Raw genomic sequence first — 42,529 nt, forward strand, 5'->3', positions numbered from 1 at the left:
CACAGGCAGCCGCAACGGCCAGCGTCTTGAGTCCTTGCAGAGCGTGCGTTTTTCCGAACTTGCCCATGTGGGCCTCCGTTCGAGCCGACCCGTGGGCCTGCCCCTCAATTGAAGGACGGCGGGTCACCTCGGGCCTGGCCAGCGAGCCCGTCCGGGCCCGCGAGTCGACGTGCTCGACGCGTCTTCGCTCTCGTCCACACCAGTGGTGGACCGGTGTAATCGCAGGCTAGGGCTCAACCCGACGTATGGTCGCAAATCGGCAAAATACTCGTAAAGTTCCCAGGAAGCACTTTTTCGCTTCCCGCCGGAGCTGGAGCATCTACGGAAAACCACGACCGGCGGAGCCCGCTTAAAGCCCGCGCGATCAGCCATCCGCCAGATCCGCAAGAAGCAGCCCCGGCTAACCGCCCTTTTCCAGACTCGAGCAAGGCGCGCTGCGCCACACTGCCCCCGGCGTAACGCGGGCGGGTCGGGCGGCGATATACGGACATAGGGCGGCGCCGGCCCACTACTGCGACGCGGTCGGCGCCTCCCTGTCTGCACCGTAGAGGGCCTCACCCGCACGACCGGGCGGAGACCGCCCATGAAGGGGCAGGTGCGCGGCGATGGTGACTCCTGAGGAGCTTGCGTCGTTCCTGGTGAAGACTGCGGCCGCCCTCGCCCGACTCGACAACAGGCTTGGTCCGGAGGATGACGCGTTCCGCGAGCTGGCGATGGGCGAGCTCGTGAACGAGATGCCCGTTCCGAACTACTTCCCCGACTGTCAGGAGCAGTTGGCTCTCGGCGTCGACCCGGTCGTGGCACTGTCGCAGCTCTTTGTCCGGCAAGCTGGGTCCTACACGGAGGCCGGTGCGCGCGCGTGTTCGATGATCGTGGACGTCGCCGTCCTGCACCTGGCCCGTGCCGTCGGCGGCGACGCCGCCCAGCGCTTCCTCGAGGACCTGGACCTGCACGCTCGAGTAGCTGAAGGGGACTGAGGGCCTTGGCCCCTTAGCGCCTTCGTGAGCACGTTGCCCGGCAATCAGGGTCGACGCCAAGCATGTGATGGCGCGCTGCAGAAGGCGCGCACAGCAAGCGCGGACCGGGTCGTCGCTGGTTCCAGGTCCCGCCGTTCGACGATGCGACCGCATCGTTTCGCCGCGGACGGGGGCCGGCGCCGCAGTTCGCGATCGACGGAAGTCCTTGCAGTAATGCAGGGGGCGGCGCCGCTCGGCTGCCGTCGTGAAGTGTGGGATTGCGACGGCAGCGCCTCCGCCCAGGGCTGGGGGCATCTGGGCGCTCAGGCCGCCCTATCGATGAGGGCCAGAGGGCGGCATCGTGCCATCGTCCCGGAGCCGGGCAGCACCGTCTTGAGAACGGGATGGGTCGTCTGGTTTCCCACACGTGCCCCGCCGACATAGGAGCCCCCGCCCTAGGAAGTGGGCGGGGACTCCGTGCTGGCCGTTGAACGGCGCCGCACACCGTCGGGGCGCAGGATGCGGTCACGCCGAGACCATCGCCGGGTGGGCCAGCACCACGCCGCGCCTGGCAACACGTCCCCTGGTTGTCGCCGCAAACAGAGGGCGTCAGCGGCCTGCTCCCTCTAACGCCGCACCAACTAGCGCTCATCGGCAGATCGGGTAGATCACGACCCTCGCCAAACGGGCCGGGCTAGGGCTCGAGGCCTGCCCAGGCGGCGAGGCGGGTTCGGAGCTCGCGGGTGAGAACGCCGAGTGAGTCTGCTAGGTCTTCCTCGCGGAACGTGTTCGTCGCCGGGGGGATGCACCACACGTCCTGCATCGTCTCGTCGCCGTCAAGCGCTGCCGTGACGTCCTGCGCCATCATCGCGAGCCGGGGCGTCACCACCTCGTGCGCCGCGATGAGTCCGGCGGCCAGGTCCCATGAGTCGCCGTTCCTGGCTTCCCACGCCTCGATGAGCGTGTTTACGTCGTCTCGGGCAGCCTGGGCGTTCGTGGAACCCCGGCGTCTGGATCTCGAGAGCCCGCGCTGGGCCATGAGGACAGCGGCGAGACCGCGCAGCGCCTGGGGGTCGGAGATCACGGATGGCTCGCTCGTGTCCGGGTCGCCGGCGTAGAGCTGGATGAGAGGCGCGTACTTGAGGTGTTCGTCGACGAGGTGGAGTGACCAGAGCGGCTCTTCCGTCGTCAGGTCGAGACCGATGAACCTCTGGAACTCCGGCTCGTCTCCGGCGGCCTCCACCGTCTCCTTGCGGATCGCGAAGTTCGTGCTGCCGAGGTTCCGCCTGGTGACGCTCATGGTGCTCCTTCACGCTGGCGCCGTGGTGACGAGTGGTGGGCGCCGGTCAACTACTTCATCGAGCCGGACGGCGTCGCGATCCAGCAATAGCTGCCAGCGAGGGCTCTGAGCCCGGTCGGTCGCTGACCACATCCGCAGCGCGAGAACGGCCCGCCTGTTACCGGCTCCCTCTACCGTTCAGGCGGCGCGAGCACGGCGCACCCCGGCGGTAGAGCCGCCGAGCGGCTGGCCGAACAGCCCAGGGAACGACAAAACCGCAGGTCAGAGGCGTCTGACCTGCGGTTTCGAGTTGTGGCCAGGGGCGGGGTCGAACCGCCGACCTTCCGATTTTCAGTCGGACGCTCGTACCAACTGAGCTACCTGGCCGGGACAACGAGTGGAACTATAGCCGACCGGCGAGGTCATCCCGCAAACCGCCCACGGCGGCCACCGAAGACCGTTCGTGGGCGAGCGGACGTGCGCGGCGTCGTCCCGTGAGACGATGCCACCGCCTGGGGAGGGCCGGGTCACACGCCCCGACCGCGACCGGCGCTCGACCGACCATCGACGCGCCAGCACCGACCACGAACCCCAAGGGGGACAGGCCATGACTGACGACGGACCCGCCCTGAACGGCGACTGGGACCTCGACCCGGCACACACACGCATCGGCTTCTCGGCTCGTCACGCCATGGTGACCACGGTCCGCGGCTCGTTCAACGACGTGGCCGGGCACTTCTACGCCGATCCTGAGGACATGACCCGGTCCCAGGCCGAGGTGACGCTCAAGGTCGCCAGCATCGACACGCGCAGCCGGCAGCGGGACGACCACCTGCGCAGCCCCGACTTCTTCGACGTCGAGAAGTTTCCCGAGATCCGCTTCGTCAGCACCAACATCGAAGAGGTCGGGGACAACGCGTTCATGGTCAGTGGCAACCTGACCATCCGCGACGTCACCAGGCCGGTCACGCTGCCCATCGAGCTCATCGGCGTGCAGACCGACGCCACGGGCGCGCTGCGTGCTGGTTTCGAGGGCTCGCGCCGGATCAACCGTCGCGACTTCGGCCTGGAGTGGAACGTCCCGCTCGACGCCGGTGGCGTCCTCGTCTCGGAGCGCATCTCGCTCGAGTTCGAGATCTCCGCAGTCAAGCGCGAGAAGGACCCGCAGGGCTGAGTCAGGCCGCAGGGCCCTTGGTGCGCACGTCGGCGACGTGGGCCATCGCGTCGCGCAGCTCGCCCAGCCAGTCGCTCTCGTGCTGCCCGACCAGCTTGACGCACCAGGCCAGCGCCTCGGCGCGCGACCGCGCGACGCCGGCGTCGACGAGCGTGTCGAGGACGAGCCGCTCGGGCTGGCGCAGGCGCGTCATGGTCGGAGCCGCGACGTGGGTCCAGAGCTCGGTGCGGTCGCCGACGCGCCCGGCCCAGGAGACCTTGCGGTCGAAACGGTGCTGGGCCTCGCGTGCGATCTCCATGCGCCTCCCGCGGGTGTCCTCGCGGAAGGCCCTGCTCCGGCCGGCCCTCGCCTCGGCGCGCTCGGCGTCGCTCGAGCCGTCCGGCAGGTCGACGTCGGCGATCGTCAGGACGACGGTGATCTCCTCACGGTCGACGGTGATCTCGGGTGGCGTGCTGCGCCACTCCTCGGGCAGGCGGCCGACGAACCAGCCACGCACTCGCTCCTGTGCTTCGTTCGTAATCATGTAATCAGCATTACTCCGTTACTCGACGCGGTCAACGGGTTACGCCCCCGGCGAAGCGAGAGGCCGTATGCCGTGTGGGCCCGGGCAGGACGGCATACGCGCTCCGTGGGGCCCGGAGCGCGCGGCGGTCGATCCGGAGGCGCCTAGAGTTGGGGACCGTGCAGTTCCTCAACGGCCTCCAGCCCCAGCTCGACCTCACCTACGACGACGTCTTCATGGTGCCGAGCCGCTCGTCCGTCACGAGCCGCCTCGACGTCGACCTCTCGAGCGTCGACGGCTCGGGCACGACCATCCCGATCGTCGTGGCCAACATGACGGCTATCGCCGGGCGGCGGATGGCCGAGACCGTGGCCCGTCGGGGTGGGATCGCCGTCATCCCGCAGGACATCCCGGTCGAGGTCGTCCGTGAGGTCGTCGCCTGGGTCAAGGAGCGCCACCTCGTGCACGACACGGCGATCACCCTCGAGCGCCACATGACCGCCGGCGAGGCGCTGGTCCTCATCGGCAAGCGCGCCCACGGGGCAGCGGTCGTCGTGGACGGGCCCAAGCCGGTCGGCATCGTCACCGAGCGGGACCTGACCGGCGTCGACCGCTACACCCAGGTGCACGACGTCATGCACGAGGACCTGCTCGTGCTGCCCGAGGCCCTCGACCCGCAGGAGGCCTTCGAGCGGCTGTCGGCAGCGCGGCGCAAGCTGGCGCCGGTCGTCTCGGAGCACGGCGAGCTCGTCGGCATCCTCACCCGCGGCGGCGCGGTCCGCGCGGGTCTCTACCGGCCCGCCGTCGACGACGCGGGACGGCTCCGGGTCGCGGCCGCCGTCGGGATCAACGGCGACGTGGCGGCCAAGGCCGCCGAGGTGCTCGACACCGGCGCCGACGTCCTCGTCATCGACACTGCGCACGGCCACCAGGACAAGATGCTCGACGCGCTGCGGGCGGTCCGGGCCCTCGACCCGCGCGTGCCGGTCGTGGCCGGCAACGTCGTGTCCGCCGCCGGCACACGTGAGCTCATCGAGGCGGGCGCCGACATCGTCAAGGTGGGCGTCGGCCCGGGCGCCATGTGCACGACTCGCATGATGACCGCCGTCGGACGACCGCAGTTCTCCGCGGTGCTCGAATGCGCCACCGCTGCAAGAGAGCTCGGCAAGCACGTCTGGGCCGACGGCGGCGTCCGGCACCCGCGCGACGTCGCGCTCGCCCTCGCCGCCGGCGCCTCCAACGTCATGATCGGCTCGTGGTTCGCCGGCACCCTCGAGTCCCCGGGCGACCTCTACACCGACAACGACGGGCGGCAGTACAAGGAGTCGTTCGGCATGGCCAGCAGCCGGGCGGTGCGCAACCGGACCGCCACCGACACCGAGTACGACCGGGCCCGCAAGTCCCTCTTCGAGGAGGGCATCAGCACGGCGCGCATGTACGTCGACCCCGCGCGCCCGTCGGTCGAGGACGTCCTCGACCAGATCGTCGCGGGCCTGCGCAGCAGCTGCACCTATGCCGGAGCGCGCACCCTCGAGGAGTTCCACGAGCGGGCGGTCGTCGGGCTCCAGAGCACCGCCGGCTTCGCCGAGGGACGCCCCCTGCACACCTCCTGGTGAGGCTCAGCGGGTGCGGACCGGCGCCGGCACGCCCGGCGCAGCGGGACCGACGTAGGCCGCCGTGAGGCGCGGAAAGCGCGTGGCGAGCTGCGAGCGGTCGACCGGCGTGCCGATCGGCTCTGCATAGACGCTGCTGCCGTCCGGCGCGCCACTTCCCTCGTCGTACGGGTCGCGGCCCGTCTTCGCCTGCCAGACCTCGGTCGGTGCGAACTCGAGCGGCTCGGTCATGGCGATCTGCTCGTCGTCGACCGGGCCGCGACCGGCGAGCGAGTCGGGGTCGGCGACGAAGGCCTCGAACACCGTGCGGCCCTGGTAGAGCACCCAGGTGCGGAAGTTCACGAACACGTCCTGGCTCGTGTAGCCCATGATGGTCTCGGCCGCGGCACGGTGGACGAACGTGTTGGCCCGGGCCATCTGCGCGACGAACTGTTTCTCGTACGCGACGATCCGCTCGACGGGCATGGCTCGGAGCTGATCGGTCAAGGCGCGCGCCGCGGCCGCGGGGTCGGGCCCTGCGACGCCGTCGACGAGGGCCCAGAACTCGTCCGGCGACATCGCAGCCGCGCCAACGGTGTCGTGGCGCGATGGTGCTCCCGCCGGCGCGCTCGGTGGGCTGACCTGGGTCCCCGGCGCACCGGGTGTGGTGACCACCGTCCCGTTCCCTGCCACCGTCGTGCTGGGCAGTGGGGCGTACGCGTACCAGCCCGTGGCGCTCGGCTCCACGGGAGTCGGCGAGCCACCGGGCGACGACGGGGAGCCGCAGCCGGCGAGCAACACGAGGCCCGCGCACAGCACTGCGGTGCGCAGTCGGCGCGCAGGAGGCATGGCGCGCAGTCTGGCACCTCGCGCGCGACGCTGGTGGATGAATCGCTCCGGGCGCCGATGGCGCCGATGGTGCCGGTAGCGCCGATCACGTTCGCCTCATGGTTCGCCGAACTGTGTCGTGACCACCCCACCAACCGCGACCACGAGGCCGTCGACCGCCGTCGCACCGAGGTCACCGGCGAGCGGGAGGAGGCACCCGGCATACGAGAGCCTCGAAGCGTCAGTGCCGCTTGCGGCCGACCTCGACGATGCGCCAGCCGCGCTCGCGGGCCAGCTCGCGCAGCTCGCGGTCCGGGTTCACGGCGACGGCGGTGCCGACCCGCTCCATCATCGGCAGGTCGCTGATCGAGTCGCTGTAGGCACTGCAGCGGGCGAGGTCGTAGCCGCGTTCGGCGGCCAGCTTCTCCATCTCCACGACCTTGCCCGCGCCGTAGCAGAACTCGCCGACGAGATGCCCCGTGTAGCGGCCCTCGGCGTCGAGCTCGCTGCGGGTCGCCACGGCCCCTTCGAGCCCGAGAGCCGTTGCGATGCGGCTCACGAGCTCGATGGGCGAGGCCGACACGACGATCCGGTCGTGCCCGAAGGCACGGGCGTCGGAGAGCAGCGTCATCGAGGCGGGGATTGCCTTGCGGACGATGCCCGGCACGATGGCGTCGGTCAGGTGGATGATGTCCGACTGGCGGATGCCGGCGACGGCCCGGAGGATGCGCTCACGCAGTGCCTCCGAGCCCTCGTCGGTCGAGCCCTTGCGGTGGAAGGTCACCGCGTTGACGGTGTCCTTGACGAGGTCCTTCCACGGCACGTGGCCGCTGCGGAAGGCCGCGATCGCGAGCGGGTAGTTCGCCGAGCCGCGGATCAGGGTCCGGTCCAGGTCGAAGAACGCTGCCGTCGGCACGCCGGACATCGGGCTCAGCCGACGTTGGCGACGAGTGGCAGCGAGGCCCGCCGCGGCGGCACGGGGGCGTTGACGGCCTTGGCCGCCTGCTTCGGCCGCTTCTGACGGTTCGGCAGCGCGAGGCGGAAGACCTTGGCCCACGCCTCGTAGACCTGCTTGGGCAGCGGGCCGGTCGTGTAGGGCAGGCCGTAGCGCTGGCAGATCTCGCGCATCTCCACCGCGACCTCGTGGTAGCGGTTGCTCGGCAGGTCGGGGAAGCAGTGGTGCTCGATCTGGTGGCTGAGGTTGCCGGTCATCAGGTGCATGAGCTTGCTGCCGGAGATGTTGGCCGAGCCGAGCATCTGGCGGATGTACCAGTCGCCGCGGGTCTCGCCCTCGATCTCCTCCTCGGTGAAGGTGTCGACGCCGTCGGGGAAGTGGCCGCAGAAGATGACCGAGTGGGCCCAGACGTTGCGGATCGCGTTGGCGGTGAAGGTGCCGAGGAGGGCCTGCTTGCCAGAGCCGAACGGCACGGCGGCCAGCGGGGTCGCGGCGTAGTCCTTGGTGAACTGGCGCAGCACCTTGCGGCCCATCGCCTTGAGGTCCTTCTTCAGTGCGTCCGTGGACTTCTCGCCGTTCTTGACCGCCTCGAGCTCGAGGTCGTAGATCGCGATGCCCCACTCGAAGAAGGGCGCGAGCACCATGTTGATGGCTGGGTCGAAGATGTGGGCGAAGTGCCAGGGCTGGTCCTCGTCCATGCGCAGGATGGAGTAGCCCACGTCCTTGTCCTTGCCCAGCACGTTGGTCCACGTGTGGTGCAGGTCGTTGTGGGTGTGCTTCCACGCGGCGGCGGGCGTGACGAAGTCCCACTCCCATGTCGTGGAATGGATGTCGGGGTCGCGCATCCAGTCCCACTGGCCGTGCAGGACGTTGTGGCCGATCTCCATGTTCTCGAGGATCTTGGCGATCGAGAGCATCGCGGTGCCGGCGACGAACGCCGTCTTCTTCTTCGACAGCAGCAGCGTGGCGCGGCCGGCGACCTCGAGGGTGCGCTGCACCCGGATGACGCGTCGGATGTAGGCCGCGTCCTTGGCGCCGCGCGAGGCGATGATGCGGTCGCGGATCGCGTCCAGCTCCTGGCCCAGGCGCTCGACATCCGCTTGCGACAGGTGCGCGGCGGCGCTCGGGCGCTTCACGGGTCCTCCGGACGCCGCGAGGACCGGCTTTCGGGGCCGGATCGTCGTGGCGGTGGCCCCGGCGGTCGCTGCAGCCCCGGCGTCTCCGGCACGGGTGGGCGCCGTCGTCGGTCGGTTCGTGGTGGCGGTCATTCGGTGTTTCCCTTCCTAGATGTCCAGGTGGACAGGTCCGGCGGCCGCGTTGACGCAGGTCTGGATCAGCTCGCCCTCGTCCCCGTGCACCTCACCGGTGCGCAGGTCGCGGATCTTGCCGGCGACGAGCGGGACGAGGCAGCTGCGGCAGATGCCCATGCGGCACCCGCTCGGCATGACGACGCCGCAATCCTCGCCGGCCTCGAGGAGGGGGACGTCGCCGCCCACCTCCACTTCCTTGTCCGACTTCTCGAACGTCAGCAGCCCGCCCTCGCCGCCGGCTCCCTCGAGCAGGACGGGGGCGAAGCGCTCGATGGTCAGCGCGGGGGTGCCTGCGGCGCCGTCGGCCGTCGCGTGGTCGGCCGCGGCCCCCTCGCGCTCCCACAGCGCCGTGGCGGCGTCGAGGAAGTCGGTGGGGCCGCAGGCGTATGCCGCCCGCTCGCGCCAGTCGGGACAGAGCGTCTCGAGGTCGGTGGGGTCCGAGAGGTCGAGGCGGCGGCCGTTCTCCTCGCGGGTGAACCAGTGGCGGACCTCGAGGCCCGGGAACTGGTCGGCCAGCTCGAGCAGCTCGTCGTGGAAGAGGGCGTCGTCGCGGGTGCGCGCGGAGTGGATGAGCACGACGTCGGCGTCGGGCCGGCGCGGCACGAGCGTGCGGATCATCGACATCACCGGCGTCAGGCCGCTGCCGGCCGTCAGCATGAGCAGGGGCCGGGGGTGCTCGGGGAGCACGAAGTCGCCCTGCGGGGTGTCGAGGAAGAGGATGTCGCCGACCTTGGTGCTGCGGGCGAGCGCCGTGGAGACCATGCCGATCGCCGTCACCGTGATGGCGGGGTCGTGACCGACGGCTGCCGAGAGGGAGTAGCTGCGCCACTGGCGCACGCCGTCGATCTCGACGCCGATGCGGGCCCACTGGCCGGCGGCGTGGGGGTTCCAGCCGCGACCGGGACGGAAGTGGATCGTCGTGGAGTCCGGGGTCTCGCGCTCGACCTTGGTCACGACGCCGCGCAGCTGCCGGGCGGAGGCGAGCGGGTTGACGAGGTTCAGGAAGTCCTCGGGCTCGCGCGGGGTCGTCAGGATCGACGCCACACGCCGGAGAGCTCTGAACTGGGTCATGATCTCCATTCTCCCGTCCGCAGGCCCCTGGCATCTTGGGCTGGCGCGTACTCTTTGGGCCAAGAGATTGTCTCCTCACGACAAATTCCAGGAGGACGTCGTGGCGCAGGCCACATCCGACCCCCCGTGGTTGTCTTTACCAGCCGAAGTAGCGACGGTGCTGCGGCCGGTCGTGAGTGACATCGTCGAGGCGATCATCGAAGGCATACCCCGAGACGTCCCGGTGTACGCGATGCCGATGGAGGGCCGCTTCGGGCAGGGGGTGCGCCAGGGCGTGACGGTGGCGCTCAACCGCTTCCTCGACCTGCCCGGCACCCGCCTGCCGGCCCTGTCCGAGGACGGCAAGTGGGTCTACGAGAGCCTCGGCCGGGGCGAGGTGCGCTCGGGCCGCAGCCTCGAGTCGCTGCTCGCCGCCTACCGCTACGGCGCCCGTGTCACGTTCCGCGCGATCTCCCGCACCGTGGACGTCTCGCAGATGTCCCCCGACGTGCTGCTGTCGCTCGGGGAGTCGCTCTTCGCGTACATCGACGAGCTCTCGGCCGCGAGCGCCCAGGGGTATGCACAGGAGCAGTCCGAGCGAGCGGGGGAGCAGCTGCGGCTGCGCAGCGAGCTGCTCGAGATGATCCTGCGCGGCGACTCCAGCGACGGCGGCGTGGCCCGGCTCGCCGCAGCCGTGGGCTGGACGCTGCCCGACGTGGTGGTGGTCGCCCTCGTGCCGTTCCCGCACGTCGAGGGCCTGCGGGCGGCCCTCGGCACTGAAGGGCTCGTGGCCGAACGCGGCACGGACGTCGTCATCGTCTACCCCTTCGGCAGCCAGCCGGCACGCCGCCGTGAGCTGGGACGGGCCCTGCGCGGGCGCCCCGCCATCGTCGGGCCGGCACGACCCTGGCAGCAGGCCGGCGAGTCGCTGCACCTGGCCACCTCCGCGGGGGCGCACGGCGTCGGGGTGGCAGACGAGGGCGGGCCGGTCGCGCCTGTGTGGGTCGAGGACCACCTCGCCGAGCTCGTCGTGCAGGCCGAGCCCCTCGCCACCGCCGAGCTGGCCCGGACACGGCTGGCGCCGCTGGACGGGCTGCGGCCGGCCGTGCGTGAGCGCCTCACCGAGACGCTCCTGTCGTGGCTGCGCCACCAGGGGCAGCGGACGCCGGTGGCCGAAGAGCTGTTCGTGCACCAGCAGACCGTCGGCTATCGCGTCGCCCAGCTCAAGGAGCTGTTCGGTGACGCGCTCGAGGACCCGGAGGTCCGGTTCGAGCTCGAGCTCGTCCTGCGCGCCGGCCACCGCTGACTCCCGCCGGGAGGCGCGAGAGCCGAGGGATGCGAAGAGGCGCCGCTCTCTGTTGAGAGCGGCGCCTCTGGGTGGGGCGACCCCGACCGGGCTCGAACCGGCGACCTCCGCCGTGACAGGGCGGCGCGCTAACCAACTGCGCTACGGGGCCTTGATGGTGGTGCGTGTGGAACTGTACTGCGTATCCCCAACGGGATTCGAACCCGTGCTGCCGCCGTGAAAGGGCGGAGTCCTAGGCCGCTAGACGATGGGGACCTGCCCGACCTATCCGTTGGGACGTCGAAACTATATGGGAGTTTCCGGTGCCGGCCAAATCGGCTCCGGGCCTCCCGCCGCCCCCGCCGATCAGCCCTTGGCCCAGGCGCGGACCTCGTCCACGGACCATGTCGTGACGATCCGCTCGGCGGGGATGCCGAGGCGCTCGGCGCGCTCGCAGCCGAGGGACTTCATGTCGAGCTGGCCGGGCGCGTGCGCGTCGGAGTCGATGGTGAAGAGGCACCCGAGGTCGCGGGCCAGCTCGATGAGCTCGTCCGGGGGGTCACAGCGCTCGGGGCGGGAGTTGATCTCGACCGCGACGTCGTTCTCGAGGCAGGCGCGGAACACCTTCTCGGCGTCGAACTGCGACGGCGGCCGCTTGCCGCGTCCCCCCGTGACGAGCTGGCCGGTGCAGTGGGCCAGCACGTTGGTGTGCGGGTTGCGCACCGCCGCGACCATCCGCGGGGTCATCTCGAACGACGGCTGGCGCAGCTTGGAGTGGATCGAGGCCGTGACGACGTCGAGCTGGTCGAGCATGTCGTCGTCCTGGTCGAGGCTGCCGTCGAGGTGGATGTCGACCTCGATGCCCTTGAGGAGCGTGAACGCGGCGCCGAGGCTTGCGTTGATCGCCTCGACCCGCTCCAGCTGCTCGGTGAGGCGCTCGCGGCTCAGGCCGTTGGCCACCGTGAGGCGGGGGGAGTGGTCGGTCAGCGCCATCCACTCCTGCCCGAGGTCGACGGCCGCGAGGACCATCTCCTCGATGGGGCTCCCCCCGTCGCTCCAGTTGGAGTGGGCGTGCAGGTCGCCGCGCAGCGCCGCATACAGCTCGGCGCCGTCCCGGGTCAGCGGCTCGCCGTGCTTCTCCTCCGCGGAGACGAGGTATGCCGGCAGCACCCCGCGCACGGCCTGGCCGATGATGGCGGCGCTGGAGTCACCGATCCCCTTGAGCTGCTTGAGGGTTCCGGTCTCGACCCGCTCGCGCAGCTCGGCCTCGGGCACCAGGGTGATGCCGTCGATCGCCTTGCGGAAGGCGTCGATCCGGTAGCTGCTCTCGCGGCCGCGCTCGAGCAGGAAGCAGATGCGGCGGAGCGCGTCGAGCGGGCTGATCGGGGCCTGCGGGGGCGTCGGCTGCTCCATGCCGAGCAGCCTAACCGGGGCCTGACGGCGGGGTCCCGGTTCGGCGGCCGGAGGAGACCGTCACCGTTGCAGGGGTGGAAGGGTGCCTCCGCCGGGCACCTTCCCCAGAGGGGCCGGCGTCGGTGGTTCGACGCGGACGATGTCGCCGTACTGCTGGACGAGGAGCCCGGTCGACGAACCGTCGGCGACCACGACGACCTGGTCGCTGCGCCCGTCCTGGGTCACCCCGACGATCTCGACTCCCTTGCTGCGCCACAGCTCGCGCTGGTCGACGACCTCGTGCGCCACCTTCTGCTTCTGCGCGAAGGTGTGGCTCCGAATGACGAACTCGACGTCTGTCGACGCGGGCATGGCGCCGGCGACGAACGACTCCAGGCCGGGGTCGTGCCGGGTGACGGCGACGGCCACGCGGTCGCCCGTGCGGGTGGCGGCATACGCCCCCGAGAAGACGTCGGGCCAGCGCGAGGCGACGGTGGAGTCGATGGCGTCGAAGGCGTTGGTCTGCCGGGTCGAAAGGGCGCCGAACCAGGTCCGGATGTCACGGGCGGACGGCATGGAGGGACCGACGGCGCGGCCGCCGGGGGCAGTGCTGCCCTGCAGCGACTCCGGTGCGCTCGCGCCGCCGGCGGAGGAGGACTCCTTGCCGGACCGGGCAGCTGAACCCGCCGAGACGCTGTTCGAGGACGGGCCGTGCGTGGTCGCGACCCACGTGCCACCGACCGCGCCGACGACGACGAGGGCCGCGGCGGCGCCGAACACGGTGGAACGGTGCCGGGAGGTGCGTGCCCGTCCACGCTGGAGCGCCCGCTGGGCGAAGAGGTCGTCGCGTGGCGGCTCGAGGTCGTTCATCGTGGACAGCACCTTTCGCAGCTGCAGCTCGCCCGGCTCAGGCGCGACGTCGCGCTCCCGCCGGCCACGTGTCGCGTCGCTCATGAGACCGCTCCTGCCCCGCTGAGTGGTGGTTCGGCCAGCCGGCCCCGCAGGGCGGCGAGGCCGCGGGAGATGTGGCTCTTGATCGTGCCCTCGGCGACGCCGGTGCACTCGGCGATCTGGGGGACGGTGAGGTCCTCCCAGAACCGCAGGACGAGGATGGCGCGCTGCTTCTCCGGGAGGTCCTCGAGCAGGGCCGTCAGGGTCATCGCCAGCTCGCGGTCGTGCTCCACCGTGACCGGCTCGGGGGCCGCGTCGGTGAGGACCTCGCGGCGGCGTTTGCGCTGGTCGTTGAGGAAGAGGTTCATCATCGTGCGTCTCGTGTAGGCGGTCTCGGCCCCGGCGGCGATCCGCGGCCACGCGACGTACACGCGGGCCAGCGCCTCCTGGACCAGCTCGTCGCCGTCGGCCCAGTTGCCGCAGAGCAGGTAGGCGCGGCGGCGCAGCATCGTCTGCCGCGCCTCCACGAAGCTGCGGAATGCCGCCTCGTCCCTGCGTCTCATGTGCTCCCGCCGATTCGGTCGTCAGGCTCCGAGTGTCTCGTACACCTCCATGGACACGCGGGTGCCGCGAACCGTTGCACGCCGCCCGTGAGGTTCGTCGGAGGGCCAGGGGCGCGTGCCGTATGCCGTCAGGCGGGGCGGCGCGCTCAGCCCACCCGGCCGAGGGTGAGCAGGGCGAACAGCAGGGCGGCGACCGTCTCTCCGTCGTCGATGCCGCCGCTGCGGACGAGGTCGAGCACCTCCGGGACCGGGACGCGCCGAACCTCGCCGATGCCCTCCTCGGCACGGGCCGCCTCGTCGTCGACGGCTGCGCGCGAGAGGCCGGTGGCGAGGAAGACCACCTCTGGCGCGCGGCAGATGCCGTTGAGCGCGTTCATGGTGCCGACCTGCTGCCAGTGCTCGGCCACGAGCCCCGTCTCCTCGGCGAGCTCGCGCCGGGCGGCGTCGACCGGGTCCTCGCCGTCGGTGCCGCCGGCCGGGACCTCGAGCGAGGGGCCCACGGTGTGGCGGTCGACCGTCACGAGCACGACCTCGTCCTCGTCGGTCACGGCGACGACGAAGACCGCCGGCCGCCGCACCTCGACGACGCCGTAGATGCCGTCGGCGCCGTCGGGCCGGGTGACGGCGTCCTCCTGCACGCGGATCCACGGGTTCTCGTAGACCAGCCGCGAGCTGGTCGTGGGCCACGTCATGCTGCGGCCTCGAGCGCCAGGAGGCGCTGCTTGGCCGGCAGCCCGCCGAGGTAGCCCCCGAGCGCGCCGTCCGAACGCAGCACGCGGTGGCACGGGACGACGATGGGCAGGGGGTTGGTCGCGCAGGCCGATCCGACCGCGCGCACGGCCCGCGGGCTCCCGGCGGCGGCCGCGACCTGCGCGTAGCTCTCGGTCGACCCGTACGGGATCTCCCCGAGGTGCTGCAGGACGGCGCGACGGAAGCCTCGTGCGAGGCGGAGGTCGAGCGGCACGTCGAACCCGTGCCGGCGACCCGCGAAGTAGTCGTCCAGCTCGCGGGCGAGCAGGTCGAGGCGGTCGCCGCCCTCCAGGATGCGCGGCCCGACGGTCGTGCCCAGCCAGTCGAGGACCCGCTCGTGGTCCTCGCGCTCGAAGGCGACGCGGACGACCCCGGCCGGCGTCGCTGCCAGGAGCAGGGAGCCGACGGGTGAGTCGACGGTGCGGTAGGTCACGTCGAGCGCGTCCTCCGCCAGTGCGCGTCGCAGGAGCCCGGAGTGCAGCTCGGCGAGCCGGGCGTCGTCGGCGGCGGAGGAGCCGCCGAGGAGCTGGGTCAGGCTGTCAGACATGGGTGCTCACCCTTCCTTGGGGTGCGTAGGTTGATCGGAGCCGGGCGATGCCGTCGGCCGCGGCCCGGCGTGCGGCAGCCGGGGTGCCGCCGACGATGCGGGCGACCTCGGGGTGGGGCAGCCCAGCGACGTGGTGGTAGGCGACGCAGAGGCGTTGCTTCTCGGGGAGCATCGCCAGGCACGTCCACAGATCGGCGTCGTGGAGCGCCTCCTCCGGCTGGTCGGCTCGTGGTGCCGTGACCTCGGGCAGCTCGGCCACCGGCACGGCGTGGCGGGCGCCGGCGCGCACGACGTCCAGCGCCTTCCGGTGCGCGATCGTGACGAGCCACGCCCGCACGTTCGCGTCGCCCGGCAGCCCGGGCCACGCCCGGAGCGCCGCCAGGAAGGTCTCCGACCAGGCGTCGTCGGCGTCGGTGGGGCCGAGCAGGGCACGACACACGCGCAGCACCACGGCCCCGTGCTCGGTGACGGCCTGCTCGAACGGTCGCTTCATGCCCTGTAGACGCTCCGGCCTCGGGAAGTGTGAGGTCACCCAGTGTGGCGGATCGCAGCCGACGCGCACGGGAGCGGGACGGGGCTCACGCAGTGCGGCGGCGGGTGAGCTCGCACGCCCGCTTCGCGCACCGGAGCGCCGGTCCGGCCTCGCGGACCTCGCGACCTCGCAAGCTGCTCCGTTTCGGGGAGCAGCATCAGAGGCTGCGCAGGGTGGCTGCGGCCGCCCGACCGGTACGAGCGCCTGCGCCGGGGAGCGTCAGAAGAGGCGGCCGGATGCGTCGGCCGGAGGTTCCTCGAGCGCGAGGAGGAAGCGCTTGCGGTCGAGGCCACCGGCATACCCGACGAGCGACCCGTCGGAGCCGACGACGCGGTGGCACGGCACGATGACGGCGACGGGGTTGCGCCCGTTGGCCGTTCCGACCGCCTGGGCGAGGTTGCGGTCGCCGAGGGCGAGTGCGAGCTGCCCGTAGCTGCGCGTCTCGCCGTAGGGGATCGTGCGCAGCAGCGCCCAGACGCGCTGGTGGAAGTCGTCGCCCCGCGGCGCGAGCGGCAGGTCGAACACCGTCAGCGCGCCCGCGAAGTACGCGTTGAGCTGGCTGACGGCGGACGCGAACGGCTCGTCGGCCGGGTCGCCGACGTCGCCGAGGACGTCAGGCGCGTCCGGTCGGTACTTGGCCGCGTCCATGAGCACGTGCGTGATGGCGCCCTCGTGGGCCACCACGGTGAGGTCGCCGATCGGGGAGGGCACCAGCACGTGCGCCGGGCTCATCCCTTGTCGTCACCCTGGGGCGTGCCGTGCTGGGCCAGGAGGTCGTCATGGGTGGGGATGGGGAACTCCGCGACGTAGTCGCCGTAGGCGCGGGGGTCCTCCGACGGCTCGAGGTGGCAGGTCAGGGCGATGTCGCCGAAGTCGCGGTGCACGGCATCCTCGACCTCCTCGACGAGGTCGTGGCCCTGCTGCACCGTCCAGGCACCCGGCACGAGCACGTGCACCTCGGCGAACCTGTGGTGGCCCGACAGGCGGGTGCGCAGGGCGTGGAAGTGGACCTCCTGCGTGACGAAGCGGGAGAGGATCTCGGCGATGGCGCGGTTGTCCTCCTTGGGCATCGAGATGTCCATGAGGCCCTCGGTGGACTCGCGGATGAGGCGCCAGCCGGTCCAGACGATGTTGACACCGACGAGGAAGGCGATGATCGGGTCGAGCCGCTCGATGTGGGTCAGGCCCACGAGCAGGACCCCGACCACCACTCCGGCGGAGGTCCACACGTCGGTCATGAGGTGCTTGCCGTCGGCGGTCAGCGTCAGGGACCGGTGCCGTCGGCCGGCCCGGAGCAGCACCACGGCGACCGCGCCGTTGACCGCGGAGGCGACGACCGAGATGGCCAGACCGATGCCGACGTTCTCGATGGGCTGAGGGGCGAGGAAGCGCTCGATCGCGGTGTACATGATCACGAGGGCGGCGACGAAGATCATCATCCCCTCGATGGCCGCCGAGAAGTACTCCGCCTTGGTGTGGCCGAAGTGGTGGTTCTTGTCGGCCGGCATCGCGGCCACCTTCAGCGCGATGAGCACGGCCACGGCGGCGACGAGGTTGACGACCGACTCGGCCGCGTCGGACAGCAGCCCCACGGAGCCGGTGATGCGCCAGGCGACGACCTTCAACGTGATCGTGACGATGGCGGCGGCGATCGACAGGTAGGCGAACCGGCTCAGGTCGCGGGTCTGCTGCGCGCGGGCAGGACCGGCAGGTCCGGTGACGGGAGAGGGGATCGCTGACACCATCCGATTGTCTCAAACGGCAGCGACGGTGGGGACTGTGACCCACGCTTCGCGACGTCGGGTGGCTGTTGGCGATCCGGGCCGAGCGGGTAGGAGGTCAGGCATCCGATCGTTACGAAAGGAGCCCCGAAATGGGTATCGAGGACAAGGCCAAGAACACGGGTGAAGACCTGAAGGGTCAGGCCAAGGAAGCCGCCGGAAAGGTCACCGACAACGAGCGACTCGAGGCCGAGGGCGAGCGTGACCAGGCCTCGGCAGACCTCAAGCAGCGGGGCGAGCAGCTCAAGGACGCGGGCAAGGACGTCAAGGACGCCTTCGACCGCTGACCTTCCGGAGTGGGGTGGGCCGGTCCTCTGGGGCCGGTCCACTGCTCTGTCCGCGCCGCCCGTGCCGACGGACGTGCCGTGTGCCGTTGGCGCGCTCGCGCCGTCGTCCCCTTGCCAGGTGGGCCGGGGTCGGTGAGGCTCGACGGGACGGACGACGTCCCCACCGAGAGGGTTTGCTGTGACGAGCACGAGCACGAGCACGAGCACGAGCACGAGCACGACCGCCAGCGCGAGCGCCGGCACCGTTCCGGCAGCGACCGTCGACGAGATCGCCGCGATGGACGCGTGGTGGCGCGCCAGCAACTACCTGACGATCGGGCAGATCTACCTGCAGCACAACGCGATGCTGCGCCGCCCGCTGGAGCCGGACGACATCAAGCCGCGCCTTCTGGGCCACTGGGGCACGAGCCCGGGGCTGTCGTTCATCTACACGCACATGTCGCGGATCATCCGGCACACCGGCCAGGAGACGATCTACCTCACCGGCCCCGGGCACGGCGGCCCGGCGCTCGTCGCCGCCGGCTACCTCGAGGGCACCTACTCCGAGACCTACCCGAGGGTGACCCAGGACGAGGAGGGTCTGCGGCGTCTCTTCCGGCAGTTCTCCGCCCCGGGCGGCATCCCGAGCCACGTGTCGGTGACCACGCCGGGCTCCATCCACGAGGGCGGCGAGCTGGGCTATGTCCTGGTCCACGCCTTCGGAGCCGTGATGGACAACCCCGAGCTGCTGGCCCTGGCCGTCGTCGGTGACGGGGAGGCGGAGACCGGGCCGCTCGAGGGGTCGTGGAAGGGCATCTCCTTCCTCAACCCCCGCCGCGACGGCGCGGTGCTGCCGATCCTGCACCTCAACGGCGCCAAGATCGCCGGCCCCACCGTGCTCGGTCGCAAGGACCCCGCCGAGGTGCGCAGCCTGCTCGAGGGGCACGGCTACGAAGTGCTGGAGGTGGGGGGTGAGGACCTGCCCGGCATGCACGAGCGATTCGCGGAGACGCTGGCGACGGCATACGCCCGCATCCGCGAGATCCAGCAGGAGGGGCGGGCGGAGGGCTGGACGATGCAGGAGCGCCCGCGGTGGCCGCTCATCGTCCTGCGCACTCCGAAGGGCTGGACTGGTCCTGCCGAGGTCGACGGCGTCAAGGTCACGGGCACGTGGCGCTCGCACCAGGTGCCGCTCTCGGGCGTCAAGGACAACCCGGAGCACCTGGCGCTCCTCGAGAGCTGGATGCGGTCCTACCGACCCGAGGAGCTCTTCGACGACTCCGGCAGGCCGAGGGAGCTTGTGCTCCAGGCCAACCCAGCGGGCGACCTGCGGATGAGCGCATCACCGCACGCCAACGGTGGGGTGCTCACGACTGAGCTCGACCTGCCCGACTTCCGCGACTTCGCGCGCGAGGTGCCCTCGCCCGCCACGGTGCGCGAGGAGTCGACGCGCGCCATCGGCGAGCTGATGCGCGAGCTCTACGTGCGCAACCCCACGACCTTCCGGCTCTTCAGCCCCGACGAGACCAACAGCAACCGGGTGGGAGCGGTGTTCGACGTCTCCGACCGGATGACGGCCGAGCGGGTCACCGACGAGGACGTCAAGCTCTCGCACGACGGCCGCGTCATGGAGGTGCTCTCCGAGCACTCGTGCCACGGCTGGCTCGAGGGCTACACCCTCACGGGCCGCCACGGGCTCTTCGCGACGTACGAGGCGTTCGCGATGGTCAGTGCCTCGATGACGGTGCAGCACAGCAAGTGGCTGCAGGAGGCCAACAAGCTCGAGTGGCGAGCCAAGGTGCCGAGCCTCAACATCCTGCTGACCTCGACGGCGTGGCGCAACGACCACAACGGCTTCTCGCACCAGGGTCCGGGACTCATCCAGACCGTGCTCAACGCTCGCGGCGAGGTGGCCCGGATCTACCTGCCGCCGGACGCCAACTGCCTTCTCTCCGTTGCCGACCACTGCTTCCGGTCGAGGAACTACGTCAACCTCATCGTCATCGACAAGCAGCCCCAGCCGCAGTGGCTGACGATGGACGAGGCGGTCGAGCACTGCGCGGCCGGCGCGGGCACCTGGGACTGGGCGGGCAACGACGACGGCGAGCGCGACCCCGACGTCGTGCTCGCCTGCGCCGGAGACGTCGTGACGATGGAGGTCGTCGCGGCCGCGCAGATCCTCAAGGAGCGGCTGCCGCAGCTGCGCGTGCGCGTCGTCAACGTCGTCGACCTCATGACGCTGCCCCGCGCCCGCAGCCACCCCCACGGCATGGACGACGTGCGCTTCGGCGAGCTGTTCACCGACCACGTGGACGTCGTCTTCGCCTTCCACGGCTACCACGGCGCCATCCACCAGCTCGTCCACGGCCGTCCCGACGCCGACCGCTTCCACGTGCGCGGCTTCAGCGAGGAGGGCACGACGACGACGCCCTTCGACATGGTCGTGCGCAACGGGGTCGACCGCTACCACCTCGTCATGGACGCCATCAACAACGCCGGACGGCAGGTGCGCGGTGCCAGCGAGCTCAAGCCCTGGTGCGAGGAGCGGCTCGCCGCGCACCGGGACCACATCGTCGAGCACCTCGAGGACATGCCCGAGGTCCGGGACTGGGTGATGACCACCGTCGTCGAGGACTGAACGGCGCAAGAGGGCGTATGCCGTGTGGCAGGCCCCACGGCATACGCCCGCTCTCAGTCGCGGCGGGGCGCGACGACGACCTCGATGTCGTTGTCGCGGAAGGACTGCAGCGCAGCGGCGTCCGCTGACTCGTCGGTGACCAGCGTCCACCGGCGCGGCATGACGGCCCAGGCGTGAAAGGGCGACTGGCCGAGCTTCGTTCCGTGGGCGAGGACGTAGGTGTGCTCGGCGCGGCTCATCATCAGCTCCTTGAGCCGGGTCTGCTCGAGGTCGGCCTCGCAGATGCCGCGCTCGGCGTGCACGCTGTCGGCGCCCATGAAGGCGCGGTCGAACGACAGGCGCTGCACGGCGACCTCGGCGAGCGGGCCGACGAAGGCTTGGCTGAGGGGTCGCAGTCGGCCGCCGAGGGCGATGACGTCGATGCCGATGGTGTCGGCGAGAGTGCTCATGGCGCTGATCCCGGCCGTGACGACCGTCAGCTCGGTCAGCTCTGGTTTCTTGGTGATGGCGTCGGCGAGTGCAGCCATCGTCGAGCCGGCGTCGAGGAGCACCATCTCACCGGGCTCGATCTGCGCGGCGGCCCAGTGCGCGATGTCACGCTTGGCGGCGTGCGCTTCGCCGAGGCGCTGGCGCAACGAGGCCTCGGGGTGGTGCGCGAGGCTCATCACCCCGCCGTAGGTGCGGGCCAGCTGGCCCGCCGCCGTCAGCTTGGCGAGGTCGCGCCGGATCGTCGACGCCGTGACACCCAGCTCCTCCGAGAGCTCCTCCACGCTCGCCAGACCACTGGTGGTGGCGAGGCGGACGATCTCGCCCCGACGCGTCTGTGCGGTGTGCCTTGCCACGCTCGGCACCTTAGGCGCCGGCGGGTCGCGGCGCCATCTCCGCACCGAGTCGCAGCGCCTCGATCATCGAGCGGTGGTCGGCGATGCCGGTGCCGGCGATGTCGAAGGCGGTGCCGTGGTCGACGGACGTGCGGATGACGGGCAGGCCGATCGTGACGTTGACGCCGGCCTCGAGGCCGAGCACCTTGACGGGGCCGTGGCCCTGGTCGTGGTACATCGCGACGACGAGGTCGTAGTCGCCGCGGCCGGCGAGGAAGAAGAGGGTGTCGGCGGGGAGGGCGCCGTGCACGTCGATGCCGTCGGCGCGGGCGGCCTCGACGCCGGGGTTGATCTTCGACTCCTCCTCGCCGTAGCCGAAGAGGCCGTTCTCGCCGGCATGGGGGTTGATGCCGCAGACGCCGATCTTCGGGTTCGGGTTGCCGGCATCGACGAGCGCCTTGTGGCCGCGGCGGATGACCCGCTCCACGAGGCCGGGCTCGATGCGGTTGACCGCGTCGATGAGGCCGATGTGGGTGGTCACGTGGATGACCTTGACCCTCTCGGTCGAGAGCATCATCGAGACCTCGGGTGTGCCGGTGAGGTGGGCGAGCAGCTCGGTGTGGCCGGGGAACACGTGGCCGCCGGCGTGCAGCGCCTCCTTGTTGAGCGGGGCCGTGCAGATGGCCTGCACCTTGCCTGCCATCGCGAGCTCGGAGGCGACGCGGATGTAGTGGTAGGCCGCGTCGCCGGCAACCGCCGAGAGCGTGCCGAAGGGGAGCTCCGGCGGCAGGAGGGCGAGGTCGATGACGTTGATCCGCCCCGGGGCCTCGGTCGCCTGCTCGACGTCGTCGATGGTGACGATGTCGACGGCGACCCCAGCGACGTCCGCCGCCTGCTTGAGGCGCAGCGCGTCACCGACGACGACCGTGCGCGCGAGTGTGGCGACGTGTGGGTCGGCGAGGGCCTTGACGATGATCTCGGGGCCGATGCCGGCGCCGTCTCCCATGGTCACGGCGATGCGGGGAAGGGTGACGGTCATGGGTTCTCCTCGGTGGTCGCGCCCGTGCGGGCGTGGGTTGCGGTGTGCACGGTGTGAGTGGGGCTGTGGCGTGGATGCGGCTCCAGCCGGCGCCGGCGAGCCGCAGAGGCGCTCGGCGACGCGGACCAGGGCGCCGGAGTCGCCGAAGCTGCCGGGCCGGGTCACGACGAGCCGGCCGTCGGGACGGCGGCTGAGGACGGTGCCGGTCTCGAGCTCGGTGACGACCTCGAGCGAGCGGACCCCGAGCCGGTCGAGGACGGCGCGGGCCGTCTCGCCGCCGGAGAGGAACGCTGCGCCAAAGCGGTCGAGGTGGGGCGCGACCGCCGCTGCGAGGGCGTCGCTGAGCAGGCGCGCGTGAGTGGGGCTCGCGGGCGCTTCGGGGTCGAGCGCGACCACGACGGTGCCCTGGTTGGGCACGGCGGCGAGGCGGGCGGCGAGTGCGTCCGGCGCGTCCAGCAGGCTCTGCGGCTGCACCAGCAGCACCTCGCTCGTCATCGTCTGCAGCTCCGCGATCTGTCCGGCCACCCCAGGTGCGCGCGTTCCGAGCACCAGCAGCAGTCCGGACGGCGAGGCGTCGTGGCCGTATGCCGAATCGCGCGGTTGCGGCGCCTCGCTGGGTTCCAGGGGTACGCCTGCGCCGGGCGCCGTCGTCCCGACGGCGTTGGGGGTCTGCTCCGGCAGCGCCCGGACGGCGGCGTCGGCGAGCGCGCCCGAGCCGACGAGGAGGGTCTCTTCGCCCGTGGCTGTGCTCGCCATCCGGGCCGCCGCATGGACCACGTCGAGGTCGGCCTCGGTGACGGCGTCACAAACGGCCACGAGACCGCGCTCGGCCGCGGAGACGAGCTCGACGCACACGGCTTCGGCGCCGCGCGCCACCGTGTGGTGGGAGACGAGCACGGTCAGCAGCGGCTCGAGTGCGTCGGCCACCCGCCTCGGCGCGGGAGTCGGCTCGAGCGCCCACAGCTCGGTGTCGTGGAGCGGCGTGCCTGCGACGTGCAGCACGCCGTCGCGCACGACCCGCTCGAGTGCGGGGTTGGCGACGGCGACGACCGGCGTGCGACGGAGCTCGTCGGCCAGCGCGGCGACCTCCGCGGCAAGGTGGCCCCGGAGGAGGGAGTCGACCTTCTTGACGACCACCGGGGCTGTGGAGACCAGGCCAGCCGCTGCGCGCACGGCCAGGGTGGCTCCCTCTGCGTCCACTCTTCGGGAGTCGGTGTCGACGGTCAGCACGCTCGTGCCACCGTTGCCGCAATCCGCTGGCCTCGGACAGGGGTGCGAGGAGGTGAGGGCCACGCTACTGCGCGAAACGCGCAGGAGAGCATGTGCTGCGCACTCTGCCGCGCCGCTGAGGTCGTCTGCGACGACGCCCAGAGCCAGTCCAGCCATGGGTCCTCCTACCCGCTTGCGACCAGTAAACACACTGTCCTGCATAGAAATCAGCGACCGTGCCGATGGACGGAAGCAGCTTCGAGTCCGGCGCGCGCGAGGACGCATCGGGCGGCGACTGCGGCACCCCTCCTTCACAAAAAACGCTACAGGTATTGCGCAGATCACGCAACGGTGCAAAGGTTGGTCATCCCGAGGGGCGCAGTGTGCGCCACCGACGGGGAGGCCACCGCTCAACGAGGAGTCCCGATGCCCCAGCAGCCTGCACTGCTTCCCACGTCTGACCTGCCGACGCGCGAGGTGTCGCGTCGCTCGGTCCTCAAGCTCGCCTCGCTGGCCGGCGCCGGAGCCCTCTTCGCTCCCGCCCTCGCCGCGTGTGCCGGGCCCAAGACCGCCACGAACGCCAGCACCGCCGGGGCGGGTGGTGCCGGAGGCACACTGAGCATCGTGCTCAACCGCAACTTGGTCAGCCTGGACAACAAGCTGAACCAGTACGACGCAGCCGTCACCGTCCAGCGCGCGGTCCGCGAGGCCCTGACGAAGATCGGCGACAACCTGACGCCCGAGCTTGTGCTCGCCCAGTCGTTCGAGCAGACCAAGCCCACCGAGTGGACCGTCAAGCTGCGCGACGACATCCACTACTCCGACAAGTCGCCGGTCACGGTCGAGGACGTCGAGACCGCCCTCAAGTTCTACTTCCAGGTGCCGGCGGGCTACGTCGCCGCCCAGTTCCCGGAGCAGCCGACCTTCAAGAAGATCGATGACAAGACCTTCACGCTGACGACCAAGGTCCCTGTCGTCACGCTCAACTCGCTGATGTCCAACATCCTCATCACCCCGGCCAAGGACAACAAGCCCGCGGAGCTGAGCACCGGCCTCGGCACCGGCCCGTTCGTCATCGCCAGCGCCGACACCGGCACCGGCACGTACAAGCTGACGCGCAACGAGAACTACTGGGGCCAGAAGGCCAAGCTCGACCAGGTCAACGTCTCCTACCAGGAGGAGGAGGGCGCCCGCGTCATCGCGATCACCTCCGGTCAGGCCGACGTCATCGACACCATCACGCCCGAGTCGGCGACCTCGCTCAAGACGAACAACGACATCGACGTCATCGAGACCCCCGGGACGCGCCTGATCCACCTCTTCTACAACTTCCGCAAGCCGAAGGGGCACCCGCTCGCCAACCCGAAGGTGCGTGAGGCCCTCAGCTACGCGATCGACCACGACTCGCTCATCAAGGCGCTGATGAACAACCAGGTCACCTCGGCCGAGGGCGTCGTGCCCAAGACCCTGTCCGGCTACGTCAAGACCGGCGCCTACACCTACGACCCGGCCAAAGCGAAGCAGATGCTCGCCGCGAACGGCGGCAGCGGCCTCAAGCTGACGTTCATCTGGGAGGACTCGGAGTTCGCGGGGGCCTCGCGCGTGCTCGAGGCCGTCTCGCAGATGCTGGCCGCCGTCGGCGTCACCGCCACGTTGAAGATGATCCCGAAGGGCGGCGACATCAACGCGTGGCGCCGCGGTGAGGCAGGCGACTGGGACGTGCTGGCCAACGGCTACGGCAACCAGACCGGGCTGGCCCTGACCAACCTCGTGGGGCAGTACGGCGGCACGGCCGAGAAGGAGAAGACCAAGGACACCTACCAGGGGTTCGTCTTCCCCGAGATCTCCACGCTGCTCGACCAGGCCGGCGCCGAGGCCGACGAGGGCAAGCGCAACGCCCTGCTCGCCCAGGCCCAGGAGAAGATCTGGGCGCTGTGGCCGGCCATGTGGGCGTGGACGCCCAACAACGTCCTGGCCAAGCGGAAGCGCGTGCAGAACCTCAAGCTGCGCGCGATCAACTCCTACGACCTCGCCGCCGTGACCGTCTCCGGCTGACCGAACCCCACCAGAGCGAGGTGCTCTCATGCTGAAGTACGTCCTCAAGCGGGTGGGCCAGACGATCCTGACGGCCTTCCTGGCCGTGGCGACCGTCTTCGTCCTGCTGCGCATGGCCCCGGGTGACCCGGCGGCGAACTATGCGCCGCCGAACCCCACCTCGGCGCAGCTCGAGGCCATTCGCGTGCAGTTCGGGCTCGACCAGTCGATCCCGGTGCAGTTCGTGACCTTCCTGCAGCACCTGTTCCAGGGGGACGTGGGCACGTCGTTCTTCTTCAAGCGCCCGGCGCTCGAGGTCGTCCTGGAACGCCTGCCCTACACGATCACCCTGGCGGTGGCCGCGATCGTCGTCACCGCGGCCGTGGCGATCCCGCTCGGCGTGTGGATGGCGCGTCGTAGCAACACGGCTCCGGAGCTCGGTGCCAACATCGGCACCATCGCCGGCCAGTCGATGCCGGACTTCTGGATCGGCTTCGTGCTGCTCATCCTCTTCGCGGTCAACCTGCACTGGTTCGCGCCCGCAGGATTCGACTCGGTGGCCTCGATCGTCCTGCCGACGGTGACGATCGCGATCCTGCAGATCGCGCTCATCTCGCGGCTCGTGCGTCGCGAGATGGTCGTCAACCTGGCCTCGCCGTACCTCACGGTCGCGCGGTCGAGAGGGGTGTCCGAGCGCGCGCTGACCTGGCGCTACGCGTTCTCCAACGCTGCCCTGCCCGTCGTGACGGCCCTCGGCACCCGGTTCGCGGCGATGCTCAACGGTGTCGTCATCGTCGAGGTCGTCTTCAACTGGCCCGGTGTCGGCGAGCTCGTCGTCAACGCGCTCAAACAGCGCGACTTCCCGCTGATCCAGGCCACCGTCCTCGTCACCGTGCTGCTGGCGCTCGTCGTCCAGCTGCTCGTCGACCTGCTCTACCCGCTCATGGACCCGCGGGTCCGACTCGGAGAGGCCAGCGCATGACCACCTCGACGAACCTGCCCGGCCACCCGCAGGTGCCCAACCTGAGCGAGGTGCCCGGATCCATCCTCGGACGCGACTCCGCGGTGACGAAGGTGCTGCTGCGCCGGTCCGCAGCCGCACGCCGCGCGCGCTACAGCACCATCAAGATCTGGGTCGGCGCGATCTGCGCCGGTGTGGTCGTCATCCCGGTCGTCCTTGCGGGAGTCCTTCCCCTGCCCGACCCGATCGTCGGCCAGCTGAGCCAGTCATCGCTGCCGCCCTTCAGCGCGGGGCACCTGCTCGGTACCGACCCCAACGGACGCGACCTGCTCTCACGCATCCTGCACGGCGGCCAGACCTCTCTCGTCATCGGCTTCCTCGCGATCTTCGTCTCTGGCCTCTTCGGCATCGTCGCAGGAGCCGCCGCCGGCTACTTCGGCGGCTGGGTCGACACCATCATCTCCCGGCTGCTCGAGGCCCAGATGGCATTGCCGCTGCTGCTCATGCTGCTGCTCGTCGTCGCCCTCTTCGGCCCGTCGATCCCCGTCATCACCCTCGTCATCGCCTTCGCCCAGTGGCCCGAGCCGGCGCGCATCACCCGGGCGCTCGTGCTCGTCGAGCGGGAGAAGCCCTACGTCGCGGCGGCGCGGGTGCTCGGCCTGCCGAAGTTCTCGATCCTCAATCGGCACGTCATCCCCAACATCCTCCAGCAGGTGCTCGTCGTCGTGCTGCTGCTGCTGGCCCAGGCCGTGCTGCTCGAGAGCGCTCTCAGCTTCCTCGGCGCCGGCGTCCAGCGCCCCTACCCCACGTGGGGCGGCATCATCTCCGACGGACGCGAGCTGTTCGTCACCGGCAAGCCGTGGCTCGTCACGATCCCGGGCATCGCCATCGCGCTGCTCGTCGTCGGCGTCAACCTCGTCGGCGACGGCCTGCGCGACCGGGTCCGACGCGCGAAGGGAGACCAGTCATGAGCGTCCTCGAGGTCAAGGACCTACACGTCGAGCTGATGACCGGCACGAGCGTCGTACGCGCCGTCGACGGCGTCAGCTTCCACATCGACGAGGGCGAGACGGTGACGATCATCGGCGAGTCCGGCTCGGGCAAGTCGACGACCGCGATGGCCATCCTGCGCCTGCTCCCTGACGATCTCGCGGTCATCTCCGGCGAGGCCCGCATCGGCGGCAAGGACGTCACCGGAAGCCGCAAGGTCATCGACAAGCTCCGCGGCCGAGCCGTCGCGCTCATCCCGCAAGATCCCATGACGGCCCTCAACCCCATCCGCACCATCGGCAGGCAGATGACCGAGGCCGTGCGCATCAAGTACCCCAAGCTGAGCAAGGCCGAGGCCAAGGCGCGTGCCCTCTCGCTCATGGAGCAGGTGCACATCCGCAACCCTGCCAAGCAGTTCGGTGCCTACCCGCACCAGCTCTCGGGCGGCATGCTCCAGCGCGTCCTCATCGCGATGGCCGTCTCGACCGACGCCGACCTCATCGTCGCCGACGAGCCGACCAGCGCGCTCGACGTCACCGTGCAGGCCGGCATCCTCGACCTGCTCCTCGAGATGCAGGAGCAGACGGGTATCGCACTGCTGCTCATCACCCACGACCTCGGCGTCGCGCGCCTGATGAGCGACCGCATCCACGTCATGAAGTCGGGCACCTTCGTCGAGGGCGGCCCCGTCACCGAGGTCGTCGACAACCCGCAGCACCCCTACACCCGCAAGCTGCTCGGTGCCATCCCAGAGCTCGGCCCGTGGGACGACCCGGCCGTCGGCGCCAACGGCCAGGCGTATGCCGCCACCGACGTCCCGGCGCAGCCCGAGGGGACTGCGTCGGCCGGGCCCACGGCATACGGCGCCCCGAAGCCCGTGAAGGAGGCCAGCCATGGCTGAGGACCTGCTGACCGTACGCAACCTCGTCGTCGAGTACGGCACCGGCAAGGACGTCTTCCGTGCGGTCGACGACGTGTCGTTCAGCGTCCCTCGCGGGGGCACCCTCGCCATCGTGGGGGAGTCCGGCTGCGGCAAGTCGACGATCGCCAAGGCGCTCGTCCGCCTGCTCAAGCCCACCTCGGGTGTCATCGACCTCGACGGCACCGACCTCGCCGGGCTGACGGAGAAGCAGCTGCGCCCGATGCGGCACCGCGTGCAGATGGTGTTCCAGGACCCCTACGGCTCGCTCGACCCACACCTCACGGCGCAGGAGATCGTCGCCGAGCCGATCAAGGTCCGCGGCGAGAAGTCGCGGAAGGTACAGCGCGACAAGGCGGCCGAGCTCATCGACCGTGTCGGACTGCCCCGCACCGCCCTGGAACGCAAGCCTCCCGAGTTCTCCGGCGGACAGCGCCAGCGCATCGGCATCGCCAGGGCGCTCGCATCCGGTCCCGAGCTCCTCGTGTGCGACGAGGCGACGAGCGCGCTCGACGTCTCGGTGCAGGCCCAGGTGCTCGAGCTGCTCGCAGACATCCAGCGCGACACGGGCCTGACCTACCTCTTCATCTCGCACAACCTGGGCGTGGTGCGCGCCATCTCGCAGGACACCATCGTCATGCGGGCCGGGCGCATCGTCGAGGTCGGCCGCACCGACGACCTGCTGTCGCGGCCGCAGGAGGAGTACACCCAGCGCCTGCGCCGATCGGCCCTCGAGCCGGCCCTGATGACCGGCATCAAACCCCGCCACCTCATCCGACACATCGCCGCCTCCCGCACGGCGGAGACCGAGAAGGCGTCATGACCACCGCTGCCCTCCCCACCATCGACCTGCCCGGTCTCGACCGGCCGCTCCCGCGACTCGTCCTCGGCACCATGACCTTCGGTGACACCGTCGACCTCGACACGGCCCGCACCATGGTCGACACCGCGCTCGACGCCGGCATCACCTCCATCGACACCGCCAACGGGTACGCCGGCGGGCGCAGCGAGGAGATGCTCGCCGAGATCCTCGCCGGCCGCCGCGACGCCGCGACCATCGCGACCAAGGCCGGGATCTACCCGGGCGACGCCGGTGGCGCGCCGCTGCTCTCCGCCGCAGGACTGCGGTCCTCGCTCGAGGCGAGCCTGCGCCGCCTGGGCACCGACTTCGTCGACGTCTACTACCTCCACCAGCCCGACCGGTCCGTGCCGATCGACGAGACCGTCTCCGCCCTGGGCGAGCTGCTCAAGGAGGGGAAGGTCCGCGCCATCGGCGTCTCCAACTTCTCGGCCTGGCAGATCGCCGACGTCTTCGCCGCCTGCGACGCGCTGGGCACGCCCCGGCCGATCCTCGCCCAGCAGCTCTACAACCTCGTCGCCCGCCGCATCGAGGCGGAGTACGCCGAGTTCGCCACCACCAAGGGGTTGGCGACGGTCGTCTACAACCCCCTCGGCGGGGGTCTGCTGACCGGACGCCACTCGTTCACCGAGTCGCCCGGCGAGGGCCGCTTCGGCTCCTCGGCGCTCGCCACCATGTACAAGGACCGCTACTGGAACGCCGAGACGTTCGCGGTCATCGAGGCCCTCGGCGCGATCGCGTCGCAGGCCGGCATCACCCTCCCCGAGCTGTCGCTGCGCTGGCTGCTGAGCAAGCCGGTCGTCTCGGCGGTGCTGCTCGGCGGTTCCAAACCATCCCAGCTGGAGGCCAACATCACTGCTGCACAAGCCGGTCCGCTCCCCGACGACGTCGTCGCCGCGTGCGACGAGGCAGGTGCCCCGCTGCTGGGCTCCATGCCGGGGTACAACCGATGAGCCGCGCGGCCGACGCCGGCCGGACGGCGATGGAGCGCAGCCGGGCCCGCGTGCTCGACTACGCCCGCCGCGTGCGCGCCCGCGAGACGATCCTCGGCTACTGGGTCATCATCGACTCGCCCGTCTCGACCGAGCGCCTCGCCCGGGTCGGCTACGACTACGTGTGCTTCGACGCCCAGCACGGCCTGCTCGACTACAAGGGAATCCTGTCCGGCATGCAGGCCATCGACGCCGGCGGCGAGTCGGTCGGCATGGTCCGCGTCGGGGCCAACGAGCCGTTCCTCATCGGGCAGGCCCTGGATGCAGGCGCCGCGGGCATCATCGTGCCCCTCGTCAACACCGCGGAGGACGCCGCCCGTGCGGTCTCCTACGCGAAGTACGGTCCCGAAGGCATCCGGTCCTACGGCCCCATGCGCTCGCAGCTGCGCATCGGCCCCGATCCCGCCGACGCCAACCAGGCCACGGTCGTCCTCGCGATGATCGAGACCCCGCAGGGCCTCGAGAACGTCGAGGCGATCGCGGCGACGCCCGGCATCGACGGCCTCTACATCGGCCCGTCCGACCTGCGCCTCGCCGTCGGTGGGGCGACGTCTACCGACCCTGAGGTCGACGACGTCTTCGAGGCCGCGGTCGAGCGCATCCTCGCAGCCGCGGAGGCGGCGGGCATCGCCGCCGGGTTCCACACCCCCAGCGGCGACGTCGCCGCGAAGCGTCTCGGCCAGGGGTTCACGCTCGCCACCGTCTCGTCCGACCTCGTCCACCTCGAGCAGGCCGCCTCGGCGCACCTCAGGGCGGCCCGGGGAGAGTCGTGACGGTCGCCGGGTCGGCGGAGGTGCTGCCGACCGACGGCGTGCTGCGCCCGCGCGAGGGAGGCGGTCGGACGGCATACCTCCCCACCCCGACGGTGCAGTGCCACGCGGCCAACCTCGCGTGGCTGCCGAACGGCGACCTGGCCTGCGTGTGGTTCGGCGGCACCCAGGAGGGCGTCAGCGACATCACCGCCTACCTCTCCCGTATGCCGTCGGGCACCGACACGTGGCAGGACCCCGTGCCGCTCAGCGACGACCCGACCCGCTCCGAGCAGAACCCGATCCTCTTCACGGCCCCGGACGGCGACGTCTGGCTGCTCTACACCGCCCAGCTCGCGGGCAACCAGGACACCTCCGAGGTGCGCCGCCGTGTCTCCCGAGACGGCGGCGTCACCTGGGAGCGCCCGACCGTGCTGCTGCCCGCGACGGACGCCGGCGGGGTGTTCGTCCGGCAGCCGCCCATCGTGCTCCCGACCGGACGCATCCTGCTGCCCGTCTTCAACTGCGTCACCGTGCCGGGCGAGAAGTGGGTCGGCAACGAGGACACCTCGAGCGTCTGGCGGAGCGACGACGGCGGTCAGACGTGGACCGAGTCGAAGGTGCCCGGGTCGCTCGGCTGCGTGCACATGAACCTCGTTGCGCGACAGGACGGCTCGCTGTGGGCGTGCTTCCGCAGCCGCTGGGCCGACCACGTCTGGGAGACCACCTCGACCGACGACGGCCTGACGTGGGCCGCGCCCACCCCGACAGGGTTGCCCAACAACAACTCCTCGATCCAGGCCGTCGTGACCGGCGGGGGAGAGGTGGCCCTCGTCTTCAACCGCAGCTCGGCCCTCGACGCCACGGAACGCCGGGTCTCGCTCTACGACGAGATCGACGACGAGGGTGTGGTCGACGGCCTCGACGGTCCGGTCGTGGCCGAGCCGTCCCCCGAGGCCGCGGAGGCCGCGGGACGCCGGACAGCCTACTGGGGTGCGCCCCGGGCCCCGATGACGCTGGGTCTCAGCCCGGACGAGGGCCGGTCCTGGCCGGTGCAGGTCGATATCGAGACGGGCGACGGCTACTGCATGTCCAACAACTCCCGCGACGGGCTCAACCGCGAGCTGTCCTACCCCTCGGTCCTGCCGGGCCCTGACGGCGACCTGCACGTCGCCTACACCTACCACCGTCGCGCCATCAAGCACGTGCACCTGCCCGCCGGCGTCGTCGACCGACTGCGCGGGAGCCGGCCGGCGTGACGGCAGGACACGCGCCCGGCCACACGCCGGCCGAGCGCGGGACACGCACCGCGGTCGTCACGGGGGCCAGCTCGGGCATCGGACTCGCCATCTCCGAGGATCTCCTCGGTGCAGGCTGGCGGGTGCTCGGGCTGAGCCGCTCGCGCGGTGGGCTGCCGGAGTCGGCGACGTGGGTGCGGTGCGACCTCGCCGACGTGCAGTCGACCGCGCAGGCCGTCGACGTCGTGCGCGCGGCGGCAGCCGACGGCCTCGACGCGGTGGTCCACGCCGCCGGCCTGCAGTACTCCGGCCGGCTGGGCGGCCTCGACCCCGCCCACGGAGAACGGATGTGGGCGGTGCACGTCCGCGGCGCCGAGCTGCTCGTCGGCGGACTGGTCGACCTGCTCGTCGACGGTGGGCGCGTCGTGCTGCTCGGCAGCCGCACGATGACGGGTGTGCCGGGCAAGAGCCAGTACGCCGCCACCAAGGCCGCGCTCGCCGCGATGGCGCGCGCGTGGGCCGCCGAGCTCGCGCCCCGCCGGATCACCGTCAACGTCGTCGCGCCCGGCCCCACGCGCACGGCGATGCTCGAGGACCCGAACCGCGCCTCCGTGCCGCCGGTCGTGCCGCCTCTCGGCCGGCTGGTGGAGCCGTCGGAGGTCGCGGCCCTGACCCGCTTCCTCCTCGAGCCGACCGGTGCGATGGTGACGGGCCAGACCCTCGTCATGTGCGGCGGCGCCTCCCTGCCCTGACCGCCGCGGTGCGGCCCCGCCTCAGCGGTGCGCGCCGACCGCAGGAGTGCGCGCTTCACCGTGCACTCCTGACGCGAGTGTGCACTCGCCACGCGGCCGGCCGGCCGGTGGCTCCGGCTCAGGCGGTGACGTTCTCGAGGACCATGGCGAGCCCCTGGCCGACGCCGATGCAGATGCACGCGACGCCCCAGCGCTCGCCGGAGCGCTGGAGGCTGCGGGCGAGCGTGCCGACGATGCGGCCGCCGGACGCGCCGAGCGGGTGCCCGATGGCGATGGCCCCGCCGTGCCGGTTGACGATCTCGGGGTCGATGCCCCAGGCGTCGATGCAGGCCAGGGACTGCGCAGCGAACGCCTCGTTGAGCTCGACGGCCGACACGTCGGCCCAGGTGATGCCGGCACGAGCCAGTGCCCGGTCGGCCGCCTCCACCGGGGCGAAGCCGAAGTACTGCGGGTCGAGGGCGCTTGCGCCCCGCCCGGCGATGCGCGCGACCGGGTCGAGACCGAGCCGCTCGCGGGCGGCGGCGCTGCCGACCAGGACCGCGGAGGCGCCGTCGTTGAGCGGCGAGGCGTTGCCGGCCGTCACGGTGCCGCCCTCCTTGCGGAACGACGTCTTCAGCCCGGCGAGACGCTCGACCGTGGTGTCGGGGCGGATCGACTCGTCCCACCCGAGGTCGACGCCGGGCACCGGCACGACCAGGTCGTCGTAGAAGCCCTCGCCCCACGCGGCGTCGGCCAGCCGGTGCGAGCGCGCCGCGAACTCGTCCTGGCGTTCGCGGGTCACGCCGTGCTTCTCGCGGAGCTGTTCGGTGGCCTCGCCGAGGGAGACCGTCCACTCCGACGGCATGCGCGGGTTGACCAGACGCCACCCGAGCGTCGTCGATGACAGCTCGAGGTTGCCGGCGGGATAGGGCTTCTCGGTCTTGGGCATGACCCACGGGGCGCGTGTCATCGACTCGACGCCGCCGACGAGGACGACGTCGGAATCGCCCGTCTCGACCTGCCGGGAGGCGATGATCGCGGCGTCGAGGCTCGAGCCGCAGAGCCGGTTGACCGTCGTGCCGGGGATGCTGGTCGGGAGGCCCGCGAGCAGGGTCGCCATCCGGGCAACGTTGCGGTTCTCCTCGCCGGCGCCGTTCGCGTTGCCGAAGACCACCTCGTCGACCACCCCCGGGTCGGTGCGCAGGCCGGGGGACCGGTCGACGACGGCGCGGACGACCAGCGCCGCGAGGTCGTCCGGTCGCGTGGTTGCGAGGGATCCGCCGAAGCGGCCGAAGGGGGTGCGGACGGCGTCGTAGACGAACGCGTCGATCACGGTGGTGACTCCCTCGAAGGGGTGGGACGGCATACGGCCCCGTGAGTCTACGGGCGCTGTCGGGGACCTGTTGTCGAACGGTTCCCCGATGTGGCCGGAGTGAGGATCTGACGTTGCCGGGCCGTGGTGTGCGCCTCCATAACGTTCTTCTCGTAGCAACAACGCGCAAACCACCGAGGCAGCCGAGCGGCTGCACAAGACAGCTTGGAGCAGCCAGATGAACCGCAAGATCCTCGTCCCCCTCGCCACCCTCCTCGCCGCCGGCAGCATCGCCGTGGGCTCGGGTGCGACCTTCAGCTCGACCACGGGCAACACGATCTCCGCGGTCACCGCCGGCACCCTGACGCAGAGCAACTCCAAGGACGGGCAGGCCATCTTCAACCTGACCAACCTGAAGCCTGGCGACGTCCTCAACGGCTCGCTGACGCTGACCAACACCGGCTCCCTGCCGGCCCTCTTCTCGCTGACCGAGGTCTCCTCGACCAACGGCTTCTCGGCCTCGAACCTGTCGCTCGACATCAAGGACACGACCGCCAACGCGACCGTCTTCAGCGGCACCTTCGGCGGCCTCACCGACGGCGCGAAGAACGACCTCGGCACGTGGGCGCCCGGCCAGGCCCACGTCTTCACCTTCACCGTCAAGCTCAGCGCCGACGCCACGAACGCCGAGCAGGGCAAGACCGCCGGCGCCGTCTACTCCTGGAGCTCGGTCCAGGACGCGGCCACGACGGTCAACCAGTGAGCTGACCCCGCAAGGGGTTCGGAGGGCCCGGGAGGGGCCCGAGGTATGCCGGGCGGGGCTTGGGGAGCCCCTCCCGGCACCACACGTCTCGACATCTCGAACCACCAGACCTGAGCGAGGAGCACACCATGGCAAGGCAGCAGACCGAACGCGCCAGCACCGCACGCCGGCTGTCCCGCTGGTCGGCCAACCTCGTGGTCACCGTCGTCATCGCCGCCTGCGCCGCCTGGCTGCTGCCGAGCCTGATGGGCTACAGCCGCTACGTCATCACCGGGGGGTCGATGACGGGCACCTACGACAAGGGCTCCATCGTCCTCGAGAAGCCCGTGCCCGTGAACGGCCTGAAGGTCGGAGACGTCATCACCTACCTGCCGCCCGCCGACTCCGGGGTCTCCAACCTCGTCACGCACCGCATCCTGGAGATGAAGCCGGCCGCCGGTGGCGGCATGCTCTTCACCACGAAGGGCGACGCGAACCCCAAGCCGGACCCGTGGCACTTCACGCTCGTGTCCCAGGAGCAGCCCGTCGTGCAGCTGGGCGTGCCCCACGCCGGGTGGGTGCTCATCGCCCTGGCCGACCGCAACACCCGGATGATGGTCATCGGTGGTCCGGCCGCCCTGATCGCGCTCGTCGCCCTGGGTCAGTTGATGGGCGCCGCCCGCGGCAACGGGAAGAAGCCGACCGCCGAGGCTCCCGCCGCACACGCCTGAGGCGAGCCGAGCCGCGCGGCGCGATTGTTACCGAGGCGTGGAGCCCGCAGCCCTCGCTGTTGCCCACCCGTGGAGTGCCGCTCCCTAGCGTTGGACCTGTCCACTCGACACCCTCAGGAAGAGAAACCCATGTCCCGCGGTCCCCGTGCACAGCTGGCCCTCGCGGTCGCCGGCGTGCTGGGAGTGTTCGCCGTGGTGAGCGGGCTCGTGTCTCCTGCAGTGGCCTTCAGCGGCGCGACCTTCAGCAGCACGACCTCCAACGCCGTGAGCAGCGTGACCGCCGCGTCCGACTGGACGCCTCCGACTGTCTCGGTGACCGATCCCGGCTCACCCGTCAAGGGCACGGTCACCGTCTCCGCGACCGCAATCGACGCCGACAGCGGCGTCGCCTCGGTCACCCTCCAGTACTTCGCCACCAACGGCTCGGCGTGGGTCACGCTGTGCACGGCAACCGCGGCACCGTACGTCTGCAGCTGGAACACCACGGTCGGCGCCGACGGCTCCTACGTCCTCCGCGCGACCGCCACCGACAAGGCCGGCTACTCCACGACGTCCGCCGGCGTGCAGACCACTGTCGCCAACAACCTCCTGGTGGTCCTGGGCGACCCGGGCGACATGGTCAGGGGCACCGTGCCGCTGACTGCCACGCTCTACAACGCCGGCACCGTCAGCTACTCGGTCGCGATCCAGTACGCCGTCAGCGGCACGACCACGTGGAAGACGCTGTGCACGACGACCGTTTCGCCGTATGCGTGCAGCTGGAACACCACGGGCGCCGCCTTCACCCAGGGCGAGTCCTACGACGTGCGTGCGGTGGCCACCGCGGGAATCGCGAGCACGACGTCCTCCCTGGTCTCGGGCGTCCTCGTCGACAACGTCGCCCCGACGGTCACCATGCAGGACCCCGGCACTCCGCTGCGTGGCACGGTGACCCTCGCGGCGACCGCGAGCGACGCGGAGTCCGGTGTGTCGCAGGTCCTCGTCCAGTACCAGCTGTCCGGCGCCTCCACCTGGACGACGGCGTGCACGCTGACCGTCGACCCCTTCAGCTGCCGCTACGACACGACGAAGCTGCCCGACGGCACGTATGCCTTCCGGGCGGTGGCGACGGACGCGGTCGGCAATGGCACGACCTCGCCTGTCGTCGGCAGCCGCTCGGTCGACAACACCGTCTCGTCGGTCTCGATGGAGGACCCGGGCGCCTACCTGAACGGCACGGCGACGCTCACGGCGACGGCGAGCTCGACGGCCGGCGTCACGTCCGTGCGCATCGACTCCGCGCCGACCGGGACCACCACCTGGACCGCCGTCTGCACCGACACGGCGTCGCCGTATGGGTGCAGCTGGGACACCACGAAGGTGGCCGACGGCCTCTACGACTTCCGGGCGGTCCTCGTGGACGGCAAGAGCAGCACGACGACGTCGACCACGGTCAGCGCCCGGCGCGTGGACAACAGCCCGGTGCGCGGCTACGACGTGCAGACGGTGTCGGGCGGCGCCACCCCGGGCCGGCTCGACTCCGGGGACGTCCTGCGGCTCACCTACACCCAGCTGGTCGCCCTCCCGACCATCACGCCGGGCTGGACCGGGGCGAGCCTCCCGGTGACGCTGCGGTTGCGGGACGGCAACCTGCTCGGGTTCGGCAGCACGGGCGACACGCTGGACGTGCTGCGCAGCGGGGCGACTGTCAACCTCGGCTCGGTCAACCTCAAGCAGGACTACGTCAAGTCCAGCAAGACCGCCCAGTTCGCCGCGACGATGGTGGCCTCGACGACCACCATCAACGGCGCGACGGCCACCGTGGTCACCATCACCCTCGGCAGTGCCACGAACGCCAGCGTCCTGCGCACGTCGTCCACCGGCTCCACCATGGTGTGGACGCCGTCAGCTGCGGCCACCGACCTCAACGGCACGCCCACCTCGACGGCGCCGACCTCCGAGCTGGGCGCGCTGGACAGGGAGTTCTGATGGCCGGGACCGACGCGCGACTCCTCGCCCGCCACCGGCATACGCCGTGTTCCCGGGTCGCGGCCGTGCTGACCGTCGCGCTCGCCGCGACGGTGGGTGCGGGGCACCCGAGCACGGCTGCGCTGACCTCCTGGGTGGGTGTGCTCGTCTGCGCCGTCGTGGCCGCCGGCACTCTCGGCGGCGCGAAGCTGTGGCGCGACAACTGCTTCGAGTCGCGCCTGGTCGTCGTGGTGCTCGCCATCGGCACCGCGACGTGCCAGACGCTGGCCTCGACCGTCGGCGCGCCCGGCGGCCACGCGGCCCACTGGCCTGCGACCGCGCTGCTCGTCGTGGCTCTCTCGGTGGCGATCCCGCTCCTCGTGCTCGGCGACACCCGGTTGCGTGCCCGGGCCCGGAAGGATCCGCCGCCCTATGCTCTCTGAGGTGATGCACCAGATCCTCGTGGTCGAGGACGACGACGGAATCGCCCTGCCCCTGCTCCGCACCCTCGACCGCGAGGGGTATGCGGTCGAGCGGGTCGCGACAGGCGCTGCGGGACTGGAGCGGGCCGCCCGCGGGACGTCGACCTCGTCGTGCTCGACCTCGGCCTCCCCGACATCGACGGTCTCGACGTGTGCCGACAGCTGCGCACCGACGGCTACGACAACGGCATCCTCATTCTGACCGCCCGCGGTGGTGAGCTCGACCGCGTCGTCGGGCTCGACGTCGGCGCCGACGACTACCTCGGCAAACCGTTCGGGCTCGCCGAGTTCCTCGCTCGCGCACGGGCGCTGCTGCGGCGCACGACCCGGGGCAGCAGCGTCGCGAGCGCGCCCGTCGAGGCCGCCGCTCCGGCGCCCGGTCTGCGGGTGGACCCACGGGCGCGGCGCGTGTGGGTGGGCCCCGAAGAGGTCGCCCTGACGTCGAAGGAGTTCGACCTGCTCGCCATGCTGGACTCCGAGCGGGGCCAGGTGCTCTCCCGGGAGCGACTGATGGACGAGGTGTGGGACGAGAACTGGTTCGGCTCGACGAAGACCCTCGACGTGACGGTGGGACGACTGCGACAGAAGCTCGACGACAGCCAGGCCCCGGCCCGCATCGTGACGGTGCGCGGCGTGGGGTTCCGGCTGGAAGCCGGGTGAGCTCGTGCGAGAACGCCTGGTTGCGGCGTTCGTCGGGCTCACGGTCGTGGTGGTCGGCCTCTTCGGGGTCCCACGCGCGTACATGGTGGCCGACATGGTCCGCGCACAGGAGCAGTCACGGGTCGACCGGGTGGCGGACCTGGCGGCAGTGGTGCTGGATCAGCGCCTCGACGCCGGCCAGCTCGTCAGCCCGGACCTCCTGGACCGCCTGACTGCTGCCGGCGAGCAGGTGTCGGTCCAGCTCGGCGGGCGCACCGTGGTGTCCACGGGCTACGGCCAGGCACCCCGTGCGGACGACCTGTTCGCCACGCGACGGCTGGCCGGCGGGGGCGTGCTCTCCGCGCGTCGCAGTGCCACGGTCGTCGGCGACGAGGTCTCGCAGGCGCTGCTTCCGGTGGTCCTGCTGGGGCTGGGGCTGGTGCTCGTCTCGGGCGTCGTCGGATTCGTCCTGGCCAGGCGACTGGCGCGACCGTTCCAGGAGCTCGCGACCGCAGCGCACGGCCTGGGGGCGGGGGAGCTGCACCCGCGGCTGCCCGGCTACCCGGTGCCCGAGGCGGAGGCCATCCGCGACGCCCTCGTCGTCAGTGGTGCTCGGATCGAGAGCGCCCGAGCCCGTGACCGGGAGCTGGCCGTGCACGCCTCCCACGAGCTGCGCACGCCGCTGACGGCGCTCCGTCTCGACCTCGAGGACCTGACCCTGTGGCCCGAGACCCCGCAGGCCGTGGCCACCGAGCTGCGGCGATCCGTGGGCGACCTCGACCGGCTGGGCACCGCCATCGGCGAGCTGCTCGAGCTCTCCGCGCAGCAGCGCCGCGACAGCAAGACCGATGTCGACCTGGCGCGCCTCGTCGACGACGTGGTCCGGCATGCTGGTGAGGCGGGTGGGCCGCCGGTCACCTGCAAGTCGTCGGGCCCCGTCCTGGCCAGGGTCGAGCCGAGCACCCTGAGCGAGCTGCTCGAGCTGCTCGTCTCCCACGCGCGGCGGGACGCCGCAGCCGTCCGGGTAGAGGTCGACGGTGGGGGTCCACACCCCGAGATCAGGGTGGTTCCGGAGCTCGCGGGCGGCACCAGTGCTCTTGCGGCGCAGCCCGATCCCGGATGGTCACGGGCCTCCGCACTGGCGATCACGCTCGGTGGGCGGCTCACTCGCGGTGTGGCTCCCGGCGAGGCGGTCCTGTGGCTGCCGGGAGAACGGACCCCGGCTCTCGTGACGCCCTGACCAGTCAGGCGCTGACCCGGCACGACCGCTCGGCGGCATCTGCGGACGTGGTCGACCTCCATGCCGACGACGCCGTCCTGACCACCCCCGAAGGCGCGTTCACAGGCAGGAACGAGCTCCGCGCGCGCTTCGCCCGCGAGCTGGACGCGCTGTCGGACGTCCGGTCCGACGTCATTGGCTGCGTCGAAGCCGAGGACGTGGCCCAAGGGTGCCGACGTGCTCAAGACAAGGGGTTTCACGCCACGTTGCGTCGCTTCGCCGGCTCAGCATTGTCGGAGGAGCGCTCCGGGACGGCGAAGGGCCTCCCGCACGGCAAGGTCGCCTCGCGTGGCCGGGCAGTTTCCAGCCCATCGGGCGCGGGGAACTAGGTGGTTGAGTTCTCGAGGAGGCTCTTGAGGCGCTGAAGGTCCTTACGGTTGGCGCGTCGCATGGCTCGGGCGATCACTGGTGCTGTGAGGTGGCCGAAACCTGACGGTTCTCCCTGGTTGCGCAGGGTCATACGCGTGCCACCGTCCGCCGTGTCGGACCAGGTGTAGGTCGTCTGCATCGGGAATGGGCCATCAGCGGTACTCATCACGAACCGCTCGCCATCGCGCAGTTCTCGGACCTCGTAGGTGTACGCGATACGCCGTCGCAAGAAGTGGGCGACGAACGCCATGCGCGACCCGACGGCGAGGGGTGGCGCAGTCTCCAGGACCACGGAGCTGATGTTCACGTACCAGCGAGGAGCGTTCTCCGGATTGCTTGCGAAGGCAGCGACCTGATCGCGGTCGACGTCGATCTCGATGGAGGTCACCACGTCCACGGCCACCGCACGAGGCTACTCCCCAGCCGGCTGATCCAACGGCGTCAGCGGACCGCTCACCGGCCATGCTCCCGCGGCTGGCCACGCTTGGGAGCGCCCTTGTGGACCCTGTGTCGGCGGCGGGAGAATCGGGCTGGAAGGTCCATTCTCGAAGGAGTGGCATGCCCGGGGCGCAGCGAACGATCGTCGTCGACCGGCCGGTCAACCGGGTTCGACGTCAGTCACGTTCTCGCTCTCGGCCGACCTGGTCGGCCTCAAGAAGCTTCTGATGTCCGGATCGGTCCAGAAGTCCATGGACGGGGAGATGGCCGCACTCGACTCCGCAAAGAGGCTGCTCGAGTCCGAGTAGAACCAAAGGGGAGGTCTCATGCGACAGATGCCGGTCGACCTGCGCGCGTGTGGAGCCCGGCTGGGTCACTCGTTCGCAGGTTCGTGCAGGCGGACCCACACTCGTTTTCCGCCACGCTGATTGTCGACGCCCCAGGCATCACTGAGTGCCTCAATGATGCGGAGCCCCCATCCGCCCTCGGCACCCGGTTCGAGCGCCAGCACGGGGATCACCGCAGAGCCGTCGGCAACGCTGACCGTCACTGATCTCTCATGCATCGTCAGCGCAAGTTCCAGGCCGCCACCGCCATGTCGAATCGCGTTGGTGACGAGTTCGCTCACTACGAGTTCAGCATCACGCAGCCAGTCTTCATCGGTGCAGTTCCAAGACTCGAGGATCGGACGAATGGCCTTGCGGGCGGTGGGTGCTGCGCTGGCGTCGAACAGGGGCAGATCGATGTGGGCCGTGAGCTCGGCCACCCGGGCCTCGTTTCAGAGAAGTCGGCGTTGGTCCGTCCGTCGGGTTGCGCCGCGGGCAGACCGCGGCAACCGGCCCTTGATCAAGGGCCTCGCTCTCTGGGCGAACGACCGAAGTTCTGCCGTAAGTCTCTGCCTGCCTTCGAGTGTGCGCTTTTGCTCCAGGGGTGACAAGCGGTACCGCCGCGAGTCCCCCCGCGGCCAGCTCATCGGCACGATCGGTCGCCGGCATGGCGTTCGCCTGCTGGGGAGCATGCACCGTTGTGGCACTGAAGACGCAACCGCGGCCCCGTCGAGGGCCTGGACGATCCTCGGATCCTGAGATGAACTGGAGGACCAACCAACGCCGGAGGCTTGCGCGACGTCCTGGTGGCGCTGATCTCCGGGTGTAGGTTCAGCGAACCTGGAGGGCCTCAGTCCTCGAGCAGGCCGATCGACAGGGCGACCGGGTCGATCGACAGCGCGACCGGGTCAACGCCGGCGATCCCCCACAGACGGGTTGCGACGCGGCACAGGTCATCCGCGACATGGAGCACGTTCCTCCCCGTGGTCGGCACGGCGACCTCGGTCCCTCCCTCGAGCGGGTGGGAGACGACCGCGCCGGGCACGAGGGCGAGCAGACGCTCGTCGACTTCTCGGGACAGCACCTCGTCGAAGGCGGCGCGGACCGCGTAGTCGGGCATGGTGGTCACTGTGTCACTTCGACCGTCGTGGAGGTATGGACTTTGGTCCCGACTGACCGGTCGGTGAGGCACCTGGTTCGGGGAGCACAGCGCGACCTGGTCGGGCCACTGTCGTCGCCAACGACAGAGGAGGAAGGTCTGCCCGGTGGGGTCTGGCCAGTAGAGCTAGCCGGGCTCCACCCTTGGTGGTCGATGCGCTGGTGGTTGCACTGAGCGCCGCTGATCGCCGGAGGGCAGGAGCCATGGGCGGCTGAGGGCAGCACCGGTGGCACGACCGGACGCGTTCTGCTGGTGACGGATGCCCCGCTGAA

Annotated in this window: 42 protein-coding genes and 3 tRNA genes; 22 read left to right on the forward strand and 23 right to left on the reverse strand. The window is 70.9% G+C overall.

What is annotated here, in order from left to right; genetic code table 11:
- Positions 1-605 precede the first annotated feature (605 nt).
- On the forward strand, positions 606-977 hold the full coding sequence (locus tag ABD194_RS10450; protein WP_343990996.1) for a hypothetical protein: 372 nt from the start codon (positions 606-608) through the stop codon (positions 975-977).
- Positions 978-1,650: 673 nt separating this feature from the next.
- Here ABD194_RS10450 and ABD194_RS10455 read toward each other — a convergent pair.
- Together ABD194_RS10455 and ABD194_RS10460 are read right to left on the reverse strand one after the other, a co-directional pair.
- Positions 1,651-2,199, reverse strand: coding sequence for a hypothetical protein (locus ABD194_RS10455; protein ID WP_343990998.1), 549 nt, complete (start codon positions 2,197-2,199; stop codon positions 1,651-1,653).
- A gap of 349 nt (positions 2,200-2,548) precedes the next feature.
- Positions 2,549-2,622: transfer RNA gene (locus tag ABD194_RS10460), tRNA-Phe, on the reverse strand.
- A gap of 220 nt (positions 2,623-2,842) precedes the next feature.
- Between ABD194_RS10460 and ABD194_RS10465 the strand changes: the two genes are divergently transcribed.
- The gene (locus tag ABD194_RS10465; RefSeq protein ID WP_343991000.1) at positions 2,843-3,409 is read left to right on the forward strand and encodes a YceI family protein; all 567 of its coding nucleotides are present in this window, start codon (positions 2,843-2,845) and stop codon (positions 3,407-3,409) included.
- A 1-nt stretch (position 3,410) separates the two neighbouring features.
- On the opposite strand, the gene ABD194_RS10470 is transcribed toward ABD194_RS10465, so the two are convergent.
- Positions 3,411-3,932 (reverse strand): hypothetical protein, encoded by a 522-nt coding sequence (locus ABD194_RS10470; RefSeq protein ID WP_343991002.1) that lies wholly within the window; start codon positions 3,930-3,932, stop codon positions 3,411-3,413.
- Between the two features lie 158 nt (positions 3,933-4,090).
- Between ABD194_RS10470 and ABD194_RS10475 the strand changes: the two genes are divergently transcribed.
- Entirely contained in the window at positions 4,091-5,527 is a 1,437-nt protein-coding gene (locus ABD194_RS10475; protein ID WP_343991004.1) for a GuaB1 family IMP dehydrogenase-related protein, read from the forward strand.
- 3 nt (positions 5,528-5,530) lie between these two features.
- Here ABD194_RS10475 and ABD194_RS10480 read toward each other — a convergent pair whose 3' ends face one another.
- The 4 genes from ABD194_RS10480 to ABD194_RS10495 form a co-directional block, all read right to left on the reverse strand.
- Positions 5,531-6,352, reverse strand: coding sequence for a DUF4240 domain-containing protein (locus ABD194_RS10480; protein ID WP_343991006.1), 822 nt, complete (start codon positions 6,350-6,352; stop codon positions 5,531-5,533).
- A 220-nt stretch (positions 6,353-6,572) separates the two neighbouring features.
- Positions 6,573-7,256, reverse strand: coding sequence for an HAD family hydrolase (locus ABD194_RS10485; RefSeq protein WP_343991008.1), 684 nt, complete (start codon positions 7,254-7,256; stop codon positions 6,573-6,575).
- Positions 7,257-7,261: 5 nt separating this feature from the next.
- Positions 7,262-8,554, reverse strand: coding sequence for a fatty acid desaturase family protein (locus ABD194_RS10490; protein ID WP_343991010.1), 1,293 nt, complete (start codon positions 8,552-8,554; stop codon positions 7,262-7,264).
- A gap of 15 nt (positions 8,555-8,569) precedes the next feature.
- Positions 8,570-9,667, reverse strand: a complete 1,098-nt coding sequence (locus tag ABD194_RS10495) for a ferredoxin reductase (RefSeq protein WP_343991012.1) — start codon at positions 9,665-9,667, stop codon at positions 8,570-8,572.
- A gap of 100 nt (positions 9,668-9,767) precedes the next feature.
- On the opposite strand from ABD194_RS10495, the gene ABD194_RS10500 reads away from it, so the two are divergent.
- Positions 9,768-10,952, forward strand: a complete 1,185-nt coding sequence (locus ABD194_RS10500; RefSeq protein WP_486388608.1) for a PucR family transcriptional regulator — start codon at positions 9,768-9,770, stop codon at positions 10,950-10,952.
- Positions 10,953-11,029: 77 nt separating this feature from the next.
- Here ABD194_RS10500 and ABD194_RS10505 read toward each other — a convergent pair.
- The 10 genes from ABD194_RS10505 to ABD194_RS10550 all read right to left on the reverse strand — a co-directional run bounded on the left by ABD194_RS10505 (position 11,030) and on the right by ABD194_RS10550 (position 17,351).
- Positions 11,030-11,103, reverse strand: a tRNA-Asp gene (locus ABD194_RS10505).
- A gap of 31 nt (positions 11,104-11,134) precedes the next feature.
- Positions 11,135-11,207: transfer RNA gene (locus ABD194_RS10510), tRNA-Glu, on the reverse strand.
- 90 nt (positions 11,208-11,297) lie between these two features.
- A complete protein-coding gene (locus ABD194_RS10515) occupies positions 11,298-12,344 on the reverse strand; it encodes a PHP domain-containing protein (protein WP_343991016.1) in 1,047 nt (348 codons plus the stop codon).
- Between the two features lie 60 nt (positions 12,345-12,404).
- A complete protein-coding gene (locus ABD194_RS10520) occupies positions 12,405-13,277 on the reverse strand; it encodes a hypothetical protein (RefSeq protein ID WP_343991018.1) in 873 nt (290 codons plus the stop codon).
- On the reverse strand, positions 13,274-13,777 hold the full coding sequence (locus ABD194_RS10525; RefSeq protein WP_343991020.1) for a SigE family RNA polymerase sigma factor: 504 nt from the start codon (positions 13,775-13,777) through the stop codon (positions 13,274-13,276). The genes ABD194_RS10520 and ABD194_RS10525 overlap by 4 nt, the downstream gene beginning before the upstream one ends.
- A 146-nt stretch (positions 13,778-13,923) precedes the next feature.
- On the reverse strand, positions 13,924-14,469 hold the full coding sequence (locus tag ABD194_RS10530) for an NUDIX domain-containing protein (protein WP_343991022.1): 546 nt from the start codon (positions 14,467-14,469) through the stop codon (positions 13,924-13,926).
- Complete coding sequence (locus tag ABD194_RS10535; protein ID WP_343991024.1) at positions 14,466-15,074, reverse strand: methylated-DNA--[protein]-cysteine S-methyltransferase; 609 nt, start codon at positions 15,072-15,074, stop codon at positions 14,466-14,468. The genes ABD194_RS10530 and ABD194_RS10535 overlap by 4 nt, the downstream gene beginning before the upstream one ends.
- Positions 15,067-15,567, reverse strand: a complete 501-nt coding sequence (locus ABD194_RS10540) for an RNA polymerase sigma factor (protein WP_343991026.1) — start codon at positions 15,565-15,567, stop codon at positions 15,067-15,069. Before ABD194_RS10540 ends, ABD194_RS10535 begins: the two co-directional genes overlap by 8 nt.
- Positions 15,568-15,825: 258 nt before the next feature.
- Positions 15,826-16,338: a methylated-DNA--[protein]-cysteine S-methyltransferase gene (locus ABD194_RS10545; RefSeq protein WP_343991028.1), complete on the reverse strand. Its 513-nt coding sequence runs from the start codon at positions 16,336-16,338 to the stop codon at positions 15,826-15,828.
- Complete coding sequence (locus ABD194_RS10550) at positions 16,335-17,351, reverse strand: cation diffusion facilitator family transporter (protein ID WP_425579973.1); 1,017 nt, start codon at positions 17,349-17,351, stop codon at positions 16,335-16,337. The genes ABD194_RS10545 and ABD194_RS10550 overlap by 4 nt, the downstream gene beginning before the upstream one ends.
- 128 nt (positions 17,352-17,479) lie before the next feature.
- Here ABD194_RS10550 and ABD194_RS10555 point away from each other — a divergent pair, with 128 nt between their 5' ends.
- Positions 17,480-17,674 (forward strand): CsbD family protein, encoded by a 195-nt coding sequence (locus tag ABD194_RS10555; protein WP_343991030.1) that lies wholly within the window; start codon positions 17,480-17,482, stop codon positions 17,672-17,674.
- 178 nt (positions 17,675-17,852) lie between these two features.
- A complete protein-coding gene (locus ABD194_RS10560) occupies positions 17,853-20,291 on the forward strand; it encodes a phosphoketolase family protein (RefSeq protein ID WP_343991032.1) in 2,439 nt (812 codons plus the stop codon).
- A 53-nt stretch (positions 20,292-20,344) separates the two neighbouring features.
- Here the strand turns inward: ABD194_RS10560 and ABD194_RS10565 are convergent, their stop codons facing one another.
- The gene (locus ABD194_RS10565) at positions 20,345-21,133 is read right to left on the reverse strand and encodes a DeoR/GlpR family DNA-binding transcription regulator (protein WP_343991034.1); all 789 of its coding nucleotides are present in this window, start codon (positions 21,131-21,133) and stop codon (positions 20,345-20,347) included.
- A gap of 10 nt (positions 21,134-21,143) precedes the next feature.
- Complete coding sequence (pdxA, locus tag ABD194_RS10570) at positions 21,144-23,537, reverse strand: 4-hydroxythreonine-4-phosphate dehydrogenase PdxA (protein WP_425579974.1); 2,394 nt, start codon at positions 23,535-23,537, stop codon at positions 21,144-21,146.
- Positions 23,538-23,786: 249 nt separating this feature from the next.
- Between pdxA and ABD194_RS10575 the strand changes: the two genes are divergently transcribed.
- Genes ABD194_RS10575 through ABD194_RS10615 form a run of 9 tightly spaced genes read left to right on the forward strand, consistent with a single transcriptional unit; the run spans position 23,787 to position 32,854 of the window.
- Entirely contained in the window at positions 23,787-25,415 is a 1,629-nt protein-coding gene (locus ABD194_RS10575) for an ABC transporter substrate-binding protein (protein ID WP_343991038.1), read from the forward strand.
- A gap of 28 nt (positions 25,416-25,443) precedes the next feature.
- Entirely contained in the window at positions 25,444-26,376 is a 933-nt protein-coding gene (locus ABD194_RS10580; protein ID WP_343991040.1) for an ABC transporter permease, read from the forward strand.
- Positions 26,373-27,326: an ABC transporter permease gene (locus tag ABD194_RS10585; protein ID WP_343991042.1), complete on the forward strand. Its 954-nt coding sequence runs from the start codon at positions 26,373-26,375 to the stop codon at positions 27,324-27,326. The genes ABD194_RS10580 and ABD194_RS10585 overlap by 4 nt, the downstream gene beginning before the upstream one ends.
- Complete coding sequence (locus ABD194_RS10590) at positions 27,323-28,246, forward strand: ABC transporter ATP-binding protein (protein WP_343991045.1); 924 nt, start codon at positions 27,323-27,325, stop codon at positions 28,244-28,246. The genes ABD194_RS10585 and ABD194_RS10590 overlap by 4 nt, the downstream gene beginning before the upstream one ends.
- Positions 28,239-29,087, forward strand: a complete 849-nt coding sequence (locus tag ABD194_RS10595) for an ATP-binding cassette domain-containing protein (RefSeq protein ID WP_343991047.1) — start codon at positions 28,239-28,241, stop codon at positions 29,085-29,087. Before ABD194_RS10590 ends, ABD194_RS10595 begins: the two co-directional genes overlap by 8 nt.
- A complete protein-coding gene (locus ABD194_RS10600) occupies positions 29,084-30,076 on the forward strand; it encodes an aldo/keto reductase (protein ID WP_343991050.1) in 993 nt (330 codons plus the stop codon). The genes ABD194_RS10595 and ABD194_RS10600 overlap by 4 nt, the downstream gene beginning before the upstream one ends.
- The gene (locus ABD194_RS10605; RefSeq protein WP_343991052.1) at positions 30,073-30,888 is read left to right on the forward strand and encodes an HpcH/HpaI aldolase family protein; all 816 of its coding nucleotides are present in this window, start codon (positions 30,073-30,075) and stop codon (positions 30,886-30,888) included. The genes ABD194_RS10600 and ABD194_RS10605 overlap by 4 nt, the downstream gene beginning before the upstream one ends.
- Positions 30,885-32,123, forward strand: a complete 1,239-nt coding sequence (locus ABD194_RS10610; protein WP_343991054.1) for a sialidase family protein — start codon at positions 30,885-30,887, stop codon at positions 32,121-32,123. The genes ABD194_RS10605 and ABD194_RS10610 overlap by 4 nt, the downstream gene beginning before the upstream one ends.
- Complete coding sequence (locus tag ABD194_RS10615; RefSeq protein WP_343991056.1) at positions 32,120-32,854, forward strand: SDR family NAD(P)-dependent oxidoreductase; 735 nt, start codon at positions 32,120-32,122, stop codon at positions 32,852-32,854. The genes ABD194_RS10610 and ABD194_RS10615 overlap by 4 nt, the downstream gene beginning before the upstream one ends.
- A 118-nt stretch (positions 32,855-32,972) precedes the next feature.
- On the opposite strand, the gene ABD194_RS10620 is transcribed toward ABD194_RS10615, so the two are convergent.
- Positions 32,973-34,166, reverse strand: coding sequence for a thiolase family protein (locus tag ABD194_RS10620; protein ID WP_343994107.1), 1,194 nt, complete (start codon positions 34,164-34,166; stop codon positions 32,973-32,975).
- 217 nt (positions 34,167-34,383) lie between these two features.
- On the opposite strand from ABD194_RS10620, the gene ABD194_RS10625 reads away from it, so the two are divergent.
- The 7 genes from ABD194_RS10625 (at position 34,384) to ABD194_RS21630 (ending at position 40,294) form a co-directional block, all read left to right on the forward strand.
- Complete coding sequence (locus ABD194_RS10625) at positions 34,384-34,908, forward strand: TasA family protein (protein ID WP_343991059.1); 525 nt, start codon at positions 34,384-34,386, stop codon at positions 34,906-34,908.
- Between the two features lie 128 nt (positions 34,909-35,036).
- Positions 35,037-35,618: a signal peptidase I gene (locus ABD194_RS10630; RefSeq protein WP_343991061.1), complete on the forward strand. Its 582-nt coding sequence runs from the start codon at positions 35,037-35,039 to the stop codon at positions 35,616-35,618.
- A gap of 129 nt (positions 35,619-35,747) precedes the next feature.
- The gene (locus tag ABD194_RS10635) at positions 35,748-37,586 is read left to right on the forward strand and encodes an Ig-like domain-containing protein (RefSeq protein ID WP_343991063.1); all 1,839 of its coding nucleotides are present in this window, start codon (positions 35,748-35,750) and stop codon (positions 37,584-37,586) included.
- On the forward strand, positions 37,586-38,008 hold the full coding sequence (locus ABD194_RS10640; RefSeq protein WP_343991065.1) for a hypothetical protein: 423 nt from the start codon (positions 37,586-37,588) through the stop codon (positions 38,006-38,008). Before ABD194_RS10635 ends, ABD194_RS10640 begins: the two co-directional genes overlap by 1 nt.
- Positions 38,009-38,158: 150 nt before the next feature.
- Positions 38,159-38,707, forward strand: coding sequence for a response regulator transcription factor (locus ABD194_RS10645; RefSeq protein WP_343991067.1), 549 nt, complete (start codon positions 38,159-38,161; stop codon positions 38,705-38,707).
- Between the two features lie 4 nt (positions 38,708-38,711).
- Positions 38,712-39,926 (forward strand): histidine kinase dimerization/phospho-acceptor domain-containing protein, encoded by a 1,215-nt coding sequence (locus ABD194_RS10650; RefSeq protein WP_343991069.1) that lies wholly within the window; start codon positions 38,712-38,714, stop codon positions 39,924-39,926.
- Positions 39,884-40,294: a nuclear transport factor 2 family protein gene (locus ABD194_RS21630; protein WP_425579975.1), complete on the forward strand. Its 411-nt coding sequence runs from the start codon at positions 39,884-39,886 to the stop codon at positions 40,292-40,294. Before ABD194_RS10650 ends, ABD194_RS21630 begins: the two co-directional genes overlap by 43 nt.
- On the opposite strand, the gene ABD194_RS10655 is transcribed toward ABD194_RS21630, so the two are convergent.
- From ABD194_RS10655 to ABD194_RS10665, 3 genes are all read right to left on the reverse strand, one after another.
- Positions 40,291-40,737, reverse strand: a complete 447-nt coding sequence (locus ABD194_RS10655) for an SRPBCC family protein (protein WP_343991071.1) — start codon at positions 40,735-40,737, stop codon at positions 40,291-40,293. The genes ABD194_RS21630 and ABD194_RS10655 overlap by 4 nt on opposite strands.
- 408 nt (positions 40,738-41,145) lie before the next feature.
- Positions 41,146-41,538 carry an ATP-binding protein gene (locus ABD194_RS10660; protein WP_343991073.1) on the reverse strand — a complete coding sequence of 131 codons (393 nt, stop codon included), beginning with the start codon at positions 41,536-41,538 and terminating at the stop codon, positions 41,146-41,148.
- A gap of 410 nt (positions 41,539-41,948) precedes the next feature.
- Positions 41,949-42,218 carry a hypothetical protein gene (locus tag ABD194_RS10665; protein WP_343991075.1) on the reverse strand — a complete coding sequence of 90 codons (270 nt, stop codon included), beginning with the start codon at positions 42,216-42,218 and terminating at the stop codon, positions 41,949-41,951.
- Between the last annotated feature and the right edge of the window lie 311 nt (positions 42,219-42,529).

Source organism: Terrabacter terrae (assembly GCF_039529575.1).
GTDB classification, from domain to species: Bacteria; Actinomycetota; Actinomycetes; order Actinomycetales; family Dermatophilaceae; genus Terrabacter; species Terrabacter terrae.

Excerpts from the sequence above, each read along its gene's own strand:
- ABD194_RS10450 (WP_343990996.1), top strand. The coding sequence starts at position 606 with ATGGTGACTCCTGAGGAGCTTGCGTCGTTCCTGGTGAAGACTGCGGCC.
- ABD194_RS10465 (WP_343991000.1), top strand. The coding sequence starts at position 2,843 with ATGACTGACGACGGACCCGCCCTGAACGGCGACTGGGACCTCGACCCG.
- ABD194_RS10470 (WP_343991002.1), bottom strand. The coding sequence starts at position 3,932 with ATGATTACGAACGAAGCACAGGAGCGAGTGCGTGGCTGGTTCGTCGGC.
- ABD194_RS10480 (WP_343991006.1), bottom strand. The coding sequence starts at position 6,352 with ATGCCTCCTGCGCGCCGACTGCGCACCGCAGTGCTGTGCGCGGGCCTC.
- ABD194_RS10485 (WP_343991008.1), bottom strand. The coding sequence starts at position 7,256 with ATGTCCGGCGTGCCGACGGCAGCGTTCTTCGACCTGGACCGGACCCTG.
- ABD194_RS10490 (WP_343991010.1), bottom strand. The coding sequence starts at position 8,554 with ATGACCGCCACCACGAACCGACCGACGACGGCGCCCACCCGTGCCGGA.
- ABD194_RS10495 (WP_343991012.1), bottom strand. The coding sequence starts at position 9,667 with ATGACCCAGTTCAGAGCTCTCCGGCGTGTGGCGTCGATCCTGACGACC.
- ABD194_RS10515 (WP_343991016.1), bottom strand. The coding sequence starts at position 12,344 with ATGGAGCAGCCGACGCCCCCGCAGGCCCCGATCAGCCCGCTCGACGCG.
- ABD194_RS10520 (WP_343991018.1), bottom strand. The coding sequence starts at position 13,277 with ATGAGCGACGCGACACGTGGCCGGCGGGAGCGCGACGTCGCGCCTGAG.
- ABD194_RS10525 (WP_343991020.1), bottom strand. The coding sequence starts at position 13,777 with ATGAGACGCAGGGACGAGGCGGCATTCCGCAGCTTCGTGGAGGCGCGG.
- ABD194_RS10530 (WP_343991022.1), bottom strand. The coding sequence starts at position 14,469 with ATGACGTGGCCCACGACCAGCTCGCGGCTGGTCTACGAGAACCCGTGG.
- ABD194_RS10535 (WP_343991024.1), bottom strand. The coding sequence starts at position 15,074 with ATGTCTGACAGCCTGACCCAGCTCCTCGGCGGCTCCTCCGCCGCCGAC.
- ABD194_RS10540 (WP_343991026.1), bottom strand. The coding sequence starts at position 15,567 with ATGAAGCGACCGTTCGAGCAGGCCGTCACCGAGCACGGGGCCGTGGTG.
- ABD194_RS10545 (WP_343991028.1), bottom strand. The coding sequence starts at position 16,338 with ATGAGCCCGGCGCACGTGCTGGTGCCCTCCCCGATCGGCGACCTCACC.
- ABD194_RS10550 (WP_425579973.1), bottom strand. The coding sequence starts at position 17,351 with ATGGTGTCAGCGATCCCCTCTCCCGTCACCGGACCTGCCGGTCCTGCC.
- ABD194_RS10555 (WP_343991030.1), top strand. The coding sequence starts at position 17,480 with ATGGGTATCGAGGACAAGGCCAAGAACACGGGTGAAGACCTGAAGGGT.
- pdxA (WP_425579974.1), bottom strand. The coding sequence starts at position 23,537 with ATGGCTGGACTGGCTCTGGGCGTCGTCGCAGACGACCTCAGCGGCGCG.
- ABD194_RS10575 (WP_343991038.1), top strand. The coding sequence starts at position 23,787 with ATGCCCCAGCAGCCTGCACTGCTTCCCACGTCTGACCTGCCGACGCGC.
- ABD194_RS10580 (WP_343991040.1), top strand. The coding sequence starts at position 25,444 with ATGCTGAAGTACGTCCTCAAGCGGGTGGGCCAGACGATCCTGACGGCC.
- ABD194_RS10585 (WP_343991042.1), top strand. The coding sequence starts at position 26,373 with ATGACCACCTCGACGAACCTGCCCGGCCACCCGCAGGTGCCCAACCTG.
- ABD194_RS10590 (WP_343991045.1), top strand. The coding sequence starts at position 27,323 with ATGAGCGTCCTCGAGGTCAAGGACCTACACGTCGAGCTGATGACCGGC.
- ABD194_RS10595 (WP_343991047.1), top strand. The coding sequence starts at position 28,239 with ATGGCTGAGGACCTGCTGACCGTACGCAACCTCGTCGTCGAGTACGGC.
- ABD194_RS10600 (WP_343991050.1), top strand. The coding sequence starts at position 29,084 with ATGACCACCGCTGCCCTCCCCACCATCGACCTGCCCGGTCTCGACCGG.
- ABD194_RS10605 (WP_343991052.1), top strand. The coding sequence starts at position 30,073 with ATGAGCCGCGCGGCCGACGCCGGCCGGACGGCGATGGAGCGCAGCCGG.
- ABD194_RS10625 (WP_343991059.1), top strand. The coding sequence starts at position 34,384 with ATGAACCGCAAGATCCTCGTCCCCCTCGCCACCCTCCTCGCCGCCGGC.
- ABD194_RS10630 (WP_343991061.1), top strand. The coding sequence starts at position 35,037 with ATGGCAAGGCAGCAGACCGAACGCGCCAGCACCGCACGCCGGCTGTCC.
- ABD194_RS10635 (WP_343991063.1), top strand. The coding sequence starts at position 35,748 with ATGTCCCGCGGTCCCCGTGCACAGCTGGCCCTCGCGGTCGCCGGCGTG.
- ABD194_RS10640 (WP_343991065.1), top strand. The coding sequence starts at position 37,586 with ATGGCCGGGACCGACGCGCGACTCCTCGCCCGCCACCGGCATACGCCG.
- ABD194_RS10665 (WP_343991075.1), bottom strand. The coding sequence starts at position 42,218 with ATGCCCGACTACGCGGTCCGCGCCGCCTTCGACGAGGTGCTGTCCCGA.